This is a genomic window from Microbacterium petrolearium (assembly GCF_054782875.1).
Window position 1 is genome coordinate 1 of the sequence record NZ_BAAGRQ010000013.1, and the last position, 56223, is coordinate 56223.

Annotated in this window: 51 protein-coding genes and 4 tRNA genes (1 of these 55 only partly in view); 30 read left to right on the top strand and 25 right to left on the bottom strand. The window is 72.6% G+C overall.

The annotated features are described in order from the left end of the window. Positions 1-154: 154 nt before the first annotated feature. Positions 155-361: a DUF7455 domain-containing protein gene (locus ACYVJ0_RS10520; protein ID WP_449854149.1), complete on the bottom strand. Its 207-nt coding sequence runs from the start codon at positions 359-361 to the stop codon at positions 155-157. A gap of 194 nt (positions 362-555) precedes the next feature. On the opposite strand from ACYVJ0_RS10520, the gene ACYVJ0_RS10525 reads away from it, so the two are divergent. Next, a complete protein-coding gene (locus ACYVJ0_RS10525; protein WP_460817721.1) occupies positions 556-2634 on the top strand; it encodes a DNA gyrase/topoisomerase IV subunit B in 2079 nt (692 codons plus the stop codon). A 103-nt stretch (positions 2635-2737) separates the two neighbouring features. Here the strand turns inward: ACYVJ0_RS10525 and ACYVJ0_RS10530 are convergent, their stop codons facing one another. Beyond that, complete coding sequence (locus ACYVJ0_RS10530; RefSeq protein ID WP_460817722.1) at positions 2738-3478, bottom strand: SRPBCC family protein; 741 nt, start codon at positions 3476-3478, stop codon at positions 2738-2740. Then, positions 3475-3720, bottom strand: coding sequence for a hypothetical protein (locus ACYVJ0_RS10535; protein WP_460817723.1), 246 nt, complete (start codon positions 3718-3720; stop codon positions 3475-3477). Before ACYVJ0_RS10535 ends, ACYVJ0_RS10530 begins: the two co-directional genes overlap by 4 nt. A gap of 149 nt (positions 3721-3869) precedes the next feature. Here ACYVJ0_RS10535 and ACYVJ0_RS10540 point away from each other — a divergent pair, with 149 nt between their 5' ends. Continuing rightward, positions 3870-4079: a methyltransferase gene (locus ACYVJ0_RS10540; protein WP_460817725.1), complete on the top strand. Its 210-nt coding sequence runs from the start codon at positions 3870-3872 to the stop codon at positions 4077-4079. Between the two features lie 25 nt (positions 4080-4104). Here ACYVJ0_RS10540 and ACYVJ0_RS10545 read toward each other — a convergent pair whose 3' ends face one another. Next, positions 4105-6549: a DNA gyrase/topoisomerase IV subunit A gene (locus ACYVJ0_RS10545; protein WP_460817726.1), complete on the bottom strand. Its 2445-nt coding sequence runs from the start codon at positions 6547-6549 to the stop codon at positions 4105-4107. A gap of 136 nt (positions 6550-6685) precedes the next feature. Here ACYVJ0_RS10545 and ACYVJ0_RS10550 point away from each other — a divergent pair, with 136 nt between their 5' ends. Continuing rightward, positions 6686-7768: an alkaline phosphatase family protein gene (locus ACYVJ0_RS10550; protein ID WP_449854155.1), complete on the top strand. Its 1083-nt coding sequence runs from the start codon at positions 6686-6688 to the stop codon at positions 7766-7768. On the opposite strand, the gene sepH is transcribed toward ACYVJ0_RS10550, so the two are convergent. Beyond that, positions 7765-8802 carry a septation protein SepH gene (sepH, locus tag ACYVJ0_RS10555; RefSeq protein WP_449854156.1) on the bottom strand — a complete coding sequence of 346 codons (1038 nt, stop codon included), beginning with the start codon at positions 8800-8802 and terminating at the stop codon, positions 7765-7767. The genes ACYVJ0_RS10550 and sepH overlap by 4 nt on opposite strands. Before the next feature lie 225 nt (positions 8803-9027). On the opposite strand from sepH, the gene ACYVJ0_RS10560 reads away from it, so the two are divergent. Continuing rightward, positions 9028-9321: a DUF4193 domain-containing protein gene (locus ACYVJ0_RS10560; protein WP_449854157.1), complete on the top strand. Its 294-nt coding sequence runs from the start codon at positions 9028-9030 to the stop codon at positions 9319-9321. Between the two features lie 68 nt (positions 9322-9389). On the opposite strand, the gene ACYVJ0_RS10565 is transcribed toward ACYVJ0_RS10560, so the two are convergent. After that, complete coding sequence (locus ACYVJ0_RS10565) at positions 9390-9866, bottom strand: DUF3093 domain-containing protein (protein WP_449854158.1); 477 nt, start codon at positions 9864-9866, stop codon at positions 9390-9392. Between the two features lie 12 nt (positions 9867-9878). On the opposite strand from ACYVJ0_RS10565, the gene dut reads away from it, so the two are divergent. The 5 genes from dut to dxs all read left to right on the top strand — a co-directional run bounded on the left by dut (position 9879) and on the right by dxs (position 16822). Next, on the top strand, positions 9879-10328 hold the full coding sequence (gene dut / locus ACYVJ0_RS10570; RefSeq protein ID WP_449854159.1) for a dUTP diphosphatase: 450 nt from the start codon (positions 9879-9881) through the stop codon (positions 10326-10328). Positions 10329-10360: 32 nt separating this feature from the next. Further along, positions 10361-10954, top strand: a complete 594-nt coding sequence (locus ACYVJ0_RS10575) for a DUF3710 domain-containing protein (RefSeq protein ID WP_449854201.1) — start codon at positions 10361-10363, stop codon at positions 10952-10954. Beyond that, positions 10951-11715 carry a DUF3159 domain-containing protein gene (locus ACYVJ0_RS10580; protein ID WP_460817729.1) on the top strand — a complete coding sequence of 255 codons (765 nt, stop codon included), beginning with the start codon at positions 10951-10953 and terminating at the stop codon, positions 11713-11715. The genes ACYVJ0_RS10575 and ACYVJ0_RS10580 overlap by 4 nt, the downstream gene beginning before the upstream one ends. Positions 11716-11853: 138 nt before the next feature. Then, the gene (locus tag ACYVJ0_RS10585) at positions 11854-14727 is read left to right on the top strand and encodes an aconitate hydratase (protein ID WP_460817731.1); all 2874 of its coding nucleotides are present in this window, start codon (positions 11854-11856) and stop codon (positions 14725-14727) included. 139 nt (positions 14728-14866) lie between these two features. Then, entirely contained in the window at positions 14867-16822 is a 1956-nt protein-coding gene (dxs, locus tag ACYVJ0_RS10590; protein WP_460817732.1) for a 1-deoxy-D-xylulose-5-phosphate synthase, read from the top strand. A 59-nt stretch (positions 16823-16881) separates the two neighbouring features. On the opposite strand, the gene ACYVJ0_RS10595 is transcribed toward dxs, so the two are convergent. From ACYVJ0_RS10595 to ACYVJ0_RS10610, 4 genes are all read right to left on the bottom strand, one after another. Next, positions 16882-19023 carry a 3-hydroxyacyl-CoA dehydrogenase NAD-binding domain-containing protein gene (locus ACYVJ0_RS10595; RefSeq protein ID WP_460817808.1) on the bottom strand — a complete coding sequence of 714 codons (2142 nt, stop codon included), beginning with the start codon at positions 19021-19023 and terminating at the stop codon, positions 16882-16884. 8 nt (positions 19024-19031) lie between these two features. Then, positions 19032-20237: a thiolase family protein gene (locus tag ACYVJ0_RS10600; protein ID WP_460817733.1), complete on the bottom strand. Its 1206-nt coding sequence runs from the start codon at positions 20235-20237 to the stop codon at positions 19032-19034. Between the two features lie 74 nt (positions 20238-20311). After that, positions 20312-21511 (bottom strand): HRDC domain-containing protein, encoded by a 1200-nt coding sequence (locus ACYVJ0_RS10605; protein WP_460817735.1) that lies wholly within the window; start codon positions 21509-21511, stop codon positions 20312-20314. Further along, entirely contained in the window at positions 21504-22085 is a 582-nt protein-coding gene (locus tag ACYVJ0_RS10610) for a DUF3000 domain-containing protein (protein ID WP_460817736.1), read from the bottom strand. Before ACYVJ0_RS10610 ends, ACYVJ0_RS10605 begins: the two co-directional genes overlap by 8 nt. A 25-nt stretch (positions 22086-22110) precedes the next feature. On the opposite strand from ACYVJ0_RS10610, the gene ACYVJ0_RS10615 reads away from it, so the two are divergent. From ACYVJ0_RS10615 to ACYVJ0_RS10650, 8 genes are all read left to right on the top strand, one after another. Continuing rightward, positions 22111-23313 (top strand): alpha/beta hydrolase, encoded by a 1203-nt coding sequence (locus ACYVJ0_RS10615; RefSeq protein ID WP_449854166.1) that lies wholly within the window; start codon positions 22111-22113, stop codon positions 23311-23313. 54 nt (positions 23314-23367) lie between these two features. Next, positions 23368-24393, top strand: a complete 1026-nt coding sequence (zapE, locus tag ACYVJ0_RS10620) for a cell division protein ZapE (protein WP_460817738.1) — start codon at positions 23368-23370, stop codon at positions 24391-24393. 191 nt (positions 24394-24584) lie between these two features. Continuing rightward, positions 24585-25826, top strand: coding sequence for an ammonium transporter (locus ACYVJ0_RS10625; RefSeq protein WP_449854168.1), 1242 nt, complete (start codon positions 24585-24587; stop codon positions 25824-25826). A 128-nt stretch (positions 25827-25954) separates the two neighbouring features. Further along, positions 25955-26512, top strand: coding sequence for a type II toxin-antitoxin system PemK/MazF family toxin (locus tag ACYVJ0_RS10630; RefSeq protein ID WP_460817739.1), 558 nt, complete (start codon positions 25955-25957; stop codon positions 26510-26512). Between the two features lie 106 nt (positions 26513-26618). Then, positions 26619-26692 (top strand) — tRNA-Val (locus ACYVJ0_RS10635). Positions 26693-26851: 159 nt separating this feature from the next. Further along, positions 26852-26924: transfer RNA gene (locus tag ACYVJ0_RS10640), tRNA-Gly, on the top strand. Between the two features lie 58 nt (positions 26925-26982). After that, a tRNA-Cys gene (locus ACYVJ0_RS10645) sits at positions 26983-27053 on the top strand. A gap of 25 nt (positions 27054-27078) precedes the next feature. Next, a tRNA-Val gene (locus tag ACYVJ0_RS10650) sits at positions 27079-27150 on the top strand. Between the two features lie 84 nt (positions 27151-27234). Here ACYVJ0_RS10650 and ACYVJ0_RS10655 read toward each other — a convergent pair. The 6 genes from ACYVJ0_RS10655 to ACYVJ0_RS10680 form a co-directional block, all read right to left on the bottom strand. Further along, positions 27235-27717: a DUF4383 domain-containing protein gene (locus ACYVJ0_RS10655; RefSeq protein ID WP_460817741.1), complete on the bottom strand. Its 483-nt coding sequence runs from the start codon at positions 27715-27717 to the stop codon at positions 27235-27237. Positions 27718-27822: 105 nt separating this feature from the next. Next, positions 27823-28959 carry a baeRF2 domain-containing protein gene (locus ACYVJ0_RS10660; RefSeq protein WP_460817742.1) on the bottom strand — a complete coding sequence of 379 codons (1137 nt, stop codon included), beginning with the start codon at positions 28957-28959 and terminating at the stop codon, positions 27823-27825. Next, positions 28952-29173 (bottom strand): hypothetical protein, encoded by a 222-nt coding sequence (locus ACYVJ0_RS10665; RefSeq protein ID WP_460817743.1) that lies wholly within the window; start codon positions 29171-29173, stop codon positions 28952-28954. Before ACYVJ0_RS10665 ends, ACYVJ0_RS10660 begins: the two co-directional genes overlap by 8 nt. A gap of 125 nt (positions 29174-29298) precedes the next feature. After that, the gene (locus tag ACYVJ0_RS10670) at positions 29299-30423 is read right to left on the bottom strand and encodes an FAD-dependent oxidoreductase (protein WP_460817745.1); all 1125 of its coding nucleotides are present in this window, start codon (positions 30421-30423) and stop codon (positions 29299-29301) included. Next, on the bottom strand, positions 30420-31133 hold the full coding sequence (locus ACYVJ0_RS10675) for a methyltransferase domain-containing protein (protein ID WP_460817747.1): 714 nt from the start codon (positions 31131-31133) through the stop codon (positions 30420-30422). Before ACYVJ0_RS10675 ends, ACYVJ0_RS10670 begins: the two co-directional genes overlap by 4 nt. A gap of 1 nt (position 31134) precedes the next feature. Then, the gene (locus ACYVJ0_RS10680) at positions 31135-32277 is read right to left on the bottom strand and encodes a type III polyketide synthase (RefSeq protein WP_460817748.1); all 1143 of its coding nucleotides are present in this window, start codon (positions 32275-32277) and stop codon (positions 31135-31137) included. Between the two features lie 188 nt (positions 32278-32465). On the opposite strand from ACYVJ0_RS10680, the gene ACYVJ0_RS10685 reads away from it, so the two are divergent. Further along, complete coding sequence (locus ACYVJ0_RS10685; RefSeq protein ID WP_460817750.1) at positions 32466-32852, top strand: ankyrin repeat domain-containing protein; 387 nt, start codon at positions 32466-32468, stop codon at positions 32850-32852. A 5-nt stretch (positions 32853-32857) separates the two neighbouring features. Here the strand turns inward: ACYVJ0_RS10685 and ACYVJ0_RS10690 are convergent, their stop codons facing one another. Then, entirely contained in the window at positions 32858-33619 is a 762-nt protein-coding gene (locus ACYVJ0_RS10690) for an SDR family oxidoreductase (protein WP_460817751.1), read from the bottom strand. A 102-nt stretch (positions 33620-33721) separates the two neighbouring features. Here ACYVJ0_RS10690 and ACYVJ0_RS10695 point away from each other — a divergent pair, with 102 nt between their 5' ends. Genes ACYVJ0_RS10695 through ACYVJ0_RS10705 form a run of 3 tightly spaced genes read left to right on the top strand, consistent with a single transcriptional unit; the run spans position 33722 to position 37176 of the window. Then, positions 33722-34588, top strand: a complete 867-nt coding sequence (locus tag ACYVJ0_RS10695; protein WP_460817753.1) for a helix-turn-helix transcriptional regulator — start codon at positions 33722-33724, stop codon at positions 34586-34588. A 54-nt stretch (positions 34589-34642) separates the two neighbouring features. Then, positions 34643-36604 carry a threonine--tRNA ligase gene (gene thrS, locus ACYVJ0_RS10700; protein WP_460817810.1) on the top strand — a complete coding sequence of 654 codons (1962 nt, stop codon included), beginning with the start codon at positions 34643-34645 and terminating at the stop codon, positions 36602-36604. 23 nt (positions 36605-36627) lie between these two features. Next, positions 36628-37176 (top strand): HIT family protein, encoded by a 549-nt coding sequence (locus ACYVJ0_RS10705; RefSeq protein WP_449854204.1) that lies wholly within the window; start codon positions 36628-36630, stop codon positions 37174-37176. Between the two features lie 4 nt (positions 37177-37180). Here the strand turns inward: ACYVJ0_RS10705 and ACYVJ0_RS10710 are convergent, their stop codons facing one another. Continuing rightward, on the bottom strand, positions 37181-38536 hold the full coding sequence (locus ACYVJ0_RS10710) for an aminotransferase class I/II-fold pyridoxal phosphate-dependent enzyme (protein WP_460817754.1): 1356 nt from the start codon (positions 38534-38536) through the stop codon (positions 37181-37183). 76 nt (positions 38537-38612) lie between these two features. Here ACYVJ0_RS10710 and pdxS point away from each other — a divergent pair, with 76 nt between their 5' ends. Both pdxS and pdxT read left to right on the top strand, forming a co-directional pair. Beyond that, positions 38613-39500: a pyridoxal 5'-phosphate synthase lyase subunit PdxS gene (pdxS, locus tag ACYVJ0_RS10715; protein WP_460817756.1), complete on the top strand. Its 888-nt coding sequence runs from the start codon at positions 38613-38615 to the stop codon at positions 39498-39500. Beyond that, on the top strand, positions 39494-40084 hold the full coding sequence (gene pdxT / locus ACYVJ0_RS10720) for a pyridoxal 5'-phosphate synthase glutaminase subunit PdxT (protein WP_460817757.1): 591 nt from the start codon (positions 39494-39496) through the stop codon (positions 40082-40084). The genes pdxS and pdxT overlap by 7 nt, the downstream gene beginning before the upstream one ends. Before the next feature lie 179 nt (positions 40085-40263). On the opposite strand, the gene pdxY is transcribed toward pdxT, so the two are convergent. After that, the gene (gene pdxY / locus ACYVJ0_RS10725) at positions 40264-41115 is read right to left on the bottom strand and encodes a pyridoxal kinase PdxY (RefSeq protein ID WP_449854182.1); all 852 of its coding nucleotides are present in this window, start codon (positions 41113-41115) and stop codon (positions 40264-40266) included. Between the two features lie 26 nt (positions 41116-41141). Between pdxY and ACYVJ0_RS10730 the strand changes: the two genes are divergently transcribed. Beyond that, a complete protein-coding gene (locus tag ACYVJ0_RS10730) occupies positions 41142-42044 on the top strand; it encodes a L,D-transpeptidase (protein ID WP_460817758.1) in 903 nt (300 codons plus the stop codon). Positions 42045-42053: 9 nt separating this feature from the next. Here ACYVJ0_RS10730 and ACYVJ0_RS10735 read toward each other — a convergent pair whose 3' ends face one another. Genes ACYVJ0_RS10735 through ACYVJ0_RS10750 form a run of 4 tightly spaced genes read right to left on the bottom strand, consistent with a single transcriptional unit; the run spans position 42054 to position 48555 of the window. Next, the gene (locus ACYVJ0_RS10735; protein ID WP_460817760.1) at positions 42054-42761 is read right to left on the bottom strand and encodes an SOS response-associated peptidase; all 708 of its coding nucleotides are present in this window, start codon (positions 42759-42761) and stop codon (positions 42054-42056) included. 57 nt (positions 42762-42818) lie between these two features. After that, complete coding sequence (locus tag ACYVJ0_RS10740; protein WP_460817762.1) at positions 42819-46232, bottom strand: error-prone DNA polymerase; 3414 nt, start codon at positions 46230-46232, stop codon at positions 42819-42821. Beyond that, complete coding sequence (locus tag ACYVJ0_RS10745) at positions 46232-47824, bottom strand: DNA polymerase Y family protein (RefSeq protein WP_460817763.1); 1593 nt, start codon at positions 47822-47824, stop codon at positions 46232-46234. The genes ACYVJ0_RS10740 and ACYVJ0_RS10745 overlap by 1 nt, the downstream gene beginning before the upstream one ends. Continuing rightward, positions 47821-48555 (bottom strand): hypothetical protein, encoded by a 735-nt coding sequence (locus ACYVJ0_RS10750; protein ID WP_460817764.1) that lies wholly within the window; start codon positions 48553-48555, stop codon positions 47821-47823. The genes ACYVJ0_RS10745 and ACYVJ0_RS10750 overlap by 4 nt, the downstream gene beginning before the upstream one ends. Before the next feature lie 145 nt (positions 48556-48700). On the opposite strand from ACYVJ0_RS10750, the gene ACYVJ0_RS10755 reads away from it, so the two are divergent. Both ACYVJ0_RS10755 and ACYVJ0_RS10760 read left to right on the top strand, forming a co-directional pair. Continuing rightward, entirely contained in the window at positions 48701-49852 is a 1152-nt protein-coding gene (locus tag ACYVJ0_RS10755; RefSeq protein WP_449854188.1) for a pyridoxal phosphate-dependent aminotransferase, read from the top strand. Between the two features lie 59 nt (positions 49853-49911). Further along, positions 49912-50670 (top strand): YebC/PmpR family DNA-binding transcriptional regulator, encoded by a 759-nt coding sequence (locus tag ACYVJ0_RS10760; protein ID WP_449854189.1) that lies wholly within the window; start codon positions 49912-49914, stop codon positions 50668-50670. Positions 50671-50746: 76 nt separating this feature from the next. On the opposite strand, the gene ACYVJ0_RS10765 is transcribed toward ACYVJ0_RS10760, so the two are convergent. Further along, positions 50747-51343, bottom strand: coding sequence for a vitamin K epoxide reductase family protein (locus tag ACYVJ0_RS10765; RefSeq protein WP_460817766.1), 597 nt, complete (start codon positions 51341-51343; stop codon positions 50747-50749). Between the two features lie 437 nt (positions 51344-51780). Here ACYVJ0_RS10765 and ACYVJ0_RS10770 point away from each other — a divergent pair, with 437 nt between their 5' ends. Continuing rightward, positions 51781-54246 (top strand): Rne/Rng family ribonuclease, encoded by a 2466-nt coding sequence (locus tag ACYVJ0_RS10770; RefSeq protein WP_460817812.1) that lies wholly within the window; start codon positions 51781-51783, stop codon positions 54244-54246. Positions 54247-54345: 99 nt separating this feature from the next. On the opposite strand, the gene ACYVJ0_RS10775 is transcribed toward ACYVJ0_RS10770, so the two are convergent. Then, positions 54346-54618 carry a DUF4031 domain-containing protein gene (locus ACYVJ0_RS10775; protein ID WP_449854192.1) on the bottom strand — a complete coding sequence of 91 codons (273 nt, stop codon included), beginning with the start codon at positions 54616-54618 and terminating at the stop codon, positions 54346-54348. A 246-nt stretch (positions 54619-54864) separates the two neighbouring features. Between ACYVJ0_RS10775 and rplU the strand changes: the two genes are divergently transcribed. From rplU to obgE, 3 genes are all read left to right on the top strand, one after another. After that, entirely contained in the window at positions 54865-55173 is a 309-nt protein-coding gene (rplU, locus tag ACYVJ0_RS10780; RefSeq protein WP_449854193.1) for a 50S ribosomal protein L21, read from the top strand. A gap of 20 nt (positions 55174-55193) precedes the next feature. Then, positions 55194-55448 carry a 50S ribosomal protein L27 gene (rpmA, locus tag ACYVJ0_RS10785; protein WP_449854194.1) on the top strand — a complete coding sequence of 85 codons (255 nt, stop codon included), beginning with the start codon at positions 55194-55196 and terminating at the stop codon, positions 55446-55448. A gap of 145 nt (positions 55449-55593) precedes the next feature. Further along, a protein-coding gene (gene obgE, locus ACYVJ0_RS10790) for a GTPase ObgE (protein WP_449854195.1) crosses the window boundary here: on the top strand, positions 55594-56223 show its beginning. The gene runs 870 nt beyond the window's last position; 630 of the gene's 1500 nt are visible here — the first part of the coding sequence; the start codon lies at positions 55594-55596; the stop codon falls past the right edge of the window.

The following is a 56223-nucleotide window of genomic DNA, read 5'->3' on the forward strand; positions in this document are numbered from 1 at the left end:
CTGCCCAACGACTCCAACAACGCCAGGAACTCGGCCCGGCGACGATCCTTCTCCTCCGAAAACGACACGGTGGCCGCAACCTCCCGAAACTCGGGGTGTTGCGACCACCGTTAGAACCCGCCATGATCCGGATGGGCGCCTCGTCTGCCTGGTCTCAGGCCTGAAGTCGCTCGGTCTCGTCGTGCCAGCTGGTGGCGACGGCGCGCAGCTTCTCCTCGTACTTGCGGCCGTGGTGCGCGCAGAACAGCAGCTCGCTGCCGTTGACCTCGGCGGCGATGTACGCCTGGGCGCCGCACGAGTCGCAGCGGTCGGCCGCCGTGAGGCGGTGGAGGACAGGAGCTTCAGCGGTTGCGGTTGTCATTGGTCTGCCTCCTCGTTTCGTGCCTGCACCGATGTTCCGATGCCTCACATATAACCACGCGACCCTGGGGATCCTGCCCGATCGCCGGCATGTTTCGCTCAGCGCGTACGGGCGCGCGGATCGCGCGTGACGAGCGCGTGGCGCGGGGAGTGTCTGCGAGGCCAGAGGGCGCGGCGCGGATAGCATCGAAGATTGTGACAGCCGAGTACTCCGCCCACCATCTGCAGGTCCTCGAAGGGCTGGAGGCCGTCCGGAAGCGCCCCGGAATGTACATCGGCTCGAACGGCTCCCCGGGCCTCATGCACTGCCTGTGGGAGATCATCGACAACTCCGTCGACGAGGCCGTCGCCGGCAACGGCGACCGGATCGACGTGATCCTGCACGCGGACGGCAGCGTCGAGGTGCGCGACCGCGGGCGCGGCGTGCCGGTCGACGTCGAGCCCCGCACGGGCCTGAGCGGCGTCGAGGTCGTGTACACCAAGCTTCACGCGGGCGGGAAGTTCGGCGGCGGCTCGTACGCGGCCTCGGGCGGACTGCACGGCGTCGGCGCCTCGGTGGTCAACGCGCTGAGCGAGCGCCTCGACGTCGAGGTGGACCGCGGCGGCAAGACCTACGCGATGTCGTTCCACCGCGGCGAGCCCGGCGTGTTCGCCGACAAGGGCGAGAAGCGGCCGGACGCCCCGTTCCGCCCGTTCGAGCAGTCGAGCGAGCTGAAGGTCGTGGGCAAGGTCGCCAAGGGCGTGACCGGCACGCGCGTGCGCTACTGGGCCGACCGCCAGATCTTCACGAAGGACGCGGCGTTCCAGCTCGACGACCTCATGACCCGCGCCCGCCAGACGGCGTTCCTCGTGCCGGGCCTCGAGATCGCGATCCGCGATGAGCGCGGCGACGAGCCCGTCGACACGTCGTTCCGGTACGACGGCGGCATCGCCGAGTTCGTCGACTACCTCGCCACCGACGCCCCCGTGACCGACACGTGGCGACTGGAGGGCGCGGGCACCTTCACCGAGACGGTGCCGATGCTGCAGGCCGACGGATCCATGCGCTCCACCGAGGTGGAGCGCGAGTGCCGCGTCGACATCGCGCTGCGCTGGGGCACGGGCTACGACACGACGATCCGCTCGTTCGTCAACATCATCGCCACCCCCAAGGGCGGCACGCACCAGCAGGGCTTCGAGCAGGAGATGCTCAAGCAGCTGCGCGCCGAGGTCGAGAAGAATGCGCGCCGGCTCAAGGTCGGCAACGACAAGCTCGAGAAGGACGACGTGCTCGCCGGCCTCACCGCGGTGCTCACCGTGGAGCTACCCGAGCCGCAGTTCGAGGGCCAGACCAAGGAGGTGCTCGGCACGCCCGCCGCGCGCCAGATCGTGGCCAAGGTCGTGCGCGAGTCGCTCAAGCAGCGCTTCGCCTCCACCAAGCGCGACGACAAGAGTCAGGTCTCGATGCTGCTCGACAAGGTCGTCGCGGAGATGAAGGCGCGCATCTCGGCGCGCACGCACAAGGAGACGCAGCGCCGCAAGAACGCGCTGGAGTCGTCGACGCTGCCGACCAAGCTCGTGGACTGCCGCACCAAGGAGACGGAGCGCAGCGAGCTGTTCATCGTCGAGGGCGACTCGGCGCTCGGCACCGCGCGCAAGGCCCGCGACAGCGAGTACCAGGCGCTGCTGCCCATCCGCGGCAAGATCCTCAACGTGCAGAAGGCCTCGATCAGCGACATGCTCTCGAACGCCGAGTGCGCCTCGATCATCCAGGTCGTCGGCGCGGGATCGGGACGGTCGTTCGACATCGAGGCCGCCCGCTACGGCAAGGTGATCATGATGAGCGACGCCGACGTCGACGGCGCGCACATCCGCACCCTGCTGCTCACGCTCTTCTACCGCTACATGCGCCCGCTCATCGAGCACGGCCGGGTGTTCGCCGCCGTGCCGCCGCTGCACCGGGTGATCGTGATCAACCCCGGCTCCAAGCCGAACGAGACGATCTACACCTACAGCGAGCGCGAGCTGCACGCCCTGCTCGCCAAGCTCCGCAAGGCCGGCAAGCGGTGGCAGGAGCCGATCCAGCGCTACAAGGGCCTGGGCGAGATGGACGCGGATCAGCTGGCTGAGACGACGATGCAGAAGGACGGGCGCCTGCTGCGTCGCGTGCGGCTGGAGGACGCCGAGGCCGCCGGCCGCGTCTTCGAGATGCTCATGGGCAACGAGGTCGCCCCGCGGCGCGAGTTCATCGTCGACTCCGCCGACCGCCTGGACCGCGAGGCCATCGACGCTTGACGCGCGGCGGGTCAATGCCGCGCAGCGGCGTTGATGCGCCGCGGGTCAACATCGAGCGGAGCGCCCGCAGGGCGCGGAGTCGAGATGAAGACCGGTGTGGGGATCAGTGCCGCAGGGCGCGGCTGATCCCCGCGGCCGTGTTCTGCGCCTGCTGCCACACGAACAGGCGCGTGAGGGGGCGCAGGAGCACCGGCAGCAGCGGCACGCGCCGCGCTGCCGGGTTGCGCTCCCAGCCCGCCGTGACGCTCAGCTGCGAGCCCGAGGCGGCCGCCTCCACGGCGATCTCGATGCGGCGCGCGTTCGCGCGAGGCAGGTCGGGGAAGGTGAAGCGCCACGCGACGCTCTCCGCATCGCGCCCGCCCAGGAACTCCGCGACGACGCGCGCGGTCTCGTGCCGGCGCCGGATCGGACGTCCGTCGGGGTGCTCGGTCGGCGACCACGCCGTCCACCGCGCGCCCGGCGCCGCGGCCGCGCCCTCCGCGCCGTCGACGCGGGCGATCGCGGCGTCCCACTCGGGCAGCCGCGCCGGATCCGTCAGCAGCCGCCGGACCTCCTGGGGCGAGGCGGGCACGAAGGCCGCGACGGTCGCCACGAGGCGGTCGCGCGCGGCCGGACGGGCGGCCGGGAGCCGGTCCGCCTCGTCCAGGCGTGCCGCGACCTGGTTCGCCGTCGTGCCCAGTCGCCGCAGCACGGCCGCGATCATGCCGCTCGGCTCGCGCAGGAGCTCGCGCAGCACCGCGCTCGCGTCGCCGCCACCGCGGGCGCGGGAGGCGCGGTCGATGACGGCCATGGCCCGATCGGACCAGCGGTAGCCGTCGGTCTCGGGGAAGGTGAGGCGGGTCATGCGGTCCTCCTGGGCACGTCGATGGACGGATCGATGCGGCGCGCGTACTTCTTGTGCACCGCCTGGCGCGTCACGCCCAGCGCGTCGGCCACGTCCTGCCAGCGCAGGCCGGCGCGCAGCGCCGCCTCCACCTGACGCAGCTCCAGCGCATCGGCCAGGGCGCGCAGCGAGGCGACGGCGCGCAGGCCGGCGCGGGGGTCGCTCGTGTCGGCCGCGACATCGGCGATCTGTCGGGATTCCATGCTGTCAACGCACGTTGCTCACGGGCCCGCTGTCAACCTGAGTTGCTCGTCCTGGCTCGCGTCGCCGCAGGGGTGGATCGGCGCCGCGCGGCGGCGTACCCTCGGGCGTGCGCGGTCGACGAGGACCGCGCGGACGGAAGGGGGAGCGGATGTCCGTGACGCAGACCCGGTCGCTGTGGGTGGCCTACGGGCAGGCCGGCGCGGTCGGCACGATCCGGCGCGACGACGAGGGCTTCGTGGTGACGATGGCGGGACAGGACGAGCCGGTCGGCGCCTACCCGACGCTCGACGTCGCCAAGGGCGCCCTGTGCTCGCACCTGAAGCCGGGAACCGCGCGACCGGAGTTCCGCCGCCACTGAGCCCGGGGCGGCGATCCGCGCCGCGTCAGACGACCGTGCGGCCGATCGACGCGACCACGGCCTCGAGCGGCTGACCCGAGGCGTCGCGACGGGCGAGGGTCTCTGGCAGCTTGCGCGCCGAGCCCTGCGCGTCGACCGCGAGCGCCGGATCGGGGCCGACCCACGCGAGCGTGAGCCGGTCCTCGCCCTTCAGGAACGCGTGGGCGCGCACGCCGCCCGTGGCGCGGCCCTTCGCCGGGAACTCCGAGAAGTCGGTGATCTTCGCGCGCCCCGGATCCGTGCCCGCGAGGATCGCATCGGATCCCGACACCGTCACGACCACCGAGTCGTCGCCCGTGACGGCGCCGAAGAACACGACGCTCGACCCGGCGCCCAGCTTGATGCCGGCCATGCCTCCGGCCGCCGCGCCCTGCGGGCGCACGCTCGAGGCGGCGAAGCGCAGCAGCTGCGCGTCCTGGGTCACGAACACGAGCTCGGCCTCGTCCGGCGCGACGCCGGCACCCACGACCGCGTCGCCCGGCTTCAGCCCGATCACCTCGACCTCGGGCTTGGGCGCAAGTGCCGACGGCACGATGCGCTTCACGACGCCCTGCGCGGTGCCGAGCGCCACCGGCGTGTCGGAGTCGAGCGCGAGGATCGACACGATCTGCTCCGACTTGTCGACGAGGCCGATGTAGTCGCGCAGCTTCACGCCGCCGCCCAGCTGGATCGAATTGGTCGGCACGGAGGGGATGTCGATGGGGGAGAAGCGCATGACGCGACCGCGCGAGGTGAGGGCGCCGAGCTCGCCGCGGATCGTGCCCGCCGCGGTCGCGAGGACCGCATCGTGCTTGCTGCGACGGGCCGGTGCCGTGAGCTGCTGCCCGTCGGTCAGATCCAGTCGCACCGCGCGGCCCGTCGTGGACAGCGCCACGAGCGTCGGCCCGTCGGCGATCTGCAGATCGGGCGCCGCCTTCGACGAGCGCGGCGCGGCGGGCTTGGCGTTCATGAGCAGCGTGCGGCGCGGGGTGCCGAGCTTCTCGGCCGTGGCCTCGAGCTCCTCGGCCACCTTGCGGCGCAGCAGCACGTTCGATCCCAGCAGCTCCTCGAGCTGGGCGATCTCGGCCAGCAGCGCGTCGCGCTCCTGCTCCAGCTCGATGCGCGAGAACTTCGTGAGCCGGCGCAGGCGCAGCTCGAGGATGTACTCGGCCTGCACCTCGTCGAGGTCGAACACCTGGCACAGCCGGGTCCTGGCCTGCTCCGAGGTGTCGGACGAGCGGATCACCTGGATGACCTCGTCGATGTCGAGGATCGCGACGAGCAGTCCCCGCACGAGGTGCAGGCGCTCCTGGCGGCGGGCGAGGCGGAAGCGGCTGCGCCGCGTGACCACCTGGAGGCGGTGGTCGATGTAGACGCGCAGCAGCTCCTTCAGGCCGAGGGTGCGCGGTTGCCCGCCGACGAGGGCGACGTTGTTGAAGTTGAACGAGTCCTCGAGCGGGGTGAGCCGGTAGAGCAGCTCGAGCACGGCAGCGGGGTCGAAGCCGGTCTTGACGCTGATGACGAGGCGCAGCCCGTGGTGCCGATCCGTGAGGTCCTGCACATCGGCGACGCCCTGCAGCTTCTTCGACTGCACCGCGTCCTTCATCTTCTCGATGACGCGCTCGGGGCCGACCATGTACGGCAGCTCGGTGATGACGATGCCGGTGCGGCGGGGCCCGATCGGCTCGATCGACGCCTTGGCGCGCACCTTGATGGCGCCGCGGCCGGTCTCGTACGCGTCCCTGACGCCGTCCAGGCCCATGACGACGCCGCCGGAGGGGAAGTCGGGGCCCGGCACGAACTCCATGAGCTCGGCCGTCGTCGCCTCGGGGTTCTCGAGCAGGTGGATGGCGGCGTTCACGACCTCGATCAGGTTGTGCGGCGCCATGTTGGTCGCCATGCCGACCGCGATGCCGCTCGCGCCGTTGACGAGCAGGTTCGGATAGGCGGCCGGCAGCACGTCGGGCTGCTGGAACTGGCCGTCGTAGTTGGGGACGAAGTCGACGACGTCCTCGTCGAGGTCCGCGGTGAGGGCGAGGGCCGGGGAGGCCAGGCGCGCCTCGGTGTAACGCGCGGCGGCGGGGCCGTCGTCGAGCGATCCGAAGTTGCCGTGCCCGTCGACGAGCGGCACGCGCATCGCGAAGTCCTGTGCCAGGCGCACGAGCGCGTCGTAGATCGCGGTGTCGCCGTGGGGGTGGAGCTTTCCCATCACCTCGCCGACGACGCGCGCGCTCTTGACGTGGCCGCGGTCGGGGCGCAGGCCCATCTCGGCCATCTGGTAGAGGATGCGGCGCTGCACCGGCTTGAGCCCGTCGCGCGCGTCGGGAAGGGCGCGGGAGTAGATGACGGAATACGCGTACTCGAGGTACGAGCCCTGCATCTCGGTCTCGAGGTCGATGTCCTCGATGCGCTCCTCGACCGGCTCGGCGGCGGGTGCCTGCTTGCGCGCCATTCAGCCCTCTCCTCGTGCGGTGGCGGCCGCGGATGCGCGGCGGGGGCCGGAAGTCCCGTTCGGGTGCTGTGCGAGACTGGCCCGGATGTCATCGATCGTACCTTCGGGTCCCGCGGCAGCCCGGAGCCTCACCGGGGTGGCGCCGGACCTGCTGGCGTCGCTGACCGGCCGCCCGTCGGGGCTGCCGGCGGCGCGATCCGCCGTGCTCTTCGTCGTCGACGGGCTCGGCGCGATCCCGCTGCGCGCGCACCGCGCGCACGCGCGCTTCCTCGCCGGGGCCATGGCGCGGCGCGACGTCGCGCGCACCGTCTTCCCCTCCACGACCGCGGCCGCGCTGACGAGCCTGCTGACGGGAGCCTGGCCGGGCGAGCACGGCCTGGTCGGCTATCGCGTGCTCGATCCCGAGCGCGGTGCGCTCGCGAACCAGCTGAACGGCTACGAGCGCGACGGCCTCGACCCGGATGCGTGGCAGCGCTGCGAGACCGTCTTCGAGGCCGCGGCCGCGGCGGGGCTGCGCCCCTTCGCCGTGAGCCTCGACAAGTACGCAGGCACCGGACTCACGCGCGCGATCATGCGCGGTGCGGAGTTCGTGGGGGAGAAGGACCTCGCCCAGCGGGTGCGCGTGTCCCTCGCGCTGGCCGAGCGCCACGAGGGCGGGCTCGTCTACTGCTACCTGCCGGAGCTCGATCAGGCCGGGCACAAGCACGGCGTCGCCTCGGACCGCTGGGTGGACGCTCTCGAGCGCGTCGACGGCGCGCTGCGTGCGGCCGAGCGGCTGCCGGACGGCATCGGCGCCGTCGTCACCTCCGACCACGGCATGGTCGACGTGCCGCGGCATCGTCACGTGCTGCTGCGCGACGGCGACCCGCGCCTCGACGGCGTGGCGCACCTCGGCGGCGAGCCGCGCATGCTGCACGTCTACGCCGAGCCGGGGCGCGACGTCGCGTCGCTGGCCGAGGCCTGGCGCGCGGGATCGGAGGGGACCGCGGACGTCGCGACGCGCGACGAGGCACTCGCCGCCGGGCTGTTCGGCCCCGCGGTGGCGGATCACGTGCGGGGCCGGATCGGCGACGTGCTCGTCGCGGCGCGCGGCACGTGGGCGTTCTACGACGACCGCCTCGCCGACAAGAAGCCGCAGGACATGATCGGCCAGCACGGATCGACGAGCCCTGAGGAGATGACAGTCCCGTTCATCCGCCTCGGCGCGTTCGCCGGCTAGTCGTCGCTGCGGGCGCCGAAGACGATCTCGTCCCACGACGGCATGGCGGCGCGACCGCGGCGGCGCGGCGACTCGGACTCGCGCTCCGGCTCGGGCTCCGGATCGCGCTTCTCGGGAGCCTCGGCCGGGCGGGTGGCCTCGTCCATGGCCTCGAACAGCGCGACCGGCGCGCTGCCCCTGGCGGGGTGCCGCGCGGCGCTCTCGTCCAGCTCGCTCATGGGGGCCGTCTCGCGCTGGCCGCGGCGGCGGCGCAGCGCCTCGAGCAGGTCGGCCGTCTCGGGCGACGTGCTGTGCTCCTCGGGCGCGCGGCGCGTGGCGGTGTCGCGCACCTCGCGGCTCGAGACGGCCGCGAGCGGCGCCGTTGCCTCGGGCTCGGCGTCGGGCAGGCGGCGCGGGCCGAACGCGTCGGTGTCGAACCGGCTGTCGTCCTTGGAGGGCGTGTCGAGCGCGCGCAGGCGCGGGATCAGTCCCTCGGGCAGCGGGCCCTGCCGCGACAGCTGGGTGGCGTCGGAGTTGAGCGGCGACAGCGCGCTGCGGCGGGGCTCGAACGACCAGCGGGCGTCGTGCTCGACCTCGCCGGCCGTGAACTCCAGCTTCACGATCCAGCCGCTGGGCTCCTTCCAGCTGGTCCAGCGCTCGCCCGTCGCGTGCAGGCTCGCGAGCTTGCCGCGGATCGCGACGCCGAACGTCGGGTTCGCGTCGCCGTCGAGCTCGCTGCCGATGAGCACGGGCACGGCGAGCGCCTGGCTCACGATGTGCTCGCGCTCGGCGACCACGGGTCCCTCGAAGCGCCGCACGTCATCGAGGTCGGCGCCGAGCAGCTCGGCCACCTCCTCGGCCGACATGCCGGCGCGGATGTGCTTCTGGATCTCGCGGGGGCTGGCGGCGGTGCGCGGCGCGGGCCGGGTCGTCGTGCTGGCCCGGCGGATCTCGGAGCGCAGCACGTCGTCGACGGCGACGGTGAAGCGCTCTCCCGACTCGTTCGCGAGGACGAGGGCGCCGTCCTCCGATCCGATGACCGTGAGCTGTTCCATGCGTGCTCCTTCCGCGCTCTGCGGTGACTCACATGCTGTCACGCTGCGGGCCCAACGCCGGGAATACCGTGGGCGTGCCGCGGGTTTCACCGGCAGCGATTGCTGTGGGTCCGCGGGGAGCCGCGTGTGCGTTTGCGAATCCGTTCCCGCTCATGCAGACTATCGCCGCCCCGCCGCACGGTTCGGGGCGCCTGAGCTCCAACGAAAGAAGTGTGACGCCCTCCGATGGCAACCGACTACGACGCCCCCCGCAAGTCCGAAGACGAGAGCAACGAGTCGATCGAGGCGCTCAAGGCCGCGCGGAACAACCCGCAGCCGGGGTCGGCCGACACGGAGGATGCCGACAATCCCGGTTTCGAGCTGGGCGGCGCCGATCTGTCCAACGTCGAGCTCGACGTCGTCGTGCTTCCCCCGCAGGAGGATGAGTTCACGTGCATGAACTGCTTCCTCGTGAAGCACCGCTCGCAGCTCGCCGAGGACGGCCCCAACGGCCTCATCTGCAAGGACTGCGCGGCCTGACCCGCGAACGCGAAGCGCCCGGCGCCTCCTCGGAGGCGGCCGGGCGCTTCGCCGTTGCGGGGACCGGATCAGGCGTGCTGGGCGAGCCGGATCGCGGCGGCCAGGCGCTCGGGCGTGCGCGACGAGATCGTCCACGAGCCCACGGGGTCGTCCGGGTCGGTGTTCGGCACGACGACGAGACCGTCGATCCCGCCGCGGATCAGGTGCCACCCGTGCGCGTCGATGTCGCGGCCGCGCGCCGCCTGGGCATCCGCGCCGGTGAGCGCCACGGGCTCGCCGAGGAAGCGCGCCTCGATGCGGGCGCGGCCCGCGCGCAGCTCGGTGCCGCGCACCTCGACGACGGGGGCGAGCCCCACGAGGAGCGCGACGACCGCGATCGCGACGGCGATGCCGATGCCCAGCGCCAGGGCGCGGTCGATCTGCACGAAGACAAGCGACGCCATCGGCGCGACGACGGCGGCCCCGCCCAGCAGCCGGAGCGAGGGGGAGAGGCGTTCGCGGTACGTCGCGCGCGACGACCGGGTCGGCGTTGATGTGATCTGCATTACCCTCGTTGCGTGACCGAAACCGTGGACGTGCCTATTGTCGCACCCGTGATCCCGGCCTACGCCCACCCCGACGACGCCGGCGCCGATCTGGTCGCCGCCGAGGCGGTGCGGCTGGAGCCGGGCGAGCGCGCGCTCGTGGGCACCGGGGTGCGCATCGCGCTGCCGGAGGGCCACGCGGCGTTCGTCGTGCCGCGCAGCGGGCTGGCGGCCAAGCACGGCATCACGATCGTGAACGCGCCCGGCACCGTCGATGCCGGCTATCGCGGAGAGATCAAGGTCGCGCTGCTGAACACCGACGCCCGCGAGGCGTACGACATCGCCGTGGGCGACCGCATCGCGCAGCTGATCGTGATGCCGGTGCCGCGGGCGCGCTTCGTGCCCGTCGAGGAGCTGCCGGAGAGCGGGCGCGGCGAGGGCGGGTTCGGATCCACCGGCTACCAGACAGGGGAGACCAAGTGAGCGACGACAACGCGGCCGAGGACGTCACGCCGGTGGCGCCGGCCGATGCCGAGGCGAGCGCCAAGTCGGCGCCGGTCGGGCGCGCCCAGAGCGGGCCGTTCGACGAGTCCGAGGCGAACGCGGTGCGGCCGTACATCGACCTGGGAGGGCTGAAGGTGCTGCCCCGCGAGGGCCTGAACCTGCGGCTCGAGGTCGAGGAGAAGACGAAGCGGATCGTCGCCATCGGCCTGGACTACGCGGGCTCGACGCTGCAGGTGCAGCCCTTCGCCGCGCCGCGGTCCACGGGCCTGTGGGGCGAGACGCGCGACCAGATCCGCGAGCAGGTGCGCCAGCAGGGCGGCCGCGTCGAGGAGCGCGGCGGCCCCTTCGGTCCCGAGCTGCTCGCCGAGGTGCCCACGGCCGACGCCGAGGGCGGCAAGGCGATGCGCCTGGCCCGCTTCGTGGGAGTGGACGGGCCGCGCTGGTTCCTGCGCGGCGTGATCGGCGGCGCGGCCGCGAGCGACCCCGCCGCGGCCGAGCAGGTCGAGGACCTCTTCCGCTCGCTGGTCGTGGTGCGCGGCGGCAACCCCATGCCGCCGCGCGACCTCATCCCGCTCAAGATGCCGCAGGCGCCGGGCGCGGCGTGAGCGATCCCGCAGCGCCGCGCGACCGCGACACGGCGGCCGGTCGGGAGTCCGCCGATCTCACCCCGCCGCCCGCCGCCTCGGATCTGCTGGGGCAGGCGTTCGGCGAGGCGGCGCGCCGCGCCGGCATCGACCCCGCCGAGGAGGCCACGGCCGGGGGCGTCGTCTGGAAGGCGATGGGCGGCTTCCGGGGGGTGCTCGAGTCGGTGCTGCCGAGCCTCGCGTTCGTGCTCGTCTACACGGTCCGCCCCGAGCCGCTGTGGCTGTCGCTGGCGGTCTCGGTGGGCCTCGCGGCGCTGTTCACCATCGTGCGCTTCGCGCAGCGATCCACGCCGGCCGCGGCCCTCGGCGGGCTCGTCGCGGCGGGCTTCGCGGCCGCGCTGGCCCTGTTCACCGGCCAGGGCGAGCAGAACTTCCTGCCGGGGCTCGTGACCAATGCGGTGTACGGCACCGCCATCCTCGTCTCCGCGCTCGTCGGCTGGTCGGTGATCGGCCTCGCGGGCGGGTTCCTCATGGGCGAGGGCACGGCGTGGCGCGCCGACCGGCGCAAGCGCCGCGCCTACTTCTGGCTCGCGATCGCGTGGGCGGCGCTGTTCTACGCCCGGCTCGCCGTGCAGCTGCCGCTCTACCTGTCGGGCGCCGTGGTCGAGCTCGGCACGGCGAAGCTGCTCATGGGGCTGCCGCTGTTCGCGCCCCTCGTGGCGGTCACGTGGCTCGCCGTGCGCGCCCTGTATGCGCGTGCCGACCGCGACGATCGTGCATAATGGATTTATCTTGACGTCAAGATAAATCGTCCCCCTCGTCCGGCGACGACTGTTAGGTGCTCCTTGCTAGCCGCGGAGCCCTCGCAGGGGCAGGATGGGGAGGGAATTCCGCGGTCGATCCCGAAGGAGACGGAACCGGTGTCCACGGTGAACAGCTTCGGTGCCAAGAGCACCCTGACGGTCGGCAGCACCGACTATGAGATCTATCGCATCGATGCGGTCGAGGGCTACGAGTCGCTGCCGTTCAGCCTCAAGGTCCTCCTCGAGAACCTGCTCCGCACCGAGGACGGTGCGAACATCACCAAGGAGCAGATCAGCGCTCTCGGCTCGTGGGACGCCACGGCCGAGCCCAGCACCGAGATCCAGTTCACGCCCGCGCGCGTCGTGATGCAGGACTTCACGGGCGTGCCCTGCATCGTCGACCTGGCCACGATGCGCGAGGCCGTCACGGAGCTCGGCGGCGACCCCGACAAGATCAACCCGCTCTCGCCGGCCGAGATGGTCATCGACCACTCGGTCATCGCCGACCTGTTCGGCACCGAGAACGCGCTCGAGCGCAACGTCGAGATCGAGTACGAGCGCAACGGCGAGCGCTACCAGTTCCTGCGCTGGGGTCAGACCGCGTTCAAGGACTTCAAGGTCGTGCCGCCGGGCACCGGCATCGTGCACCAGGTGAACATCGAGCACCTCGCCAAGGTCGTCTACGACCGCGAGGTCGGCGGCGTGCTGCGCGCGTACCCCGACACCTGCGTCGGCACCGACTCGCACACCACCATGGTCAACGGCCTCGGCGTGCTCGGCTGGGGCGTCGGCGGCATCGAGGCCGAGGCGGCCATGCTCGGCCAGCCGGTGTCGATGCTCATCCCGCGCGTCGTCGGCTTCAAGCTCACGGGCGAGATCCCCGCCGGCGTGACCGCGACCGACGTGGTGCTGACGATCACCGACATGCTCCGCAAGCACGGCGTGGTCGGCAAGTTCGTGGAGTTCTACGGCGAGGGCGTCGCCTCGGTGCCGCTCGCCAACCGCGCCACGATCGGCAACATGAGCCCCGAGTTCGGCTCGACCGCCGCCATGTTCCCGATCGACGACGTCACGCTCGACTACCTGCGCCTGACCGGCCGGGACGAGCAGACCGTCGCGCTCGTGGAGGCGTACGCCAAGGAGCAGCACCTCTGGCACGACCCGTCGCGCGAGCTGGTGTTCAGCGAGTACATGGAGCTCGACCTCGCCACGGTCGTCCCCTCGATCGCCGGCCCGAAGCGCCCGCAGGACCGCATCCTGCTGTCGGAGGCGAAGGCACAGTTCGAGAAGGACATCGTCGGCTACGCCGCGATTCCCGAGGACTCCGTCGAGGTCGAGGGCACGTTCCCCGCCTCCGACCCGGGCGTCGTCCCCGGCGTCGAGCACGAGCACATGCCGACCAACGGCGTCTCGCACCAGCACGACGGCGAGCGCGAGCACCAGCACGTGGAGTCGATGCTCGTCAGCGGCGCGCCGCACGCCGCGTCGAAGCCCGTGAAGGTGACCACGCCCGAGGGCGAGTCGTACCTGCTCGACAACGGCGCCGTCACGCTCGCGGCCATCACGTCATGCACGAACACGTCGAACCCGTCGGTCATGATCGCCGCCGGCCTCCTCGCCCGCAAGGCGCGCGAGAAGGGCCTGACGCGCAAGCCGTGGGTCAAGACGACGCTCGGCCCCGGCTCGAAGGTCGTCACCGACTACTACGAGAAGTCGGGCCTCGACAAGGATCTCGAGGGCCTCGGCTTCTACACCGTCGGCTACGGCTGCACGATCTGCATCGGCAACTCGGGCCCCCTCATCGAGGAGGTCTCGGAGGCCATCAACGAGAACGACCTGGCCGTCACGGCCGTTCTCTCGGGCAACCGCAACTTCGAGGGCCGCATCAGCCCCGACGTGAAGATGAACTACCTCGCCTCGCCGCCGCTCGTCGTGGCGTACGCGCTGGCCGGCTCGATGAACTTCGACTTCGAGACCGACCCGCTGGGCAAGGACGCGGACGGCAACGACGTGTTCCTCAAGGACGTGTGGCCCGCGCCCGACGAGGTGCAGGAGATCATCGACTCCTCGATCTCGCGCGACCAGTTCATCAAGCAGTACGCCACGGTGTTCGACGGCGACGAGCGGTGGAAGTCGCTCGACACCCCGAGCGGCCCGACCTTCGAGTGGGACGAGAACTCGACCTACGTGCGCAAGGCGCCGTACTTCGAGGGCATGACGATGGACCCGGAGCCCGTCTCCGACATCACCGGTGCCCGCGTGCTCGCGGCTCTCGGCGACTCGGTGACGACCGACCACATCAGCCCCGCGGGCTCGATCAAGGCCGGCACCCCCGCCGCGCAGTACCTCATGGAGCACGGCGTCGCCCAGCGCGACTTCAACTCCTACGGCTCGCGACGCGGCAACCACGAGGTGATGATCCGCGGCACGTTCGCGAACATCCGCCTCAAGAACGCGCTCGTCAAGGCGGTCAACGACGGCCAGCAGATCGAGGGTGGCTACACCCGCGACTTCACGCAGCCCGGGGGCCCGCAGTCGTTCATCTTCGATGCCGCGCAGAACTACGCCGCGCAGGAGACCCCGCTGGTCATCTTCGGCGGCAAGGAGTACGGCTCCGGGTCGTCGCGCGACTGGGCGGCCAAGGGCACGCGCCTGCTCGGCGTGAAGGCGGTCATCACCGAGAGCTTCGAGCGCATCCACCGCTCGAACCTCATCGGCATGGGCGTCGTGCCGCTGCAGTTCCCCGCCGGCGAGAGCTGGGAGTCGCTGGGCCTCGACGGGACCGAGATCGTCTCGATCTCGGGCCTCGAGCAGCTCAACGAGGGCGTCACCCCCAAGACGGTGCACGTCGTCGCCGAGCCGAGCGAGCACTCGGCCGAGGGCAAGCAGACGATCGAGTTCGACGCGATCGTCCGCATCGACACGCCCGGTGAGGCCGACTACTACCGCAACGGCGGCATCCTGCAGTACGTGCTGCGCAGCCTCGTCTGATCGCCCCGCGCGACGCACGCCCCGCTCGGCCTCGGCCGGGCGGGGCGCGCTGCGTCGGGGGAGGATTCGGGTCTGCCCCCTTGCGTTTTCGGCGGCTCCGTTCAGCCTGCGGGGAGGGCCCGCGGCGTAGGCTTTGCGCATGAGTCTTCTCGACGCGATCGGCGGGCCGCGCGATCTCGACGCGCTCTCCGATGCGCAGCTCGCGCAGCTCGCCGGCGAGATCCGCGAGTTCCTCATCGCGAATGTGGCCCGCACCGGCGGACACCTCGGCCCGAACCTCGGCGTGGTCGAGCTGACGATCGCGCTGCACCGCGTGTTCGACTCGCCGGACGATCCGATCATCTTCGACACCGGCCACCAGTCGTACGTGCACAAGCTGCTCACGGGCCGCAAGGACTTCGCGAACCTTCGCGCCCGCGGGGGACTGGCGGGCTACCCGCAGCGCTCCGAGAGCCTGCACGACGTCGTGGAGTCGTCGCACGCCTCCAGCTCGCTGAGCTGGGCGGACGGCATCTCCCGCGCCTTCACGCGCACGGGGCGGGCGGATCGCCACGTCGTCGCCGTCGTGGGCGACGGCGCGCTCACGGGCGGCATGACGTGGGAGGCGCTCAACAACATCACCGACGACAACGACCGCAACCTCGTGATCGTCGTCAATGACAACGGCCGCTCCTACGCGCCCACGATCGGCGGGATGGCGCGCTACCTCAACCGCGTGCGCACGGGCGGCGTCTACCGCGACCTGGATGCGAAGTCGAGCCGGCTGGCCGACCGCCTGCTGGGTCCGGCCGGCCGCGCGCTCTACCGGGGCCTGCGCGGCGGCACGCGCGGCTTCCTCTCGCGCTTCACGAACAACCGCGCGCTGTACTCGCAACTCGACATCAAGTACCTCGGGCCCGTCGACGGGCACGACGTGAAGGCGCTGCGCGAGACGCTCGAGCTGGCGAAGTCGTACGGCGCCCCGGTGCTCGTGCACGCCATCACGGAGAAGGGCCGCGGCTACCAGCCGGCGCGCGACGACGAGGCCGACCAGTTCCACGCCGTCGGCCGCATCGACCCGCACACGGGCGAGCCGGTCTCGTCCTCGTCCTCGCAGAGCTGGACCGATGTCTTCGCCGACGAGCTCGTGCGGGTGGGGGAGCAGCGCCCCGAGGTCATCGCGATGACGGCGGCCATGCTGCGGCCGACGGGACTCGCGCCGTTCGCCGAGCGCTTCCCCGATCGCGTGTACGACGTGGGCATCGCCGAGCAGCACGCCGTCGCGTCGGCGGCGGGCCTCGCGTACGGCGGCCTGCATCCCGTCGTCGCGCTGTACTCGACCTTCGTGAACAGGGCGTTCGACCAGGTGCTCATGGACGTCGCGCTGCACAAGGCGGGCGTCACCTTCGTGCTCGACCGCGCCGGCGTGACCGGACCCGACGGGCCGAGCCACCATGGCATGTGGGACCTGGCGCTGCTGCACATCGTGCCGACCATCCGGATCGCCGCCCCGCGCGACGCCGAGCGGCTGCGCGAGGAGCTGCAGGAGGCCGTGGCGGTCTCGGACGCCCCCACCGTCGTCCGGTTCCCCAAGGGAAGCGTGGCGGCCTCGATCCCGGCCCTCGAGCGCCTGGACGACGGCGTGGACGTGCTCGCGCGCGGCACCGCGGAAGACGTGCTCATCGTCGGCATCGGTCCGTTCGCCCAGCTCGGACTGGATGTGGCCACGCGGCTGCGCGCGCAGGGGATCGGCGCGACCGTCGTCGACCCGCGCTGGGTCGTGCCGGTGCCGGACTCGATCGTCGAGCTCGCGGCGCGGCACCGTCTCGTCATCACGCTGGAGGACGGCCTGCGCGTCGGCGGCATCGGCACCCGCGTGCGCCAGGTGCTGCGCGAGGCCGGCGTCGACACAGCAGTGGACGAGCTCGGCCTGCCCGACGCGTTCCTCGACCACGCGTCCCGAGAGGAGATCCTCGAGGACGCCGGCCTGAGCGCGGCGAAGATCGCGCACGATGTCGTCTCGCAGGTGCTGGGCACCCGCATCCCCGTCGCGCGCCCCGAGGGCGCGAGCGGCCTGCCGGCTGTCACGGGCCCGGTCGAGAAGTCCCGGCAGTAGTTTTCTCGGAAACGCGAGACGGGAGGGATCCGTCGATCCCTCCCGTCTCGCGCGTGCGGTCAGCGCGATGCGATGCCGCGGATCGGGGGCGTGTGGAACGTCGAGCCGAAGACGCGCTCCGAGGCGCCGACACGGTCCAGGTAGGCCGTGGCGCCGCCGTCGATGAACGGCCAGCCGGCGCCGAGGATGAGCGCCAGGTCGATGTCCTCGACCTCCGGCACGACCTTCTCCTCGAGCATGATGTGGATCTCGCGGGCCAGCTCGTCCTCCACGCGTCGGAGGATCTCCTCCTCCGACGCCGGGCTCTTGCCGACGGTGAGCGCCTTCTGTGCCTGCTTCGTCCAGCCCGTGACGCGGCCGCCCTTGTCCTTCTCGACGACCTCGTCCAGCTCGGCGAGGGCGTGCAGGTTCGCCGACGCGTGGAAGCGGTCGGGGAAGTGACGCGCCATCGTGTCCTGCACGTGCGCGGCGACCTTCCAGCCCACGAGGTCGATGAGCTGGAACGGCGTCATCGGCAGGCCGAGCGGCGCGAACGCCTTCTCGACCGTCATGAGCGGCGTGCCCTCGTCGATCGCGCGCGCGGCCTCGCCCATGACCTTCGCCAGCAGGCGGTTCACGATGAAGCCCGGCGCGTCCGTGGTGCCGATCGCGTTCTTCTTCAGGTTCTTCGCGACGACGAAGCCCGTGCTGATGGCCTCGTCGCTGGCCTGCGGCGTGCGCACGACCTCGACGAGGGGCATCACGGCCACGGGGTTGAAGAAGTGGAAGCCGATGAGACGCTCGGGGTTGGACAGCACCGAGCCGATCTCCTCGACCGACAGCGACGACGTGTTCGTGGCGAGGATCGCCTCGGGCGAGACGATCGCCTCGATCTCGCGGAAGACGTCCTGCTTGACCTTCGTCTCCTCGAACACCGCCTCGATCACGAAGTCGCAGTCGGCGTACTCGCTCTTGTCGACGGTGCCGCGCACGAGCGCGCGCAGGCGGTTGGCCTCGTCGGCGTCGATGCGGCCCTTGCCCTCGAGCTTGCCGATCTCGTCGCGGATGTACGACAGGCCCCTGTCCACGCGCTCCTGCGACACGTCGGTGATGAGCACGGGCACCTTCAGGCGGCGCACGAACAGCAGCGCGAACTGGCTGGCCATGAGGCCCGCGCCGATGACGCCGACCTTGGTGACCTTGCGCGCGAGCGCCTTGTCGGGCGCGCCCACCGGGCGCTTCGCGCGCTTCTGCACGAGGTCGAAGGCGTACATCGAGGCGGCGAACTGGTCGCCCGTGACGAGGTCGGCGAGCGCCTCGTCCTCGCGGGCGAAGCCGTCCTCCTTCGAGCCCGAGCGCGCCTTGTCGAGCAGGTCCAGCGCCCGGTACGGCGACCGGGGGACGGTGCCGATGCGGCTCTCGAGCATGCCGCGCGCCATCTTGATGGCGATCGGCCACTTCGTGAGCTTCTCCATCTTGCCCGGCACGTTGCGCCGCTCGACCTTGACCGTGCCCTCGAGCACGCCGTCGGCCCAGTTCAGCGAGTCCTCGAGGTAGTTCGCCGGCGAGAACATGGCGTCGAAGATGCCCATCTCGTACGCCTGCGCCGCCTTGAGCGTGCGGTTCTGCTTGAGGGGGTTCGAGATGATCACCTCGAGCGCGTTCTCGATGCCGATGAGGTTCGGCAGCAGGTACGCGCCGCCCCAGCCGGGGATGATCCCGAGGAACACCTCGGGCAGCGCGATCGCCGCGGCGGACGAGTCGACGGTGCGGTACGTGGAGTTCAGCGCGATCTCCACGCCGCCGCCGAGCGCGAGCCCGTTCACGAACGAGAACGAGGGCACGCCCAGGTCGCTGAGCTTGCCGAGCACCTGGTGCCCGCGCTGAGCGATGAGGAGCGCGCTCTCGCGCCCGTCGAGCGCCGTGATCTGCGAGAGGTCGGCGCCGGCGGCGAAGATGTACGGCTTGCCGGTGATGGCGACGGCCTGGATCTCGCCGGCGGCGGCCCGGTGCTTGAGCTCCTCCAGCACGCCGTTCAGCTCGGTCAGCGTGCGCGGCCCGAGGGTGTTCGGGCGGGTGTGGTCGCGGCCGTTGTGCAGCGTGATCAGCGCGAGCACGCGTCCGCTGGGAAGGGTCACATCACGCACAAGCGAGTGCGTGACGACCTCCTCCTCGGAGGCGGCGTCGAGCGTCGAGAAATCGATCGATTCGTAGTCGGTCATGCGTCCGGTCACTTCCGCTTCTTGCCGGTGTAGTGGGGGTTCTCCCAGATCACGGAGCCGCCCTGGCCCAGGCCCACGCACATGGCCGTGAGGCCGTAGCGGACGTCGGGGCGCTCGGCGAACTGGGCCGCGAGCTGGATCATCAGGCGCACGCCGGACGCGGCCAGCGGGTGACCGAGGGCGATCGCGCCCCCCCACTGGTTCACGCGCGGGTCCTCGTCGTCGATCCCGAAGTGATCGAGGAACGACAGCACCTGGATCGCGAAGGCCTCGTTCAGCTCGAACAGGCCGATGTCGTCGATCGCCAGGCCCGCCTTGGCGAGCGCCTTCTCGGTCGAGGGGATCGGGCCGATGCCCATGATCTCGGGCTGCACGCCGGAGAACGCGAACGACACCATGCGCATCTTGGGCGTCAGGCCCAGCTCCTTCACGGCGCTGCCGCCGGCGAGCAGGCTGATCGTGGCGCCGTCGGTGAGGGGCGACGAGGTGCCGGCCGTCACGCGGCCGTGCGGGCGGAACGGCGTCTTGAGGCTCGCGAGACCCTCGAGCGTCGTCTCGGGGCGGCGGCCCTCGTCCTCGGTCGCGAGCGCCCAGGCGCCGTCGGCGCCGGTGGTGGCCACGGGCACGAGGTCGGGCTGGATCTTGCCGGCCTCGTAAGCGGCCTGCACCTTCTGCTGGCTGCGCATGCCGAACCGATCGGCGCGCTCCTTCGTGAGGTGCGGGAAGCGGTCGTGGATCCGCTCGGCCGTGACACCCATGTTGAGCGCGCCCGGGTCGACCATCCGCTCCGCGACGAAGCGCGGGTTGGGGTCGGCGTTGGCGCCGATCGGGTGGCGACCCATGTGCTCGACGCCGCCCGCGAGGGCGAGGTCGTACATGCCGACGCCGATCGAGGCGCCCATGGTCGTGACGGCCGTCATGGCGCCGGCGCACATGCGCTCGATCGCCAGGCCGGGCACGGTCTGGGGGAGACCCGCGAGGATCGCGGTGCTGCGCCCCAGCGTCAGTCCCTGGTCGCCCGTCTGCGACGTCGCGGCGATCGCCACGTCATCGATCCGGTCCTTCGGCACATCCGCGTTGCGCTCCATGAGCCCGATCATCGCCTTCACGACGAGATCGTCCGCGCGGGTGTTCCAGTACATGCCCTTCTCGCCGGCGCGCCCGAAGGGCGTCCTGACACCGTCGACGAAGTAGACATCCGAGAGCTCGGCCACTCTGCCTCCCAAGATTCGAGTGATCCCAGCCTATGAGGATCCTGCAACGCCGGGGCCAACCGGTTGGGGAGTACCTACGAAGCCGCGTCCGCCGGTTCGGGGGCCTCTTGCACCGGATGGACAAACGCCTCCGCGATGATGGGCGCGGTGAGTTCCACCTGCCACGGCCGCGCGCCGAGCGCCCGCAGCGCGTCGGCGACGGCGTCGGCCGTGATCGGCGTCGGCGGCTCCCACGCCACGCGCCGCAGCACCTCGGGCGTGAGCAGGTTCTCGGTGGGCATCTCGATGCGCTCGGCGAGCTCGGCGACGGCCGGGCGGGCCGAGCGCAGCCGCGCGTCGGCCTCCGGGTTGCGGTCGCGCCACGCCTTGGGCGGCGGCAGCGTGTCGGATCCCGGGAGGCGGTCCGGCGGCAGGTCGCTCGTCGCGCGGCCCGCATCGAGCGCCGCCCACCAGCGATCGAGCTGGGTGCGGCTGGCGCGGCCGGTGAAGTCCTTCAGGGCCGCGAGCTGCGCCTTCGAGGTGGGCGCGGCGAGCACCGCGGCCACGAGGGCGCGGTCGGGCACGAGGCGCCCGGGTGCGACGTCCTGCTCCTGCGCCAGCCGCTCGCGCGAGAGCCACAGCTCGCGGGCGATCGCCAGGCCGCGGCGGCCGCGCACCTGGTGCAGGCCGCTGAGGCGCCGCCACGGATCCGCGCGCGGCGGCTTGGGCTCGCGCAGGCGCACCTCCTCGAACTCCTGGCGCGCCCACTCGGTCTTCCCCGACGCCTCGAGAGCCTCGACGAGGACGTCGCGCACGTCGACAAGGTGCTCGACGTCGAGGGCCGCGTACTCGAGCCAGGCCTGCGGCAGGGGGCGCGTGGACCAGTCGGCGGCGGAGTGCTCCTTCTTCAGCACGACGCCGATGGCCTGCTCCGTGACCGCGGCGAGCCCCACGCGGGGCCAGCCGAGCAGGCGCGCCGACAGCTCGGTGTCGAAGATCGACGGCGGGCGCAGGCCCAGCTCGGCGAGCGAGGGCAGGTCCTGACTCGCGGCGTGAAGCAGCCACTCGGCGTCGCCGATCGCCGCCTGCAGCGCGGAGAAGTCGCCGATCGGCGGCGGATCGAACAGGAACAGCCCCGCGCCGCGACGGAACATCTGCACGAGATAGGCGCGCTGGGAGTAGCGGAAGCCCGACGCGCGCTCCACGTCCACGGCCACCGGGCCCTCGCCTCCGGCGATCCGCTCGGCCGCCTCCGCCAGCCCCTCCGGGGTGTCGATCACCCGGTATTCAGTCACGTTCCGCCTTCCTGGCCCCGAAGACCGCGATCTGCTCGGATCCCGGGGGCAGACCGGCGAGCATGCACACGAGCTCGGCCCACGCCTCGACGTGATCGCGCGGGTCGCCCTCGGGGGTCCACGACGCGCGCAGCTCGATCTGCGCGCCGTCTCCCTCCTCGGCGAGCCCGCCGAACCCCGTCGAGAGGATCTTCGTGGCCGTGCCCGATGCCGAATGGTACGCCGCCCCGCGCGTCTCCAGTGCATCGATGAGCCAGGACCACGTCACATCCGCCAGCAGGGGATCCGTCCCGATCTCGGGCTCGAGCGGCGCCTGCGCGAATGAGACGATGCGGAACGGGCCGCCCCACGACGACGGCTCGTCGGGGTCGTGCAGCAGGATGAAGCGGCCCGTGCCGTAGGGGGAGTCGCCGTGCTCGTCGGGGCGGACGTCGCCGGCGACGGCCAGGGAGAACGGCGCGACGCCCTGCGGCGAGGGGATCTCGCGCACGGAGAAGTCGCTGCGGAACGCGGCGGCCCGCAGGCGCGCCTCCGCGTGGGCGAAGGCGTACGGAACCGGACCGTGGTCTGTCACGCCGACAGATTAGAGTGAGGGGGTCATGAAGCTCTCCAGGCGCGCCGCACCCCTCGGCGTCGGGCTGCTGCTCGCCGCGACCGGCATCGGGCTGGTCGCCGGCGCGATCGGCACGGTCGCCGCGCGCATCGCCCGCGTGGCGCGCGTCGTCGTGACCCCGGCCATGCGGGTGGCCGACGTCGAGGTGCACGCCGTCGACACCGCGGCCCAGACCATCACGCTCTCGCGCACGCCCGACACGGAGCTGCCAGGCCGCTACGGGCTGTTCACGAGCGGGACGACCGACTACCTCAAGATCGGCGCCGTGCTGCGCAGCGACGACGAGACGGTGACCCGCAAGCTCCTCACGCACATCGGGCGCGGCGCCTCGATCGGCCGGCCCGCCGCCTTCAGCGGCTGGTACTTCGAGTCCCCGGCCGAGCTGCACGTGCCGTACCGGGAGGTCGAGGTGACCACGCCGATCGGCGACGCCCCGGCGTGGCTCGTGCCGGCGGGCGTCGGCGAGGAGAGCACGGGCGAGACGTGGGCGGTCGTCGTGCACGGCCGCGGCACGCAGCGCGCCGAGACGATCCGCGCCGTCCCGGCTTTCCGCGAGGCGGGCATCACGTCGCTGCTGATCTCGTACCGCAACGACGGCGTCGCCCCCAAGAGCACCACGGGTCTCTACGGGCTCGGGACGACCGAGTGGCCCGACGTGGAGGCCGCGATCGAGTTCGCGCTCGCGCACGGCGCGCGGCGCATCGTTCTGATGGGCTGGTCGATGGGCGGAGCCATCGCGCTGCAGACGCTCGTGAACACGGCGCACCACGACGCGATCGCCGGTCTCATCCTGGAGTCCCCGGTCGTCGACTGGCGCACCGTGCTGCGCTTCCAGGCGCGCGCCATGGGCATGCCGCCGCTCGCCGCCAGCGCGACGATGGGCATGCTCGAATCGGGCATCGCGTCGCGCGTGCACCGGATCGGGCGGGTCATCGACTTCGATGCGCTCGACATGGTCGCCCGCGGCGTGGAGCTGGACCGTCCGATCCTCATCCTGCACAGCGACGACGACGGATACGTGCCGGCGGACGCCTCGCGGCGCCTGGCGGAGCTGCGTCCCGACATCGTGACGCTCGTGCCGTTCACGACCGCGCGCCACACCAAGCTCTGGAACTACGACGAGGCGCGCTGGAACACCGCGATCCGCGACTGGCTGGCCGCGAACGCCCTCGCGCCTGAGACGGACTGAGCGCGCCGGCTCCCGCGCACCGGGGGAGCCGTGCCCCCGGTAGACTCGGGCATCATGACCCAGGCCCCCGCCGGCATCGCCACCGTCCGCCTCGCCGAGCGTCAGCCTCAGCTGACGGGGGAGGAGATGCTCGGGAGCCTCGTGCCCCCGCCGCAGTTCGACGACGCGACGTTCGAGTCCTACCGCGTCGACGCCGACCACCCTTCCCAGCAGGAGGCGAAGGAGCTGCTGTCGGCGTTCGCGATGGGCGCCCAGCCCGCCAAGCGCGGGCTCTTCTCGCGCAAGCCGAAGGCGCCCGAGACGAAGCCGGGCGTCTACCTGGACGGCGGCTTCGGCGTGGGCAAGACCCACCTGCTGGCCGCGATCTATCACGCCGTGCCCGCCCGCCGGAAGTACTTCGGATCGTTCATCGAGTACACGGCCCTCGTTGGCGCACTCGGCTACAAGAACACCGTCGAGCTGCTGCGCGGCTCGGCGCTGCTGTGCATCGACGAGTTCGAGCTCGACGACCCGGGCGACACGATGGTCATGACGCGCCTGCTCGGCGAGCTCGTCGCGACCGGCACGCGCCTGGCGGCCACGAGCAACACCCCGCCGAACGCGCTGGGCGAGGGCCGCTTCGCCGCGCAGGACTTCCTGCGCGAGATCCACGCGATGGCCGACAGCTTCCAGACGATCCGCATCGACGGCGTCGACTTCCGCCAGCGCTCGCTCGACGGCGAGGCGCGCGTGCTGGGGGATGACGAGTACGCCCCGGCCCTCGCGGCCGTCGGCGGCACCGTCTCGGACGACGGCTTCGACGAGCTGATCGCGCACCTCGCGCACGTGCACCCGTCCCGCTACATCCGGCTCATCGACGGCATCCGCGCGGTGGGGCTGCGGGGCGTGCGCCGAATCACGGATCAGTCGGAGGCGCTGCGCTTCGTCGCGTTCGTCGACCGCGTGTACGACGCGCAGCTGCCCGTCCGCGCCACCGGTGTGCCGCTGCACGAGGTGTTCAGCGACGAGATGCTCGCCGGCGGGTACCGCAAGAAGTACCTGCGCGCGATCTCGCGCCTGGTCGCCTCCACGCATTCCTGAGCGATCCGGGAGCGGATGCGCGGCGGCGCGAAACGTGGAATTAACGTGCGGGCGGGTGACGTAACAGGCCCGTAACCCGCGCGGGTGCCCGGTGGTAAATCGCGCAGGACAGGATCGGAGCGATCCGGTCGAGCGCTCCATATCGACCTCAGCTCACCGGTGTCCTGCTACCCGAACCACTAAGGAAACACATGAGCGACGGACAACTCGCCTGGACGATGATCGCCACGGCGCTGGTGCTTTTCATGACGCCCGGTGTGGCGTTCTTCTACGGCGGTCTGGTCAAGGCCAAGAGCGTCGTGAGCATGATGATGATGAGCTTCGGCGCGCTGGGTCTCATCGCCGTGCTCTGGGTGCTGTACGGCTTCAACATGACCGCGGTCGACAGCCCGTGGGCGTTCGCCGGCAACCCCTTCTCCGACTTCGGCCTCGCGTCGCTGGCCACGACCGACACGACGGGCGAGGGCCTCGTGCTCTCGGCGTTCGGCGCGACGTTCGCCATCATCACCGTCGCCCTGATCTCGGGCGCGATCGCCGACCGCGCAAAGTTCTGGTCGTGGATGCTCTTCGCCGGCCTGTGGGCCACGATCGTGTACTTCCCCGTCGCGGCCTGGGTGTGGGGCGGCGGCTGGATCTACAGCCTCGGCGAGATGATGTTCCCCGAGTCGGGCGTCGCCGTCATCGACTGGGCGGGCGGCACCGCGGTGCACATCAACGCGGGTGCCGCGGCCCTCGCGCTGGCGCTCGTGCTCGGCAAGCGCGTCGGCTTCCAGAAGGGCATCAACAAGCCGCACAGCGTGCCGCTGGTGATGCTCGGCGCCTCGGTGCTGTGGTTCGGCTGGTTCGGCTTCAACGCCGGCCTCACGGCCGCGCCCCTCGGTGAGGACGGCAACGTCGGCACGGGCCTGATCATCGTCAACACGCTCGTGGCCCCGGCCGCGGCGGTCATCGGCTGGATCGCAGTCGAGAAGTTCAAGGACGGCAAGTCCACCTCCGTCGGCGCCGCCTCGGGCGCCGTCGCCGGTCTCGTCGCCATCACCCCGGCGTGCGCCAACCTGACGCCGCTCGCGGCGATCATCCTCGGCCTCATCGCCGGCGCCGTCTGCGCCCTCGCGATCGAGCTCAAGTGGAAGCTGGGCTACGACGACTCGCTCGACGTGGTCGGCGTGCACCTGGTCGGCGGCCTCATCGGAACGCTGTACCTCGGCTTCGCGGCGATCGACACCGGCCTGTTCACGGGCGGCGGCTTCGAGCAGCTCGTGGTGCAGTTCATCGGCGCCGTCGGCACGCTCGTCTACTCGTTCGTCATCGCCTGGATCCTGGGCTTCGCGATCGAGAAGACGATCGGCTTCCGCATCAAGAACGAGGACGAGCTCGCCGGTGTCGACACGGTCGTGCACGGCGAGGAGGGCTACGCGTACGAGGTCAAGTGACCTCCTCCGCCAGCGATTCCCGAGCGAGGGCGTCCCGGTTCCGGCCGGGGCGCCCTCGCTCGTGCGTGCGCCGCGGCGGCGCGCACGCGACAGCCGCCGCGGTGCGGGGGCGACAGTAGGCTCTCGGCATGGCCCGCAACGGAATCCTCGGCGCCCTGGCCGGCGCCGCGCTCGACCTGCTCGCCTCCGCGCTGCGCAAGGACGGCGGGGGCGGTGCGCGGCGCGCTCCCACCCGGCGACGCCGCACCTCCGAGGAGCTGCCGTCGCTGTCGACGACCGACACCGTCGAGGTCAACCCGCACGGGGTGCCCGACCTGCGCCTGAGCTACGCGCCGGACCGCGACGGCGCGCCCGACGCCGGCGAGGTCGTGTGGACATGGGTGCCGTACGAGGAGGGCGACGGCCGCGGCAAGGACCGCCCCGTGCTCGTGATCGGCGCTCACACGGCCGATCGCGTCTACGCCATCAAGCTCACGAGCCGCTCGCACGACGGCGATCGGGAGTTCCTGCCGCTCGGATCCGGGCCGTGGGATGCGAAGGGGCGGCCGTCGTGGGCCGACCTCGACCAGCTCTACAGCGTGCACGTCGGCGGCATGCGCCGCGAGGCGGCCGCGCTCGATCTCGAGCGCTTCACCCTCGTCGCGCGGCGGCTGCAGCAGCGCTACGGCTGGTCGGCGGGGGAGTGAGCGCGTCGCCGTGACGCGCGCGGGATCCGCCCGTGTGGGGAGTCGCGTCGCGGATCGGGTAGTATCGATGTCGGCCCGCTCGCGGGCCCCCTCCGCATCGCGGATCGGGCGATTGGCGCAGTTGGTTAGCGCGCTTCCTTCACACGGAAGAGGTCGTGGGTTCGAGTCCCGCATCGCCCACCGAAACCTTGGAAACCCCCTGGCCACCCGGCCGGGGGGTTTCTCGTTGCGGCGGCGCAGGTGAACGGAGCGTGACGCGCCCGAGATGCGGGCTCGGTTTGGAGCCGCGACGGGAATCGCCTATAGTCATATGAGTCGCCGGGGAGATCCGGAGACAACGCGGATGTAGCGCAGTTGGTAGCGCATCACCTTGCCAAGGTGAGGGTCGCGAGTTCGAGTCTCGTCATCCGCTCGAGTGCAGGGCCTCCTTCGGGAGGAGCCCGGCATGCGGGTAAATTCGAATCCCCCGCGGTGGCGTGGCCGAGAGGCTAGGCACCGGCCTGCAAAGCCGTTTACACGGGTTCGAATCCCGTCGCCACCTCGTTAAAATTGAACAGCTCTCTTGAGCGCGATTAGCGCAGCGGTAGCGCGCTTCCCTGACACGGAAGAGGTCACTGGTTCGATCCCAGTATCGCGCACCGAACGAAACCCCCGGCCCGCCGGGGGTTTTCTGCGTTGCGGGGCTGAGGATGCGGGGAGGGGACGATCCCTCCCCGCATCGCTCAGACGGCCAGGTGCTCGTCGCCGCCGCGCCGGCGCGAGGCGTGCGAGCGGCCGAGCAGCACGCCGAGCGCGATCATGGTGACCGCGAGCACGAGGTGCAGCCAGTTGTCGGCCGTGTTGAGGGGCACGAAGTTGGCGCCGTGGTCGTGCGGCACGAACAGGCCGTACAGCCAGATCACGGCGTACACCGCGCCGCCCCAGATGAGGTACTGCTTGGAGGCGCCGAAGGCGCGCGCCACGGCGACGCCGGCGACGCCGTAGAGCAGGTGGACGATGTTGTGCAGGATCGAGACCTGGAAGATCCCGAGCAGCATCGCCTCCGACTCGTGCCCGGCGAACTGCATCGTCTCCATGCCGGTCGTCAGACCGGGGATGAATCCGCCGATCCCGACGATCAGGAAGACGATCCCGTAGACGAGGGCGACCTTCTGCACGGGCGTCTCCGCGAAGCGCCCGGTTCCTGCGTTCCGTGCCGTGGTCATGATGTGGTCCTCTCTCGCTCGCGGCCGATCCGCGGTAGCTCAGGCAAGCACCGCCGGGCGGGCGCGGCGAGGGCCTTGACGCGGATGGCCGCTTCGGGCAGGGCCTCAGCCGGCGCGCGCATCGCCGTCGCTCCAGCGCAGGGCGGCCAGCGGGGGCGGCGTCTCGCGCTCCGGACGCGGGGCGTCGTCGGGCAGACCGTTCTCCTCCACGACGAGCACGCGCGCGCCCGAGAGCAGCGCCGCGCGGGCGAGCGCCTCGGCCAGGGGGACGGGCGCGATCCGCTCGGCGCCGACCGCCTCGCCGTCTGCCACCCACGGCGGGCCGTCGAGGGCGTCGAGCGTCTCGGTCGCGTCGAGCATCCGGGCATCGAGCAGCAGCGTGTCGACCCGCGCCTGCTGCAGGGCCGCGATCACGTCGGCAGTGCCGCGGGCGCCCGAGGCGCCGCCGCCGGCCGATGCCCGGTCGACGACCGCGTCCAGATCCGCGCGCAGCGCGCGGTCGATGGCCTCGGCGATGGCGGTGTCGCGCGCCCCGCCGTCGGCGCCCGCCGCCCGCGCGTGGGCGTCGACCTCGACCACGCGGCCGGCCAGCGCGGGTCCGAGCTGGTCGCGCAGCAGCTGCCGCGCCCGCACATCGCCCGCGATCACGACGAACCGCGGCGCATGCTCGCGCGCCAGGCGCTCGACGGCCTCGGCCACCTCGCCCTGGGTCTGGGCCCAGATCTCCTCGGAGTGCTGCTGGTACCGCAGGTGCGACCAGCCGCCGGCCTGCACCTTGGGCAGGCTGTCGGTGCGGCCTTCGACGTCCTCCGACGCCTCGATCCGCGCCCTGCCCGCGCGCTCCACCCGCACCTGCGCGCCCTCGCGGCCCGTCTCGACGACGAGGTAGCGCAGATCGGCGGCGCGATGGCGCAGCAGCGGCAGCACGCACGGCACGGGGCCGTGCCCGATGAGCTCCGGCCCGAGGCGGGGCCCCAGGAACCGCTCGTCCGCCTCGATTCGTCCGTCCCGCGCCAGCAGGTAGCGCACCGAGGGGCTGGGAAGCCCCCCGTCCTCGTCGAGCGCCTCCTGGATCGCCTCGACATCACGAAGCGGCGCGGCGCACTCGGCGAGCCGATCCGTCACGGTGCGCCGGCGGCAACGCTCGGTCGGCTGCGGCTCGTCGCCGCGGCCCTCGATGTAGGCGTACGTCCACGGCCCCTCCTGGGCCAGCAGCGCGGCGAGGTCGACGCCGTCAGTCATCGGCCGCCGCCTCGTCGCCGCGCTCGCCGGCGTCGTCGCCGCGGAAGGCCCGCTCCACCTCCGGGTCGTCGGTGTCGTCGGGCAGCGGCTCGCTCTCGCGGAACGGCTCGGCGTGCGGGCTGCCGTGGCCCTGCACCATGCCGCGCGTCTCCTGCTCGAGCTGCTCGTCGACCCGGGGACCGTGCGTCGTGTTGCCACGCTGGGCGTCGCTCATGTCGTCTCCCTTCGTCGGTGTCCCTCGACGCTAGGTCGGGGACGGCAGCGGGAGCGATCGGGTTGACGGCCCGAGGGGCGGTCGCTAGGCGTGTCGGCGCGAACGGGGAGGCGGTGGCGGTCGGGTCAGATGCCCTGCATCGTGAACGCCCGCGCGAGCGCGGTGCGCGCCGGCGGCCGGGCCAGAACGCGGACGGCCGCGTCCCGGGCGAGCCGGCGCGTGCCGCTGACCGGGGCGCCCATGGCCATGTTGAAGGCCGCGCGCCGCATGGCGACGCCGGCCGCGCGTCGTCGCCGCGCCTCGTAGCCGAGGAACGGCGCCGGCGGCGCGCCCCGCTCGAGGGCGTCGAGGAGGGTCGCGGCGAGGTCGACGGCACCCACCCAGCCGAGGTTCATGCCCTGCCCGCCGATCGGGCTGACCTCGTGGGCCGCGTCGCCGACGAGCGCCACGCGACCGAGAGCGAGCCGCTCGCTCACCCGCTGCCGCGCCGTGAACGGGCTGGGCGCGCTGAGGCGGCGCTCCGCCACGCGCACGCCGACGCGCCGACTCAGGAGCGCGGCGAACGCCTCGGCGTCGTCGGGGGCGGCGGCGCGCGGCACCCGGATCACCCAGCGGCGCAGCCCGCCGGGCAGGGGGAACGACTCGACCACGCCCTCGGGCTCCAGGAGGATGACGGCCTCGTCCTCGGCCGCCCCGCGCCACCCGTAGGCGTCGGCCATCACGTAGTCGGCCGCGCCGCCGCGGGGCCGGGTGGCGATGCCCAGCATGTCGCGCACCGGGCTGCGCACGCCGTCGGCGGCGACGACGTAGCGGGCCGCGAGCGGATCGGATCCGGCGAGGTCGAGTCGGACGTCGCGGGCCGACTGCCGCAGCGCCGTCACGGCCCGGCCGCGCCGCAGCGCCCCGGGAGCCAACGCGGCCAGCCGCTCCTCGAGCAGCGCCTCGGTGCGGTCCTGCGGCAGCGAGAGCACGGGCCGTCCCTCGAACCGCAGCCGGCCGAGTTCGCGCTCACCGCACAGCGCCAGCCCGCGGCGGATCGGTGCGGCCTCCGCGCGCACGGCACGCCCCACACCGGCGCCGTCGAGGGCGGCCAGCCCCGGCGGATGCACACCGATCGCGCGCGGCAGCCCCGCCGGGCGCTCTCGGCGCTCGCAGACGGCGACGTCCACGCCGTCGCGCGCGAGCAGGCACGCGAGCAGCAGGCCGACGGGCCCGGCTCCGACGACGGCGACGTCGGCGGAGCGGCTCACGTCGCGCCCCACACGAGCTCCCACCGCGAGGGGAACCCGCGCCGCACGCGCCATCCCCGGGGCGCCAGCGCGGCGGCCTCGTCGGCCGTGCGGCTGCGGCGGATCGAGGTGAGCCCGTCCGGGCGGATGTAGGTGCCGCGCAGCGGGCCCGCCTGCAGCGGCCAGGTGGCGGCGGCGAAGGCGGCGTAGGCGAACCGCGAGCGCTCGATGTCGGCGTGCACCGCGATGCCGCCGGGGGCCACGAGCGCCACGGTGTCGTCGAGGAGCCCCTCGACCTCGTGGTCGCTGAGGTGGTGCAGCACGTGGTTCGACACGACGACGTCGAACCGCTCGCCCGCCACGCGCAGATCGCGCGTGGACGCGGCGCGCAGCTCGAGGCCCGGCGCGGCGGCGCGACGACGGGCGTAGTCGATGGCGCGCGGATCGGGATCGATCGCGACGACGCGCACCTCGCGGCCGTCGCGCCGCGCCCAGCGCAGCAGGCGGCGCGGCAGGTCGGCCCCTCCCGTGCCGACGTCCAGCACCCGGCAGGGGCGATCCCGAGGCAGCCGCGGCCGGATCCACCGCCGGTAGATGGCGCGCTGGCCGGAGACGACCGCGTTGACGAGCGGGAAGCGACGGTAGGTGCGCTCGAGGGCGCGGAGGTCGCAGGCAGGATCGTCCATGAGCTCGCGGGCCTCCGCGTCGCGCTCGGCGAGGAAGGCCGGCATCTCAGCCCCGCACGGTGAGCAGCGCGGACTCGACCGTGAGGCCGGGGCCGAACGCCATGGCGGCCACGCGGTCGCCGTCGGCGGCGGGGGAGTCGAGCACGCGGCGCAGCACGAACATGACCGTGGCGCTCGACATGTTGCCGTACTCGCGCAGCACCGCGCGCGGCGGCGCGAGCTGATCCTCGCGCAGCCCCAGGGCCGATTCCACGCGATCGAGGATGCTCCGCCCGCCCGGGTGCACGGCCCAGTGCGCGATGGCGTCCGCGGCGGTGCCGGCCTCGAGCGCCGACGCGAGCTCGCGCTCGTGGGCGAAGAGGGGCTCGACGGCGCCGATGACGTGCTCGCCGATGATCGAGGGCACGGCGTTCGACAGGCCGATCTCGAAGCCGTGGTCGCCGATCCGCCAGGCCATGTCGCCCTCGCCCTCCGGTGTGATCCGCGTGGCGAAGCGATCCAGGCTCAGCACGCGGGTGCCCGGCACGGGCGGGCAGCTCGTGACGACGCCGGCGGCGGCCCCGTCGGCGAAGAGGGAGGTGGCGACGATGGTGTCCGGATCGTCGGACGCGCGCAGGTGCAGCGTGCACAGCTCCACGCTGATGACGAGCACGACCGCCCGGGGATCGGCCTTGCACAGCTGCGCCGCCAGCCGCAGGCCCGGCATGGCCGCGTAGCAGCCCATGAAGCCCAGGTGGTAGCGCTGCACGCCGGGGCGCATGCCGAGCTCCCGGGCGACCTGGAAGTCGGGCCCCGGCGCGTAGAAGCCCGTGCACGAGACGGTGATGACGTGGGTGACGCGATCGGCCTCGAGCCCGGCGGACTCCAGCGCCGCCCGGCCGGCGTCGACGTAGAGGCGGCTCGCGTGCGCCGCGTAGACGTCGTTGCGGGCGCGGGTGCCCGGCAGCAGCAGCTCGCCGGAGGCCTGGTCGAAGAACACCGGCGCCTCGCCGTCCTCCCGGGGGCGCCTGCTCAGCTCCTCGAGCACCGTGTGCCGCGTCTCGATCCCCGATTCCCGGAAGGCGGTGGACACGATCCGGCTGCCGAGCCGGCTCAGTCCCGGTTGCGCGGCGAAGACGTCGCGCACCTCGTCCTGGACGAGCACGGTCGGGGGCACGACGGTGGACAGTCCCTGGAGCGTCACGGTCATGCCCGCGAGCGTAGTGAGGGGCCGGCGGGGTCGGCAGGGGCTTGCATCCCGGCGGCCGACCTGGTTGGCGGGCGTCGCGCCCACGTGCCGCCCGCGATCCACTGATGAGCCCGCGGCGGGGCGCCGATCTCGTTACCCTGAAGGGACGCGCCGCCACACCGGTCGGCGCGAGGCGAGCGGAGGACGAGATGAGCGACGCGACGCGCGACGACGAGCTGCCCGACGACGTGATCGAGTTCGCGAACCGCCTCTTCGACCTCGCGCGCGAGGGCGACGAGCGCCTGCTCGGCTACATCGACGAGGGCGTGAGCGCCGACCTCACCAATGCGGCCGGCGACACGCTCCTCATGCTCGCGGCGTACAACGGGCACCTCGCCCTCGTCGAGGGGCTCATCGCCCGCGGCGCCGACGTGAACCGCCTGAACGACCGCGGCCAGTCTCCCGTGGCGGGCGCGGTGTTCAAGGGCCACGACGAGGTCACCGCCGCGCTCGCCGCGACCGGCGCCGACCTCGACGCCGGCACGCCGAGCGCCCGCGCCACGGCCGACATGTTCGGCCGCCAGCTGCCCGGCTGACCCGCTCAGTCGCGGGCGTGCGGATCGGTGGCGTTGATCGCCTCGACCACCTGGTCGTACTCGCCGCGCACCTCGGCGAACCGCAGGAACTTCACGCGCTCGACGAGGATCTCGTGCGCCTCGGGCTGCGTCTCGAGCAGCGAGAGCACCTCGTCGGCGAACTCGCCGAGCGGCATCGCGAGCGGGTTCTCGGCCTGGCCGGGCATGAAATCGGTCTGCACCGAGGGCGGCACGACCTCGGTGACCGCCACGCCCGTGCCCTCCAGCTGGAGGCGGATCGACTCGCTCAGCATGTGCACGAACGCCTTGCTCGCGTTGTAGGTGGGCGTGGGCCGCAGCGGCACGGAGGCCAGGCCGCTCGAGACGGTGACGATCGTGGCGGCGGGGCGGGAGCGCAGGTGCTCGATGAACGCGGCGATGAGGCGGATGGGGCCGAGGACGTTCGTCTCGACGATGCGCTCGGCCGTGTCGAGGAACGCCGGGGTGCGCCAATCCTCGGGGACCATGATGCCCGCCATGAGGACGACGGCGTTCACCTCGGGCCAGCGGGCGATGACCTCGGCCGACGCGGCCCGGATGCTGTCGGGGTCGGTGGTGTCGATCCGCACGGCGCCGAAGCCGTGCTCGGCGGCGAGGCGGTCGAGCAGCTCCTGCCGCCGGCCGCCGATGATCACGGTGCTGCCGCGGTCCTGCAGGCGGCGCGCGAGGGCGAGCCCGATGCCGCTCGTGGCGCCGGGGATGAAGACGGTGTCTCGTGTGATGTCCATGCCGTCCAGCGTGCGCCCGCCGGGCGAGGGGCGGGAGAGACCCGCGGATCGGGGGATCGGCGATCCCTGGCTCGCGACGCCCGCGGCGCGCATGATGGACGGATGGAACGCACCGAGCTCGCCGACTTCCTGCGCCGCCGTCGCGGGCAGCTGCAGCCGGACGACCTCGGTCTGCCGCCCGGCGCCCGCCGCCGCGCGGCCGGGCTGCGGCGCGAGGAGGTGGCGCAGCTGACGGGCATGTCGGTCGACTACTACACGCGCCTCGAGCAGGCCAGGGGTCCGCAGCCCAGCACCCAGATGCTGCAGGCGCTCGCGCGCACGCTGCGGCTCACGGCCGACGAGCGCGACTACGTCTTCCGCCTGGCCGGGCACGCGGCGCCCGACCGGCGCGGCGACGCCGGGCATGTCGCGCCCGGCCTGATGCGCGTGCTCGACCGGCTCGACGACACCCCCGCGCTCATCCTGACGAGCCTGGGCGAGACGCTCGTCGCCAACCGCCCGGCGGTCGCGCTGTTCGGCGATCACACCGCGCGCACGGGCTGGGACCGCAGCGACATCCACCGCTGGTTCGCCGATCCGGCCTCGCGCGCCCTGTATCCCGAGGACGACCGCGAGCGGCAGTCGCGCGCGCTCGTGGCCAATCTGCGCGCGGCGTACGGGCTCGGGGGTGCGCGCTCGCGGGCGGGCGAGCTCGTGCGCGTGCTGCGCGCCGCGAGCGCCGAGTTCGCGGGCCTGTGGGAACGGCACGAGGTGGCGCGCCGCTTCGAGGACCACAAGACGCTCGTGCATCCCGAGCTGGGGCCGATCGATGTGGACTGCCAGGCGCTGTTCACCGAGGACCAGTCGCAGACGCTCCTCGTGCTCACGGCGCCGCCGCGCACCGAGGCGTGGGAGAAGCTGCGCCTGCTCGCCGTGCTGGGCCAGGAGCGCTTCGCGGGCGCGCCGGGCGCGACCCCCGCCGCGCCGTAGGATTGACGGGTGAGCACCGGATTCGATCTGTTCCCCGACAAGAACGTCGTCGCCATGCGCGTCGACGGCACGCTGAAGGACCTCGCGACGGAGGTCACGGACACGCAGACGGTCGAGCCGGTCACGATCGACAGCGAGGACGGCCTGAACATCCTGCGCCACTCGACGGCGCACGTGCTCGCGCAGGCGGTGCAGACGATCAATCCCGCCGCGAAGCTGGGCATCGGGCCGTTCATCCAGGACGGCTTCTACTACGACTTCGGCGTGGAGGAGCCCTTCACGCCCGAGGACCTCAAGGCGATCAAGCGCGAGATGCAGCGCATCGTCAAGGAGGGGCAGCGCTTCGTGCGCCGCGCCGTGACCGACGACGAGGCGCGCGCGGAGCTCGCCGACGAGCCGTTCAAGCTCGAGCTCATCGGCCTCAAGGGCGGCACGAAGGAGGCCGCGGAGGGCGCGAGCGTCGAGGTCGGCGCCGGCGAGCTGACCATCTACGACAACGTCGACGCCCGCACGGGCGAGACGAAGTGGAAGGACCTCTGCCGCGGCCCGCACGTGCCCTCCACCCGCATGGTCGGCAACGGCTGGGACATCCTGCGCATCGCCGGCGCCTATTGGCGCGGCAGCGAGAAGAACCCGCAGCTGCAGCGCATCTACGGCACCGCGTGGCCCAGCAAGGACGAGCTCGTCGCCTACAAGGACCGCCTGGCCGAGGCCGCGCGCCGCGACCACCGCAAGCTCGGGCGCGAGATGGACCTGTTCTCGTTCCCGGACGAGATCGGCTCCGGCCTGTCGGTGTGGCACCCCAAGGGCGGCATCGTGCGCGGCGAGATGGAGCAGCACGCCCGCCGCCGTCACATCGAGAACGGCTACAGCTACGTCTACACGCCCCACATCACGAAGAAGGATCTCTTCGTCACCTCGAACCACCTCGTCACCTACGGCGAGGGCATGTGGCCCCCGATCCGCATGGACGAGGAGCGCGACGACGAGGGCAACGTCACCAAGCAGGGCGTCGACTACTACCTGAAGCCGATGAACTGCCCGATGCACATCCTCATCTACCGCGAGAAGGCGCGCTCGTACCGCGAGCTGCCGCTGCGCCTGGCCGAGAACGGCACGGTCTACCGCAACGAGCTCTCCGGCGCGCTGCACGGCCTCACGCGCGTGCGCGGCTTCACGCAGGACGATGCGCACATCTTCGTCACCCGCGAGCAGATCGCCGAGGAGGTCGCCCACGTGCTGGCCTTCGAGATCGACCTGCTGAAGGACTTCGGCCTCACCGACTTCCGGCTCGAGCTGTCGATGCGCGACGACGAGAAGGAGAAGTGGATCGGCGACGAGGAGATCTGGGCCACCGCCACCGACGCGCTCCGCGACGTCGCGCGGTCCACGGGCCTCGACCTCGTCGAGGAACCGGGCGAGGCCGCGTTCTACGGCCCGAAGATCGACCTCAAGGTGACCGACGCCATCGGCCGCTCGTGGCAGCTGTCGACCGTGCAGCTGGACTTCAACCTGCCCGAGCGCTTCGGGCTGGAGTACACGGCCGCCGACGGATCCAAGCAGCGCCCGATCATGATCCACCGCGCGCTGTTCGGATCGATCGAGCGGTTCTTCGCGATCCTGCTCGAGCACTACGCCGGCGACTTCCCGGTGTGGCTCGCGCCCGTGCAGGTGATGGGCGTCCCCGTCGCCGACGAGTTCGGCGACTACCTGCAGGACGTCGTGAACCGGCTCAGGGCGGCCGGCGTGCGCGCCGAGGTCGACCACTCGGACGACCGCATGCAGAAGAAGATCCGCACGCACACGACGAGCAAGGTGCCGCTCATCCTCATCGCGGGCGAGCAGGACCGCTCGGCAGGCACGGTGTCGTTCCGCTTCCGCGACGGATCGCAGCGCAACGGCGTGCCGGTGGATGAGGCCGTCGCGCTCGTGACGGGGCTCATCGCGGCGAAGAAGCTCGTGCTGCGCGACGAGGACGCGACGCTCGCCGACGCGACGCTCGAGGGCGCGGCGTGACGGGGGAGGTCACCCCCGACCCGATCCGGGAGGAGTTCCTCCAGGTCGAGCCCGAGAGCGACTTCGGCCGCGTGCCGGACGCGTTCCAGCGGCTGTGGACGCCGCACCGCATGGCGTACATCAATGCCGGCGCCGACGTGAACCGCGGCAGCGGGTGCCCGTTCTGCGCGGCGCCGTCGCGCTCCGACGAGGACGGGCTCATCGTGCACCGCGGCGAGCACGCGTTCGTGCTGCTGAACCTCTTCCCGTACAACTCCGGTCACCTGCTCGTCTGCCCGTACCGGCACGTGGGTCAGTACGACGAGGCCACGATCGAGGAGACGGCGGAGATCGCGTACCTCACGCAGGTGGCGATGGGCGTGCTGCGCACGACGTCGCGCTGCGACGGCTTCAACATCGGCATGAACCAGGGCCAGGTGGCCGGCGCGGGCGTGGAGGAGCACCTGCACCAGCACATCGTGCCGCGCTGGGCCAGCGACGCGAACTTCTTCCCGATCATCGCGAAGACGAAGGCGCTGCCGCAGCTGCTGGGAGACGTCCGCACCGCGATCGCCGACGCCTGGCCCGCCTGATCCCTCAGCCGCGGGAGGCGGCGGCGATGTCGGCCGCGAGTCGCTCCTGGGCGGCGTCGTCGAGGTGGTGCGCGGTCACCCGCAGGTGGCGGGACGGGGCGGCGGCGCCGAGCGCGAACTCGTCGCCGGACCGGACGAGCCAGCCGCGCGCCCGCAGGCGCTCGGCGGCGTCGCGCGCGGGCGCGCCGACCGGCACCCACAGGCTCAGCCCGTCGCCGCGCGTGACCGCCATGCCGTGCGCGCGCAGGCGGGCGGCGAGGGCGGCGTTGCGCGCCGCGTAGTGCGCGCCGGCGCCCTCGATCGCCTCGCGGGTGGCGGGTTCGGACAGCAGGACGTGCGCGAGACGCTGGAGCAGGTGGCTCACCCAGGTCGTGCCGGGGCTGAGGCGCAGGGCGAGGCGGTCGGCGGTGTGCGGATCGGACGCCACGATCGCGAGCGACATGTCGGGGCCGAGGAACTTCGACACCGAGCGCACGAGCGCCCACCGGCGGTGGTCGGGACCGATCATCGAGCGGTACGGGTGCCGCGAGAGCAACGAGTAGTGGTCGTCCTCGATGACGACCACGTACGGGTGCTCCGTCAGCACCTCGCGCAGCGCCGCGGCGCGCGCCTCGGACAGGCTCGCACCGGTCGGGTTCTGCGCCCGCGGCGTGCACACGACGGCCCGGGCGCCGTCGGCCAGCGCGGCGCGGAGCCCGTCGACGGTCATGCCCTCGTCGTCGACCGGAACCGGGATGGGCCGGTAGCCGGCGAGCCGCGCCGTGCGGATGGTCGCGAGATAGCAGGGGTCCTCGAGCGCGACGGCGTCGTCGCGCGTGAGCGCCTGCGCGAGCAGCCGCTCGACGGCATCGAACGCGCCGTTTGTGATCGTCAGCCGCATCGGATCCGGCACGTCGGGCGCGAGCCACTCCCGCGCCCACGCCTCGAGGCCCGGATCGATCACGCCATCGCCGTAGAGCACCGGGCGCGGCGCGAGGCGGGCGAGCGCGGGCTCGAGGCTCGGCAGCAGCGCGGGGTCGGGGTTCGCGGCGCCGACGTCGCGCAGCTCCGGGGCGCCCGGGCCCGGAACCGCCGAGGCGAACCCCTCCTGGGCGACGGGCGGGGCACCCGCGATGCGGGTGCCGCCGCGGCCCTGCGAGACGACGAGCCCGGCCTGGGCGAGCTGGCGGTAGGCGGCGACGGCGGTGTTGCGGTTCACGCCGAGCTGCGCGGCCAGCGTGCGGACGGGCGGCAGGGCGTCGCCGGCGCGCAGCTCGCCGCGCTCCACGAGTCCGCGCACCGCATCGGCGATCTCGCCGGCCGTGCCACCCGTGATGCGCGGCGCGGTGGCCGCCGCGCCCGAGATGTCGCCGTGTGTCATCGTCGCCCAGCCTATGCGCCGCACGGTGCTACGTTATGGCCTAGGCCAAATCGGCCGGAGCGTGAGGAGAAGCAGGATGTCGGAGACCACCGGAACCGCGCGGGTCAAGCGCGGACTCGCCGAGATGCTCAAGGGCGGGGTCATCATGGACGTCGTCACCGCCGACCAGGCGAGGATCGCCGAGGACGCCGGCGCCGTCGCCGTGATGGCGCTCGAGCGCGTGCCCGCCGACATCCGGGCGCAGGGCGGCGTGGCCCGCATGAGCGATCCGGACCTCATCGACGGGATCATCGAGGCCGTCTCGATCCCCGTCATGGCGAAGGCGCGCATCGGGCACTTCGTCGAGGCGCAGGTGCTGCAGGAGCTCGGCGTCGACTACATCGACGAGTCCGAGGTGCTCTCGCCCGCCGACTACGCGAACCACATCGACAAGTGGGGCTTCACCGTGCCCTTCGTCTGCGGCGCGACGAACCTCGGCGAGGCGCTGCGCCGCATCACCGAGGGTGCGGCGATGATCCGCTCGAAGGGCGAGGCCGGCACGGGCGACGTCTCCGAGGCCACCCGCCACATCCGCCAGATCACCGGCGAGATCCGCGCGCTGGCGGCCAAGAGCGACGACGAGCTGTACGTCGCCGCGAAGGAGCTGCAGGCGCCCTACGAGCTGGTGGCCGAGGTCGCGCGCACCGGATCGCTTCCGGTCGTGCTGTTCACCGCCGGTGGCGTCGCCACCCCCGCGGACGCGGCGATGATGATGCAGCTCGGCGCGGACGGCGTGTTCGTCGGGTCCGGGATCTTCAAGTCGGGCGACCCGGCCGCCCGGGCGGCGGCGATCGTGAAGGCGACGACGTTCCACGACGACCCGTCGGTGATCGCCGAGGTCTCGCGCGGGCTGGGCGAGGCGATGGTCGGCATCAACGTGGCCGACGTGCCGGCGCCCCACCGGCTCGCCGAGCGCGGATGGTGAGCGCACCCGTCGTCGGCGTGCTCGCGCTGCAGGGGGATGTGCGCGAGCACGAGCGCGTGCTCGAGGGGCTCGGCGCGCGCGTGGTGCGCGTGCGCCGAGAGCCGGAGCTGCGCGAGGTCGGCGGGCTCGTGATCCCGGGCGGCGAGTCGAGCGTCATCGACAAGCTCGCGCGCTCGTTCGGCGTGCGAGACGCGATCGTCGAGCGGATCCGTGCCGGGATGCCCGTGTACGGCACGTGCGCGGGTCTCATCCTGCTGGCGGATCGGATCGCGGACGGCATCGAGGGACAGCAGACCTTCGGCGGCCTCGACGCGACGGTGCGGCGCAACGCGTTCGGGCGGCAGACGGAGTCTTTCGAGGCCGCGCTGGCCGTGCCCGCGCTGGGGGAGGCGCCCGTGCACGCGGCCTTCATCCGCGCGCCCGTGGTCGAGGGGATCGGCGCGGGCGTCGACGCGCTGGCGAGGACCGCGGACGGCCGGATCGTCGCGGTCGAGCAGGGGCCGCTGCTCGGCACGGCCTTCCACCCCGAGGTGACCGGCGACACGCGCTTCCACGCGCGGTTCCTCGACCGCGTGCGGGGTTAGCGCCGTGGATCGACGCGGATGCGGGCGGTTGCGGTGGCCGCTTCATCTCCGGCGCTGCGCGCCTCCGTACAGCAACCGTGGGGTAGGCGTCGGTTGACGCCGATCGGTTGCTGAACGGAGCGGCCGGAGGCCGCGGAGATGAAGCGACCAGTCGAACCCGGGCGCCGAGGGCGGCGAGGTCAGCGGACCCGACGGACCTCGAACTCCAGGCGCGGGCTCGCGTAGTGCTCCTGCGCCTCGACGAGGTGGAGCTCCTTCGAGCCGGCGGCGTGCGTCTGCTCCAGCAGGCCGAACACGCTCGAGGCCGTGCGGGCGAGGGCGTCGGCCGCGTCGCGCGTGCGCACGTAGTGCGAGGTGAACAGCGCGGCCGTGACGTCGCCCGATCCGTTCGCCTTCATCGGCAGGTACGGCGTCTGCACGATCCACGCGCCGGCGTCGTCGATCGCCATCATCTCGATCGTGCCGTCCTCGCGATCCGGGCGCTCGACGCTCGTGACCAGCACGGTCCGCGGCCCCATCGCGCGGGCGAGGTCGGCCGAGGCGAGCGTCGACTCGATCGTGTCGGGCTCGGTGCCGGTGAGGAAGCCGAGCTCGAACTGGTTGGGCGTGATGATGTCGGCCACGGGCACGACCTTGTCGCGCAGCAGGTCGGGGATCGCCGGGGCGACGAAGCAGCCCGACCGCGCGTTGCCCATGACCGGGTCGCACGCGTACAGCGCCGCCGGGTTGGCGGCCTTCACGCGCGCGACGGCGTCGATGATGACGTCGGCGATGCCCTCGGAGCCCTGGTAGCCGCTCAGCACGGCGTCGAGTTCGCCGAACGCGCCGCGCTCCTCGACGCCCGTGATGACGTCGGCGACGTCCTTCGGATCCATCACGGGCCCGCGCCACGCGCCGTACCCGGTGTGGTTGGAGAAGTTCACCGTGTAGACGGGAAGCACCTCCACGCCGATGCGCTGCATGGGGAAAACGGCGGCGGAGTTGCCCGCGTGACCGTAGGCCACGGCGGACTGGATGGACAGGATCTTCATCCTTCCGATGATGTCACGATGGAGGGGTGACGGATCGCATCTCGACGCGCACGCGGATGATTCTCGCGGCGGTGGGCGTGCTCGCCCTCGTCGCGGTGGCGCTCGCCCTCGTGCTGTGGCCGCGAGCGGCGGAGACCGAGACAGCGCCGACGCCGAGCGCGACGGCGACGCAGGCCGAGACGCCCACTCCCACGCCGACGCCCACCCCCACACCCACAGGCCCGGCGGCGGACACGGCCGCCTACGACCTGACCGGTCTGTCCGCCGCGCAGGTGTTCACCGTGAACGCCCGGATCCCGCTCGACGATGCGCCCTCCGAGCCCACGCTGCCGCTCGTGGCGCAGGCACGCGATGTTGCGCCCGTCTTCGCCGAACCCGGCGGCGAGCCCGTCGCCGTGCTGCCGCGGGAACAGCAGCACGGTGGCGTCGTCGTTCCGGTCGTGAGGCAGGAGGAGCACTGGGTCGAGGTGCTGCTCTCGGGGCGTCAGGGTGTGCCGCCCGAGGGCTCGGCCGCCCAGACCGCCGGCTGGCTGCGCGCGGCAGACGTGGAGATCTCTTCGAACCCCTACGCCGTGGAGGTGAGCATCTCCGGCCAGACCATCGACATCGTCCACGACGATCAGCACGAGCGGGTCGCCGAGTCCTTCGCATGGGGTGTGGACGCGACGCCGACGCCCCTGGGTCGGTCGTACATCATGACGACGGCTGTGACCGACCTCGCGTACACCAGGGGCAACCCGATCGTGTACCTCTCGGTGCAGTCGCCGACGCTTGCCCGCTTCGGCGCGTCGGATGCGGCCGTCACGGCCTTTCACTACCACGACGCCAGGGAGGGTGCGATCTCGAACGGCTGCATCCGTGTGGGCGCCGAGACCATCACGCGCCTGGCGCAGCTGCCGCCGGGCACACCGGTGCACATCCGCCCCTGACGAGGGCGCTCACACCGGATCGATGAGCGCGGGGGAGTCGTTGCGCACGTTGCCGACCGCGCGGTCGACGGGGTGGAAGGCGAGCGTGTCGGCGATGCGCGGCGCGTTGTCGAGGACGGCGTCGAGCACGTCGCGCGGGCGGTCGACGGCCGGATCGAGCCAGGCATCGGCGTGGTCGGCGTCGAGGAACACCGGCATGCGCCCGTGGATCGAGCCGAGCGACCCGATCGCGTCACGGGTGAGGATCGTGAAGCTCAGCACCCAGCGATCCGGATCGTCGTCGGTCTTGGTCTTGTCGCGCCACCACTCGTACAGGCCCGCGAAAAGCAGAGGCGAGCAGTCGGCGGGATGGATGAAGTGGGGCACCTTGCCCGTCTGCTGCTCCTGCCACTCGTAGTAGCCGGTGGCCGGGACGATGGTGCGCCGCCGGGCGAGCGCGTTCTGGAACATGCGCTTCTGCTCCAGGTCCTCCGCCCTGGCATTGAAGGCGCGCGCGCCGATCGACAGATCCTTGGCCCACGAGGGCACGAGGCCCCAGCGGGCGCGCTCGAGCCGGCGCACGGGCCGCTCGGCCTTGACGGAGTCGAGCACGATGCCCACCTGAGCGGTGGGCGCGATGTTGTACGACGGCTCCGGCAGGTCGTCGGCGACCAGATCGACCCTCAGCTCGCTGACGAGCTCCCCACCGACGTTCGCCACGACGAATCTCCCGCACATGCCGCCAGGCTACGCCGTGCCGCCGACGTTCCGGCACGAGGGGCAGCCGCCGGGGCATCAGCGGAAGTCGCGGGAGCGGTGGCCGATGCCGACGCGGAGGTCCTCGAAGCCGTCGGCGACGATGTTGACGACCCCCTCGGGCGAGCGCTCCAGGATCCCGCGGGCGATGAGCGCCGGGCTGTCGCGCACGACGGCGCGGAACCGCGTCCACGCCCCCGTGGAGCAGATGACGTTGATGAGGCCGAACTCGTCCTCGAGGTTGAGGAACGTCACGCCCGAGGCGGTGGCGGGCCGCTGGCGGTGCGTCACGAGCCCGGCGACCTCCACGCGCCGCCCCGTCTCGTGCGTGCGCAGCCCCGCGGAGGTGACGACGCCCCGGGCGTCGAGCGCACCGCGGAAGTGCGTGAGGGGGTGGTCGTCGGTCGACACGCCCGTGGCCCACAGGTCGCTCGCGAGCCGCTCGTAGCTCGTCGGATCGGGGAACAGCGGCGGCTGCACGGCCTGCACCGTGCCCGGCAGGTACTCGGGCCGGTCCTGCGCCGCGGCCCCCGCGATCCACAGGGCCTCGCGCGTGGCGTGCCCGAGCGACGCGAATGCCCCCGCCGTGGCGAGCGCCTCGAGCTGGTTCTCGCTCACCCCCGTGCGGCGCACGAGATCGTGCATCGACGCGAAGGGGCCGTGCGCGTCGCGCTCGGCCGCGATGGCCCTGGCGGTGCGCAGGCCCACGCCCGTGACGCCGGCCAGCCCCAGCCGCACGGCGAAGCCGCCGTCGCGGCGGTGCGCGGCCGACTCGTCGGGCGCGGCCGGATCGAACGGCGGCGGCTCCCCGTCGAACGAGCGCAGGCACGCGTCCCGGCCCGTCGGACCGTGCCGATCCGGATCGAGCGGCTCGAGCGTCTCCTGCGCGCCCGAGAGGTTGATGTCGGGCCGGTGCACGACGACGCCGTGGCGGCGGGCGTCGGCCGTGAGCGTGGCGGCGGAGTAGAACCCCATGGGCTGCGCGCGCAGCAGCCCGGCGAGGAAGGCGGCCGGGTAGTGCAGCTTGATCCACGAGCTGGCGTAGACGAGCAGGCCGAACGAGAGGGAGTGCGACTCGGCGAAGCCGAAGTTCGCGAACGCCTGGATCTGCGCGTAGATCGCATCGGCGGCCTCGTCCGACAGGCCGTTGCGCTTCATGCCCGCGTAGAGCTTGTCGCGGATCTTCTCGATCCGCTCCAGGCCGCGCTTGGACCCCATGGCGCGGCGCAGCAGGTCGGCGTCCTCGCCCGTGCAGTCGCCGATGACCATCGCCATCTGCATCAGCTGCTCCTGGAAGATCGGCACGCCGTGCGTGCGCTCCAGCACCGGCTTCAGCTTGGGGTGCGGGTAGGTGGTGGGCTCGACGCCCATCTTGCGGCGCACGAAGGGGTGCACCGCGCCGCCCTGGATGGGGCCGGGCCGGATGAGCGCGATCTGGATGACGAGGTCGTAGAAGCGGCGCGGCTGCAGCCGGGGGAGCAGCCCCATCTGGGCGCGCGATTCCACCTGGAACACGCCGATGGAGTCGGCGCGGCACAGCATGTCGTAGACGGCGGGCTCCTCGCGCGGCAGCTCGCGCAGCTGCCACTGCTCGCCCGTGGACTCGCGGATGAGGTCGAAGCAGTGCTGCAGCGCCGAGAGCATGCCCAGGCCCAGCAGGTCGAACTTCACCAGCCCCATCCACGCGGCGTCGTCCTTGTCCCACTGGATGACCGTGCGGTTCTCCATGCGGGCGTGCTCGACGGGCACGACCTCGCCGACGGGCCGATCGGTCAGCACCATGCCGCCGGAGTGGATGCCCAGGTGCCGCGGCGCCTTCATGAGCTCGGTCGCGTACGCGATCACCTGATCCGGGATGTCGTGATCGGGACCCGACTCCAGCGTGGCGCCCCAGCGCTCCACCTGCCGCGACCAGGCGTCCTGCTGGCCGGGGGAGAAGCCCAGGGCGCGGGCGACGTCGCGCACGGCGTTCTTGGGGCGGTACTGGATGACGTTCGCCACCTGCGCCGCCCGCTCGCGCCCGTACTGCTCGTAGACCCACTGGATGATCTCCTCGCGGCGGTCGGAGTCGAAGTCCACGTCGATGTCGGGCTCCTCGTCGCGGATCGCCGAGAGGAAGCGCTCGAAGGGCAGGTCGTAGGCGATCGCGTCGACCGCCGTGATGTCGAGCAGGTAGCAGACGGCGCTGGCGGCGGCGGATCCGCGCCCCTGGCACAGGATGCCGCGCCGGCGGGCCTCGGCGACGATATCGTGCACGATGAGGAAGTAGCCGGGGAAGTCCTTGCGCTCGATCACGTCGAGCTCGTGCGCGATCCGCCGGCGCCCCGCCTCGTCCAGCTCCGGGTAGTGCGACGGCACGGCCCGCCAGACGAGCTCGCGCAGGTACGACATGGGCGTGTGCCCCTCCGGTACCTCCTGCTTCGGCAGTGCGGGCCGCGCGCGGCGCAGGGGGAAGGCGAGCTCGGCCGCCAGGTCGGCCGTGCGCTCCACGGCACCCGGATAGCGGGCGAACAGGCGCGCCATCTCGTCGCCCGAGCGCAGGTGCGCCGAGTCGTGCGCAGGCAGCCAGCCGTCGAGGTCGTCCATGCCGCGGGTGGCGCGGATCGCGGCGACGGCCCGCGCGAGCCGCGCGCGTTCGGGGGCGGCGTAGTGCACGTTGTTCGTGGCGAGGGTGGGCACGCCGACGCGCGCGGCGAGCTCGGCGAGCGCGTCGTTGCGGCGGTCGTCGAGGGGATCGCCGTGGCGCGTCAGCTCGACGAACACGCCGCCCGGCCCGAACCGGTCGACGAGCTCGCGCAGGGCGGCCTCGGCCGCCGACAGGTCGCCCGATCCGCGCGAGACGGGTCCGGCCAGCGCGCGGCCCACCGCCCCCTTGCGGCAGCCCGTGAGCACCGCCCAGTGATCGCGGCCGCGCTCGGCCAGCTCATCGAGGTCGTAGAGCGGGCGGCCCTTCTCGCCGCCGCGCAGCTGCGCGCGCGTGATCGCCCCGGCGAGCCGGTGGTAGCCCTCCTCGCCGCGCGCGAGCACGAGCAGGTGCGTGCCGGCCGGGTCCGGCACCCCGCCCTGCGGCTTCGGCAGCCCCAGCGACAGCTCCGCGCCGAACACCGTGCCGACCGAGGTGTGCTCGGCCGCCTCCGCGAAGCGCGCGATGCCGTAGAAGCCGTCGTGATCGGTCATCGCCAGGGCCTCCAGCCCCAGCCGCTCGGCCTCCTCGACGAGATCCTCGGGCGAGGAGGCGCCGTCGAGGAACGAGAAGGACGAGTGCGCGTGCAGCTCGGCGTAGCGGGTGCGGCTCGTGCCGCGCTCGAGACGCGGCGGCTCGTATGCGCCCCGCTTGCGGCTCCACGCCGGGCTGTCGCCGCCGTCCGCGTTCGCGGGGCGCGGATCGGGCCGGCGGCCGCTGAGGGTGCGCTCGAGCTCGTGCCACGGGATCGGCGGATTCGTCCAGCCCATCAGGCGTACCTCCCCTCGAGCCACCAGCCGGAGCCCTCGTGCACGACGAGCCACGCGCCTCCCGCCTCGTCCACGAGCTGGAAGCGATGCGCACGACGGGCGCGCGCGGCGTCCCACGTGCGCTCGATCACCGGCCACGGGCCCGCCCACGACACCACGCGGCGGCCGTCGAGCTCGGCGGGCTCGCCCGCCACCATGCCGCGCGCGTCGACGCCGACCGCCGCGCCGCCGGCACCGCGCACGGTGGCCGGGCGGGGGCGGCGGAACACCTCGGCCGGCAGCGGTGCCGGCGGGGATCCGGGCCAGGGGCGGTCGCGGCTCTGCTCGGGGGACGCGCCGTCGCCCCACGGCAGCAGCACCTCGCGCTCGGCGGCGCTGCGGCCTCCGCCGACGGCGGGGCTGAGCACGCCGCGATGGCCGAGCACGGCCTGCAGGCGGGTCATGGCGTGGTGGGCGCGCTCGTCGGGACCCTGGCCGATGAGCGCCGGCTGATGGGCCGCGCCGTCGTCCACCGCCTCGGCCTCGATGTGGACGAGGGCCACGGCGCCGCGCAGCGCCGACTCGCCGCCCTGCTGCAGCTGCCAGCGCACGCGGTCGACCACGCTGGCCGCGTCGAAGCTCACCGGGTGCTGCCACACGCGCTCGCTGCGCCCGTCGCGGTCGTCCTCGATCGCGATCCGCACGGCCGTGCAGACGAGCCCGGCCTCGCCGACGGCGTCGCAGAGCCCCTCGGCGGTCTGGCGCACGGCGAACGCGATCTGCTCGGCCAGCTCCAGCGGCGGCTCGAGCGCCAGCTCGCGCGCGAGCTCGGGCGGGGGCACCCGTGGCACGACGGCGCGCGAGTCCGCCCCGGCGGCGAGGGCCTGCAACCGCAGCCCGCGCTCCCCGAGCCGCTCGCGCACGCGGCCGGGGGCGAGCGCGGCGAAGTCGCCGAGCGTGCGCAGCCCGAGCCGCGACAGCAGCAGGGCGAGCTGCTCGTCGCCGAGCACGGTCACCGGCAGCGGGGCGAGGAAGGCGGCGGATGCCCCCGGCGGCACGACCCGCAGGGGGAGCGGCGCATCCGCGCCCGCCCCCTCACGAGCGCCCCCTTCCCGAGCGCCCGCCGCGGGCAGGGAGCGCGCGGCCTGCTCCGCCGTGAAGACGCCGTCGGCGATCCCCGCGCGCACCTCGTCGTAGCCGCGCGCGGCGAGCGCCGCCGCGAGGGCACGGGCGGCCTCGGCCTCGCCGCCGTAGAACCGGGCGGGGCCGCGGGCGCGCAGCGCGACGAGGCCGGGCGCGAGGGGCTGGCCGCCGGGCGCGAGCTCCTCGAGCGCGCGCAGCACGGCGTGGAAGGCGCGCTCGTCGCGATCCGGATCGTCCGGCACGATGCGCAGGCGCGGGCAGGCGCCCTGCGCGTCGCGCCGCCGCTGGCCCACGCCCACGCCCTGGGCGCGCGCGGACGCGGAGCAGGCCACGACGCGGTTGGCCCGGATCACGGCGATCGGCGCGCCGGGATCGACCGGTTCGGCGCCGAGCTCGCGGGCCTGCGTGCGCAGGAACGCCGTGACCGCCCAGTCGGGGAACAGCAGGACGAGGGCGCGCTCGGGACTCATGCGCCCACCGCCCGCAGTCGCGGCCGCGGGGCGTTCCCGGTCGCGCCGGCTTCGGCCCCGATCGCCTCGGCCCCGATCGGCTCGATGCGCCCGGAAGGGCCGGGAAGCAGCACCCGCACCAAGCGGGGCCGCGGGGTGCGCCTGCCGGTGAGGGTGACCGTGACGGCCCGCTCCGACAGCAGCCCGTGGCCGCGGCCGATGCCGTGCCATTCCGGGGCGCCGAGCGACAGGGCCGCCTCGACCCCCGGCCAGTCGCCGAGGGCGAGCAGGGTGCCGCCCCGGTCGCGCAGCCGGGCCTCCAGCCGGGCGGCCTCGGCCTCGGCCGGGCGCCGGGGCGGGCGCACGGCGACGAGCGGGAAGACCTCGGCCGCCGCCGAGGCGGCCTGCAGCCACCGGTCGCCCGGATCGGGGATGAGCGCGATCCGGTCGAGGGAGACGCCGTGCCCCTCGGCGGCCTCCACCGAGAGCTCGGGCAGTCCGACCACGGCACACCACGACCCCTCCCGCGAGCTCGCTCCCAGCAGGGCCAGCAGCAGGCTCGTGGATCCGGGCTGAAGCGCGTAGGCGGCCCCGGGGCGCAGCCCGCCGTCGGGGAACAGGGGCGAGAGCGCGTCGGGCACGGGCAGGGCCTTCGGATCGGCCCGGCGCCGCTGCAGGCCGGCGATCTGCTCGCGCAGGCGCAGCACCGTGGCGAGGTCGCCTCGCCTGTCGAATGCCGCCGCCGTGCCCATGACGCCAGTATAGAAACTATGTACGACAAAGAAAGGGGATCAGTCGAACAAACGTTCTAGTTCTACTCGAGGGTTCGGCTCGCCGCCCGATCCGTCGCCCGCGGCACCGCGGAGGGGACCGAGCGTACGGGTAACGTGGGACATCGTGCCGCAGCTCGCCTCTCACATCCCCTCCGTCCCCGAGTCGGGGACCCGCCGGATCTTCGAGCTCGCCATGACCGTCGACGATCCGATCATGCTCGTCGTCGGCGAGCCCGACGTCCCCGTCGCCGCGCACATCGCGGACGCCGCGCGACAGGCGTGGGACCGCGACGACACGAACTACGCCGGCAACGGCGGCCTGCCCGCGCTGCGCCGCGCCATCGTCGACAAGCTCGCGCGCGAGAACGGCATCGAGGCCGACGTCGAGCAGGTGTGGGTCACCATCGGGGGCACCCAGGCCCTCGCGCAGGCCTTCACGCTCACGCTCGGCCAGGGCGACGAGATCCTCATCCCCGATCCGGGCTACACCACGTTCACGATGTACCCGCGGGCCCAGGGCGCCGTCCCCGTGCCGTACCCGCTGCGCGCCGAGCACGGCTTCACGCCGCACGTGGGCGAGCTCGAGCCGCTCGTCACCGCGCGCACGCGCGCGATCGTCGTCAACTCGCCGTCCAATCCGCTGGGCGTCGTCTTCCCGCCCGCCGTGCTGGCCGATATCGTCCGCTTCGCCGCCGCGCACGACCTCTGGATCATCAGCGACGAGGTCTACGAGCACTTCACGTGGGAGGGGCCGCACACCTCGCTCGCGGCCGTGGCGGCCGAACTGGGGGAGCAGGATCGCGTGCTGAGCGTGTTCTCGACCTCCAAGAGCCACGCCATGACGGGTGCGCGCGTCGGCTGGCTCGTCACGCCGCCCGGCGTCGCCGACACCATGCGCGCGCTGCAGGAGGCGATGATCGCGTGCGTCGCGATGCCCGAGCAGCACGCGGCGATCGCCGCGCTCACCGGGCCCATGGACCACGTCGAGCGGGCGCGCGAGCGGTACCGGGCGGCGATCGCCGAGGCCACCGCGCTGCTGGATGAGCGCGGCCTGCGCTACCACCGGCCGCAGGGGGCGTTCTACCTGTGGATCGATGTCTCGCACGCGACCGACGGCGACGTCGCCTCGTGGGCGCAGCGCTTCCTGCTCACGCAGAAGGTGGCGGTCGCGCCGGGCAGTGCGTTCGGGCGTGGCGGGGAGGGGTGGATCCGGATCTGCCTGGCGGCCGACGCCGCCGCCATCCGCACCGCCATCTCGCGCCTGCCGCGCCCGTAGCGTCGACGCCGACGCGCGCGGAATAGAATCGACACAGCAGTCTGACGATCGGGAGTTTCATGTCCGGGCATTCCAAGTGGGCCACCACGAAGCACAAGAAGGCGGTCATCGACGCCAAGCGCGCGAAGTCGTGGGCGAAGCTCATCAAGAACATCGAGGTGGCGGCGCGGCTCGGCGGCCCCGACGAGGCGGGCAACCCCACGCTGTTCGACGCCGTCCTGAAGGCGAAGAAGACGTCGGTCCCCAAGGACAACATCGAGCGCGCCATCAAGCGCGGCGCCGGCATCGGCGGCGAGGCGGTCGACTACACGACGATCATGTACGAGTGCTACGCCCCCGGCGGCGTCGCGATGCTGATCGAGTGCCTCACCGACAACAAGAACCGCGCGGCCGCCGAGGTGCGCACGGCGGTCACCCGCAACGGCGGCAACATGGCCGATCCGGGCAGCGTGTCGTTCAACTTCGAGCGCAAGGGCGTCATCGTCGTCTCGGGTGAGGGCACGACCGAGGACGACGTGATGCTCGCGGCGCTCGAGGCCGGCGCGCAGGAGATCGAGCCGCACCCGCAGGGCTTCGAGGTGGTCACGGAGGCGAGCGACCTCGTCGCCGTGCGCACGGCGCTGCAGGAGGCGGGCATCGAGTACGAGTCGGCGGATGCCGAGTTCGTGGCGAACGTGAAGGTGCCGGCCGATGCCGAGACGGCCCGCAAGGTGTTCCGCCTCATCGACGCGCTCGAGGACAGCGACGACGTGCAGAACGTCTACACGAACATCGACGTCGCCCCCGAGGTGCTCGCAGAGCTCGACAACGACGAGTGACGACGGCCGTTCCGTCCGGAGGGCGCGGGTACCCCACGAGGGGCCCGCGCCCTTCGCGTCTCAGAGGGAGCGCGTCTCAGATGAAGGTGGCGAGCACGTTCAGTCGCAGCTGCGCGATGATCGCGATCACGGCGTAGCTGGCCACGGCGAGCAGCGGCAGCCAGCTCATGGCCCTGTCGGCGGCCTTCTGCGCCGCGCTCGGCAGCGGCAGCGCGCCGATGCGGATGACGTGCAGCAGCACGGCGTAGAACGACGGGATGGTCACGACCCACGTGACCATGCACCACGGGCACAGCGTGTGCAGCTCGAAGATGCTCTGCGAGATCAGCCACACGACGAAGCCGAACGCGAACGTCATGCCGGCGGCGAAGAGCAGCCAGAACCAGCGGCCGAACCGCGCGCCCGCGAGGATCGCCGCCCCCACGACGATCGGCGCGACCCAGCCCGTGATCCCGAGGATCGGGTTCGGGAAGCCGAACGCCGATCCCTGCCAGGACTCGAGGTTGGCGCTGCATTGCACGAGCACGCTGAAATCGCAGCTCGCGCCGGCGCCCGGGTCGGCCAGCTGCTCGAACCGCTCCATGGTGAGCGAGTAGGCCGCCCACCAGCCGATCGCCCCGGCGACGATGAGCCAGACGGCGAGTGCGGTGGGTCGGGTGCGGGGCGTTGCCATGCGTGCATTCTCGCATCGCGGCATGAGCGATCCCTCCCCGCCGCGGCCGGTGGCAGCGAGACAGGTTCTGTGCGCCGAGACAGCGTCCGAACGCCGCTGTCTCGGCGCGCGGTTGCTGTTTCGCGGGGACGGGACGGGGCGCGACACGGCCGCGCGACGGCGATGCGGTGCGAAGGGTGCGATAATGGCCAGCGAGGTGCAAACCGCGGCCGCGCCGCGAACCGCCCCTGACAGAGAAGACTTCGAGGCGACGAGTGCCTCGCGCGACCAGAGCAGTGCGCCGGTCGCAACACCGAGTGAGTTCGCGGCATCCAGGTGCCGCACGAGATTTCCGGGCGACGCGCGGATGTCCGCCCGCAGGGAGTACGCCAGCGATGGCTGATGAGAACAGTGAATTCGATGACCGCAGCACCCTCGAGCCCCGCGCCGACGGCGTGATGGGCGGCCCGGCGGACGAGTCCGGCGCGCCGGACGTGCCGGCGTCGGTCGCCGACGAGGCGCCCGCGACCGCCGCGGCGCCCGCGACCGACGCGGGGGAGCAGACCGACGCCGCGGAGTCCGTGGCGCAGGCCGAGTCCGCCGCCGAGGAGCCGCAGGCCGAGGCCGCGGTTGCGGGCGAGCCCGCCCCGGAGGCGGAGCCCGCCGTCGAGCCCGAGCCCGCGTCGGACGCGAAGCCCGAGGACGCTCCGCACGCGAAGCCCGAGGAATCGAAGCCCGAGGACTCCGAGCCCGAGGAGCCGCAGGCCGAGGAGCCGCAGGCCGAGGAGCCGAAGCCGCTCACGGCCGTGAGCCTGGGGCTGCTGCCCGAGAACTTCGTGTCGCAGGTGTCGACCGCGCTGCACTTCTACGCCCCCGACATCGCGCCGCTGCCCGCACTCGAGCTGCCCGAGGCGGATGACGACGACGAGGACGACCAGGACGACAGGGACGGCGGATCCTCGCGCGGCCGCGGCCGGCGCCGCCGTCGCGGCGGCAACGGGGGCTCGGCCCCGGAGCGCCCGCAGCGGCCCGTCGAGGTCATCACCGAGCCGCAGAAGATCAAGGGCTCCACGCGCCTGGAGGCGAAGAAGCAGCGCCGCCGTGACGGCCGCGAGGCCGGTCGTCGCCGCCCCGTCGTCACCGAGGCGGAGTTCCTCGCGCGCCGCGAGTCGGTCGATCGCCAGATGATCGTCCGCTCGAAGTCGGGCCGCGTGCAGATCGGCGTGCTCGAGGACAAGGTGCTCGTGGAGCACTACGTCGCGCGCAACCAGGACGCCTCGCTCATCGGCAACGTCTACCTCGGCCGCGTGCAGAACGTGCTGCCGAGCATGGAGGCCGCCTTCGTCGACATCGGGCGCGGCCGCAACGCCGTGCTGTACTCGGGCGAGGTGGACTGGGACGCCGTCGAGACCGGCAACCAGCCGCGCCGCATCGAGCTCGCGCTGAAGCCCGGCGACAAGGTCCTCGTCCAGGTCACGAAGGACCCGGTCGGCCACAAGGGCGCGCGCCTGACGAGCCAGATCTCCCTTCCCGGTCGCTACCTCGTCTACGTGCCGGGCGGCGCGATGAACGGCATCTCCCGCAAGCTGCCCGACACCGAGCGCTCGCGCCTGAAGAGGATCCTCAAGGAGGTGCTGCCCGAGTCGTCGGGCGTCATCGTGCGCACGGCCGCGGAGGGCGCCACCGAGGAGCAGCTCACGCGCGACGTGAACCGGCTCACGGCCCAGTGGGCGCACATCCAGCAGAAGGTCGAGAAGGGCAGCGCCCCGAGCCTGCTGCACAGCGAGCCCGATCTGCTCGTGAAGATCGTCCGCGACGTCTTCAACGAGGACTTCACGAAGATGCTCATCCAGGGCGATGACGCGTACAGCACCATCACGACGTACCTCGAGCAGGTGGCGCCGGATCTGCTGGAGCGCGTGGAGCGCTACGAGGGGGAGAAGGATCCGTTCGACGCGTTCCGCATCACCGAGCAGATCGAGAAGGCGCTCGACCGCAAGGTCTGGCTGCCGTCCGGCGGATCGCTCGTGATCGACCGCACCGAGGCCATGACGGTCGTGGATGTCAACACCGGCAAGTTCGTCGGCTCCGGGGGCAACCTCGAGGAGACGGTCACGAAGAACAACCTCGAGGCGGCCGAGGAGATCGTGCGCCAGCTGCGGCTGCGCGACATCGGCGGCATCATCGTGGTCGACTTCATCGACATGGTGCTCGAGTCGAACCGCGACCTCGTGCTGCGCCGGCTCGTCGAGTGCCTGAGCCGCGACCGAACGAAGCACCAGGTCGCCGAGGTCACCTCGCTCGGCCTCGTGCAGATGACGCGCAAGAAGCTGGGCCTGGGCCTGCTCGAGACGTTCAGCGAGGCGTGCGAGGTCTGCGCCGGGCGCGGCGTCATCGTGCATCACGACCCCGTGGTGAAGCACCGTCCGGCCGGGAACGGCGGCAACGGGGGCAACGGCGGCGGATCGAACCGCCGCTCGCGCGGCAACGGCGGCTCGTCGGCGGGCGCGCAGGCCGCGCCCGCGGCCCCCGCCGCCGCGACGCACGTCATCACGGAGGGCGTGAAGTCGGCCCTCGCGCAGATCGCGGCCTCCACGATCGCGCCGGCCGCCGCGCCCGCGGCCGAGCCGGGCAAGACCACGCCGGAGATCGCGATCGAGCTGCCGGAGGGGCCGCGCGCGGAGCCGTCGCAGCCCGAGGGCGAGGAGCGACCGCGCAAGCGCCGCAAGCGGCCCGAGCGTGCCGAGCGCCCGGAGCGCCCGGCGGCGCCGAAGTCCGAGGCCCAGCAGCTGCTGGACTCCGTGCTGAGCGCGCTGCCCGAGCCGAAGGCGCCCGGCCAGGGCCGCAACCGCAGCCGCCGCGTCACCACGGCCGCCCTCACGGGCACCGCGGTGTCGGTCAACCCGGCCGCCCCCACCGACTGACTCGTCCCCCTTCTGCGAACCCGCGTTCGTTCGTCGAACCCGCGCCGGATCCCGGGCGGGTTCGCGGAACGAGGGCGGGTTCGGCGAGGGAATCGTCGGTCAGAGGCCGCGGCGCTCGCGCTGGGAGACCCGCAGGCCCGAGGCCTGCAGGCGCCGCACGAGTTCGCGGCCGGTGACGCGGGTCGCGCCGCCAGCCACGAGGCGCTCCACGGCGTCGGCCGGGACGTCGTAGTGGTCGAGATCGAAGGCGCGCGCCGGCACGCCGTGCGCGGCCGCGAAGGCGTGCAGCTCGGCGAGGTCGGCGTCGCTCACGAGGTGGGCCCAGAGCCGCCCGTGCGCGGGCCAGATCGCGCTGTCCACGAGAATCGCCACGGCATCGAGCCTAGGCCTGCGCCGTGCGCCCGGTGTCGACGCGGGACGCGCCGCGCGGCGCTTTTGCCGGATCGGCAGGGGATCGGGTAAAGTAGACGGTTGGTGCGTCCCCTGTCGCGTGCGCGAGCAGTGCCGCGGCGAAAGTCTTGCAGACGCCCTCGCAACCAGCGAACGCAAGCGAAGTCTTCCCGTGAGAGATCCGGAGACCCGTCGATCCGGGTTCTCCCTAATGAAACAAGGTGTGAAGTGGTTTACGCAGTCGTGCGCGCCGGCGGCCGTCAGGAGAAGGTCGAGGTCGGCTCGGTCATTCAGCTCAACCGTGTACAGGCGGCCGCGGGCGAGACCATCGAGCTCCCCGCCGTGCTGTTCGTGGACGGCGACAAGGTCGAGACCGACGCCGCCAAGCTGGCGAAGGTCAAGGTCACGGCCGAGGTCGTGAAGGACCTGCGCGGTCCGAAGATCGTCATCCAGAAGTACAAGAACAAGACCGGCTACAAGAAGCGCCAGGGCCACCGTCAGGACCTCACGCGCCTCAAGATCACCGGCATCAAGTAAGCGCGGAAGGGTTCAGCGAAATGGCACACAAGAAGGGCGCAAGCTCTACCCGTAACGGTCGCGACTCCAATGCCCAGCGACTGGGCGTGAAGCGCTTCGGCGGCCAGACCGTCAGCGCGGGCGAGATCCTCGTCCGTCAGCGCGGCACGCACTTCCACCCCGGCGTGAACGTCGGCCGCGGTGGCGACGACACGCTGTTCGCCCTCGCCGCCGGTGCGGTCGAGTTCGGCAGCAAGGGTGGCCGCAAGGTCGTCAACATCGTCGCGGGCGAGTGATCTCGCACACGCAAGAGGTTTTTCCGGAACGGGGCGGGCTTCGGCTCGCCCCGTTCCCGCATTCAGCGACCGCTGGCCGCTGAACACACAGTGAGGATGCGGGCCGCCGTCGCGGCGGTCCCGGCTCAGGATCGAAGGCAGAAACATGGTCACGTTCGTCGACGAGGTCACGTTGCACCTCCGCGCCGGCAGGGGCGGCAACGGCTGCGTCTCGGTGAGGCGTGAGAAGTTCAAGCCGCTCGCCGGCCCCGACGGGGCGAACGGCGGCGACGGCGGGGACATCATCCTCGTCGCCGACCCGCAGACGACCACGCTGCTGAGCTACCACCACTCGCCGCACCGCTCGGCGGGCAACGGCGGCTTCGGCATGGGCGACATGCGCTCCGGCGCGCAGGGCGAGGACCTCGAGCTGCCCGTGCCCGTCGGCACCGTCGTCAAGGACCCCTCCGGCGAGGTGCTCATCGACATGGTCGAGCCGGGCATGCGCTTCGTCGTGGCACCCGGCGGCAAGGGCGGGCTCGGCAACGCGGCTCTCGCCTCGCCCAAGCGCAAGGCCCCCGGCTTCGCGCTGCTCGGCACGCCCGGCTGGGAGGGCGATGTCGTCCTCGAGCTGAAGACCGTCGCCGACGTCGCGCTCGTGGGCTTCCCGTCGGCGGGCAAGTCGAGCCTCATCGCCGCGGTCTCGGCGGCGCGCCCCAAGATCGCCGACTACCCCTTCACCACGCTGCACCCGAACCTCGGCGTCGTGCAGGCCGGCGACATCCGCTTCACGGTC

Excerpts from the sequence above, each read along its gene's own strand:
- ACYVJ0_RS10520 (WP_449854149.1), bottom strand. The coding sequence starts at position 361 with ATGACAACCGCAACCGCTGAAGCTCCTGTCCTCCACCGCCTCACGGCG.
- ACYVJ0_RS10530 (WP_460817722.1), bottom strand. The coding sequence starts at position 3,478 with ATGACCCGCCTCACCTTCCCCGAGACCGACGGCTACCGCTGGTCCGAT.
- ACYVJ0_RS10535 (WP_460817723.1), bottom strand. The coding sequence starts at position 3,720 with ATGGAATCCCGACAGATCGCCGATGTCGCGGCCGACACGAGCGACCCC.
- ACYVJ0_RS10540 (WP_460817725.1), top strand. The coding sequence starts at position 3,870 with ATGTCCGTGACGCAGACCCGGTCGCTGTGGGTGGCCTACGGGCAGGCC.
- ACYVJ0_RS10545 (WP_460817726.1), bottom strand. The coding sequence starts at position 6,549 with ATGGCGCGCAAGCAGGCACCCGCCGCCGAGCCGGTCGAGGAGCGCATC.
- sepH (WP_449854156.1), bottom strand. The coding sequence starts at position 8,802 with ATGGAACAGCTCACGGTCATCGGATCGGAGGACGGCGCCCTCGTCCTC.
- ACYVJ0_RS10560 (WP_449854157.1), top strand. The coding sequence starts at position 9,028 with ATGGCAACCGACTACGACGCCCCCCGCAAGTCCGAAGACGAGAGCAAC.
- ACYVJ0_RS10565 (WP_449854158.1), bottom strand. The coding sequence starts at position 9,866 with ATGCAGATCACATCAACGCCGACCCGGTCGTCGCGCGCGACGTACCGC.
- dxs (WP_460817732.1), top strand. The coding sequence starts at position 14,867 with ATGAGTCTTCTCGACGCGATCGGCGGGCCGCGCGATCTCGACGCGCTC.
- ACYVJ0_RS10595 (WP_460817808.1), bottom strand. The coding sequence starts at position 19,023 with ATGACCGACTACGAATCGATCGATTTCTCGACGCTCGACGCCGCCTCC.
- ACYVJ0_RS10615 (WP_449854166.1), top strand. The coding sequence starts at position 22,111 with ATGAAGCTCTCCAGGCGCGCCGCACCCCTCGGCGTCGGGCTGCTGCTC.
- zapE (WP_460817738.1), top strand. The coding sequence starts at position 23,368 with ATGACCCAGGCCCCCGCCGGCATCGCCACCGTCCGCCTCGCCGAGCGT.
- ACYVJ0_RS10625 (WP_449854168.1), top strand. The coding sequence starts at position 24,585 with ATGAGCGACGGACAACTCGCCTGGACGATGATCGCCACGGCGCTGGTG.
- ACYVJ0_RS10630 (WP_460817739.1), top strand. The coding sequence starts at position 25,955 with ATGGCCCGCAACGGAATCCTCGGCGCCCTGGCCGGCGCCGCGCTCGAC.
- ACYVJ0_RS10655 (WP_460817741.1), bottom strand. The coding sequence starts at position 27,717 with ATGACCACGGCACGGAACGCAGGAACCGGGCGCTTCGCGGAGACGCCC.
- ACYVJ0_RS10660 (WP_460817742.1), bottom strand. The coding sequence starts at position 28,959 with ATGACTGACGGCGTCGACCTCGCCGCGCTGCTGGCCCAGGAGGGGCCG.
- ACYVJ0_RS10665 (WP_460817743.1), bottom strand. The coding sequence starts at position 29,173 with ATGAGCGACGCCCAGCGTGGCAACACGACGCACGGTCCCCGGGTCGAC.
- ACYVJ0_RS10675 (WP_460817747.1), bottom strand. The coding sequence starts at position 31,133 with ATGCCGGCCTTCCTCGCCGAGCGCGACGCGGAGGCCCGCGAGCTCATG.
- ACYVJ0_RS10680 (WP_460817748.1), bottom strand. The coding sequence starts at position 32,277 with ATGACCGTGACGCTCCAGGGACTGTCCACCGTCGTGCCCCCGACCGTG.
- ACYVJ0_RS10685 (WP_460817750.1), top strand. The coding sequence starts at position 32,466 with ATGAGCGACGCGACGCGCGACGACGAGCTGCCCGACGACGTGATCGAG.
- ACYVJ0_RS10690 (WP_460817751.1), bottom strand. The coding sequence starts at position 33,619 with ATGGACATCACACGAGACACCGTCTTCATCCCCGGCGCCACGAGCGGC.
- ACYVJ0_RS10695 (WP_460817753.1), top strand. The coding sequence starts at position 33,722 with ATGGAACGCACCGAGCTCGCCGACTTCCTGCGCCGCCGTCGCGGGCAG.
- thrS (WP_460817810.1), top strand. The coding sequence starts at position 34,643 with ATGCGCGTCGACGGCACGCTGAAGGACCTCGCGACGGAGGTCACGGAC.
- ACYVJ0_RS10710 (WP_460817754.1), bottom strand. The coding sequence starts at position 38,536 with ATGACACACGGCGACATCTCGGGCGCGGCGGCCACCGCGCCGCGCATC.
- pdxS (WP_460817756.1), top strand. The coding sequence starts at position 38,613 with ATGTCGGAGACCACCGGAACCGCGCGGGTCAAGCGCGGACTCGCCGAG.
- pdxT (WP_460817757.1), top strand. The coding sequence starts at position 39,494 with ATGGTGAGCGCACCCGTCGTCGGCGTGCTCGCGCTGCAGGGGGATGTG.
- pdxY (WP_449854182.1), bottom strand. The coding sequence starts at position 41,115 with ATGAAGATCCTGTCCATCCAGTCCGCCGTGGCCTACGGTCACGCGGGC.
- ACYVJ0_RS10735 (WP_460817760.1), bottom strand. The coding sequence starts at position 42,761 with ATGTGCGGGAGATTCGTCGTGGCGAACGTCGGTGGGGAGCTCGTCAGC.
- ACYVJ0_RS10740 (WP_460817762.1), bottom strand. The coding sequence starts at position 46,232 with ATGGGCTGGACGAATCCGCCGATCCCGTGGCACGAGCTCGAGCGCACC.
- ACYVJ0_RS10745 (WP_460817763.1), bottom strand. The coding sequence starts at position 47,824 with ATGAGTCCCGAGCGCGCCCTCGTCCTGCTGTTCCCCGACTGGGCGGTC.
- ACYVJ0_RS10750 (WP_460817764.1), bottom strand. The coding sequence starts at position 48,555 with ATGGGCACGGCGGCGGCATTCGACAGGCGAGGCGACCTCGCCACGGTG.
- ACYVJ0_RS10760 (WP_449854189.1), top strand. The coding sequence starts at position 49,912 with ATGTCCGGGCATTCCAAGTGGGCCACCACGAAGCACAAGAAGGCGGTC.
- ACYVJ0_RS10765 (WP_460817766.1), bottom strand. The coding sequence starts at position 51,343 with ATGGCAACGCCCCGCACCCGACCCACCGCACTCGCCGTCTGGCTCATC.
- ACYVJ0_RS10770 (WP_460817812.1), top strand. The coding sequence starts at position 51,781 with ATGGGCGGCCCGGCGGACGAGTCCGGCGCGCCGGACGTGCCGGCGTCG.
- rpmA (WP_449854194.1), top strand. The coding sequence starts at position 55,194 with ATGGCACACAAGAAGGGCGCAAGCTCTACCCGTAACGGTCGCGACTCC.